This is a genomic window from Serratia sp. OLAL2 (genome assembly GCF_002752475.1).
Lineage (GTDB): Bacteria > Pseudomonadota > Gammaproteobacteria > Enterobacterales > Enterobacteriaceae > Serratia > Serratia bockelmannii.
Genome location: NZ_MSTL01000019.1, coordinates 451,435 through 509,105, shown reverse-complemented (window position 1 = coordinate 509,105; position 57,671 = coordinate 451,435). Strand labels below are relative to the sequence as shown.

General features: G+C 59.3%; 46 protein-coding genes (2 of these 46 only partly in view). 30 read left to right on the top strand and 16 right to left on the bottom strand.

All coding sequences use genetic code 11. From position 1 onward, the window contains the following. Positions 1–62, top strand: partial view of an ATP-dependent endonuclease gene (locus BVU99_RS19780; RefSeq protein ID WP_099817607.1) — the end only. 1,597 nt of this gene lie to the left of the window's left edge; 62 of the gene's 1,659 nt are visible here — the last part of the coding sequence; its start codon lies off the left edge, out of view; its stop codon occupies positions 60–62. Between the two features lie 14 nt (positions 63–76). Here the strand turns inward: BVU99_RS19780 and BVU99_RS19775 are convergent, their stop codons facing one another. After that, positions 77–1,030, bottom strand: coding sequence for a VirK/YbjX family protein (locus BVU99_RS19775; RefSeq protein ID WP_099817606.1), 954 nt, complete (start codon positions 1,028–1,030; stop codon positions 77–79). Positions 1,031–1,224: 194 nt separating this feature from the next. Between BVU99_RS19775 and macA the strand changes: the two genes are divergently transcribed. Together macA and macB are read left to right on the top strand one after the other, a co-directional pair. Next, positions 1,225–2,340, top strand: a complete 1,116-nt coding sequence (macA, locus tag BVU99_RS19770) for a macrolide transporter subunit MacA (protein WP_025302259.1) — start codon at positions 1,225–1,227, stop codon at positions 2,338–2,340. Then, on the top strand, positions 2,340–4,286 hold the full coding sequence (macB, locus tag BVU99_RS19765) for a macrolide ABC transporter ATP-binding protein/permease MacB (RefSeq protein WP_099817605.1): 1,947 nt from the start codon (positions 2,340–2,342) through the stop codon (positions 4,284–4,286). Before macA ends, macB begins: the two co-directional genes overlap by 1 nt. 87 nt (positions 4,287–4,373) lie before the next feature. Here the strand turns inward: macB and cspD are convergent, their stop codons facing one another. Further along, positions 4,374–4,595: a cold shock-like protein CspD gene (gene cspD, locus BVU99_RS19760; RefSeq protein WP_004928349.1), complete on the bottom strand. Its 222-nt coding sequence runs from the start codon at positions 4,593–4,595 to the stop codon at positions 4,374–4,376. 355 nt (positions 4,596–4,950) lie between these two features. Between cspD and clpS the strand changes: the two genes are divergently transcribed. After that, positions 4,951–5,271, top strand: coding sequence for an ATP-dependent Clp protease adapter ClpS (gene clpS, locus BVU99_RS19755; RefSeq protein WP_004928347.1), 321 nt, complete (start codon positions 4,951–4,953; stop codon positions 5,269–5,271). Positions 5,272–5,298: 27 nt separating this feature from the next. Then, positions 5,299–7,578, top strand: coding sequence for an ATP-dependent Clp protease ATP-binding subunit ClpA (gene clpA / locus BVU99_RS19750; RefSeq protein WP_025302261.1), 2,280 nt, complete (start codon positions 5,299–5,301; stop codon positions 7,576–7,578). Between the two features lie 206 nt (positions 7,579–7,784). Here the strand turns inward: clpA and infA are convergent, their stop codons facing one another. The 7 genes from infA to trxB all read right to left on the bottom strand — a co-directional run bounded on the left by infA (position 7,785) and on the right by trxB (position 15,195). Next, complete coding sequence (gene infA, locus BVU99_RS19745) at positions 7,785–8,003, bottom strand: translation initiation factor IF-1 (RefSeq protein ID WP_002211347.1); 219 nt, start codon at positions 8,001–8,003, stop codon at positions 7,785–7,787. Positions 8,004–8,108: 105 nt separating this feature from the next. Further along, positions 8,109–8,834, bottom strand: a complete 726-nt coding sequence (aat, locus tag BVU99_RS19740) for a leucyl/phenylalanyl-tRNA--protein transferase (protein ID WP_060432809.1) — start codon at positions 8,832–8,834, stop codon at positions 8,109–8,111. 29 nt (positions 8,835–8,863) lie between these two features. Then, positions 8,864–10,603, bottom strand: coding sequence for a cysteine/glutathione ABC transporter ATP-binding protein/permease CydC (gene cydC, locus BVU99_RS19735; protein ID WP_099817604.1), 1,740 nt, complete (start codon positions 10,601–10,603; stop codon positions 8,864–8,866). A 2-nt stretch (positions 10,604–10,605) separates the two neighbouring features. After that, positions 10,606–12,375: a cysteine/glutathione ABC transporter permease/ATP-binding protein CydD gene (gene cydD, locus BVU99_RS19730; RefSeq protein ID WP_099817603.1), complete on the bottom strand. Its 1,770-nt coding sequence runs from the start codon at positions 12,373–12,375 to the stop codon at positions 10,606–10,608. Positions 12,376–12,550: 175 nt separating this feature from the next. Continuing rightward, on the bottom strand, positions 12,551–13,168 hold the full coding sequence (gene gstA, locus BVU99_RS19725) for a glutathione transferase GstA (protein WP_099817602.1): 618 nt from the start codon (positions 13,166–13,168) through the stop codon (positions 12,551–12,553). A 93-nt stretch (positions 13,169–13,261) separates the two neighbouring features. Beyond that, positions 13,262–14,149: a LysR family transcriptional regulator gene (locus BVU99_RS19720; RefSeq protein WP_099817601.1), complete on the bottom strand. Its 888-nt coding sequence runs from the start codon at positions 14,147–14,149 to the stop codon at positions 13,262–13,264. A gap of 74 nt (positions 14,150–14,223) precedes the next feature. Then, positions 14,224–15,195, bottom strand: a complete 972-nt coding sequence (gene trxB, locus BVU99_RS19715) for a thioredoxin-disulfide reductase (protein ID WP_049204246.1) — start codon at positions 15,193–15,195, stop codon at positions 14,224–14,226. Positions 15,196–15,849: 654 nt separating this feature from the next. Here trxB and lrp point away from each other — a divergent pair. The 5 genes from lrp to serS all read left to right on the top strand — a co-directional run bounded on the left by lrp (position 15,850) and on the right by serS (position 23,689). Beyond that, positions 15,850–16,344 carry a leucine-responsive transcriptional regulator Lrp gene (lrp, locus tag BVU99_RS19710; protein ID WP_004928318.1) on the top strand — a complete coding sequence of 165 codons (495 nt, stop codon included), beginning with the start codon at positions 15,850–15,852 and terminating at the stop codon, positions 16,342–16,344. Positions 16,345–16,464: 120 nt separating this feature from the next. Continuing rightward, positions 16,465–20,124: a DNA translocase FtsK 4TM domain-containing protein gene (locus tag BVU99_RS19705; RefSeq protein WP_099817600.1), complete on the top strand. Its 3,660-nt coding sequence runs from the start codon at positions 16,465–16,467 to the stop codon at positions 20,122–20,124. Positions 20,125–20,321: 197 nt separating this feature from the next. After that, positions 20,322–20,933, top strand: coding sequence for an outer membrane lipoprotein chaperone LolA (gene lolA / locus BVU99_RS19700; RefSeq protein WP_015377319.1), 612 nt, complete (start codon positions 20,322–20,324; stop codon positions 20,931–20,933). Positions 20,934–21,000: 67 nt separating this feature from the next. Next, positions 21,001–22,287, top strand: a complete 1,287-nt coding sequence (locus BVU99_RS19695) for a replication-associated recombination protein A (protein WP_049204286.1) — start codon at positions 21,001–21,003, stop codon at positions 22,285–22,287. 109 nt (positions 22,288–22,396) lie between these two features. Beyond that, positions 22,397–23,689 carry a serine--tRNA ligase gene (gene serS / locus BVU99_RS19690; protein WP_025302270.1) on the top strand — a complete coding sequence of 431 codons (1,293 nt, stop codon included), beginning with the start codon at positions 22,397–22,399 and terminating at the stop codon, positions 23,687–23,689. Positions 23,690–23,740: 51 nt separating this feature from the next. Here serS and BVU99_RS19685 read toward each other — a convergent pair whose 3' ends face one another. Then, the gene (locus tag BVU99_RS19685; RefSeq protein WP_025302271.1) at positions 23,741–24,106 is read right to left on the bottom strand and encodes a DUF1801 domain-containing protein; all 366 of its coding nucleotides are present in this window, start codon (positions 24,104–24,106) and stop codon (positions 23,741–23,743) included. Positions 24,107–24,269: 163 nt separating this feature from the next. Here BVU99_RS19685 and BVU99_RS19680 point away from each other — a divergent pair, with 163 nt between their 5' ends. Next, positions 24,270–25,421 (top strand): MFS transporter, encoded by a 1,152-nt coding sequence (locus tag BVU99_RS19680; protein ID WP_033637849.1) that lies wholly within the window; start codon positions 24,270–24,272, stop codon positions 25,419–25,421. A 49-nt stretch (positions 25,422–25,470) separates the two neighbouring features. Here BVU99_RS19680 and pflA read toward each other — a convergent pair whose 3' ends face one another. The 4 genes from pflA to ycaO form a co-directional block, all read right to left on the bottom strand. Next, complete coding sequence (pflA, locus tag BVU99_RS19675; RefSeq protein WP_016928325.1) at positions 25,471–26,211, bottom strand: pyruvate formate lyase 1-activating protein; 741 nt, start codon at positions 26,209–26,211, stop codon at positions 25,471–25,473. A 280-nt stretch (positions 26,212–26,491) separates the two neighbouring features. Continuing rightward, on the bottom strand, positions 26,492–28,774 hold the full coding sequence (gene pflB, locus BVU99_RS19670) for a formate C-acetyltransferase (RefSeq protein ID WP_025302272.1): 2,283 nt from the start codon (positions 28,772–28,774) through the stop codon (positions 26,492–26,494). Between the two features lie 54 nt (positions 28,775–28,828). Continuing rightward, positions 28,829–29,689 (bottom strand): formate transporter FocA, encoded by an 861-nt coding sequence (gene focA, locus BVU99_RS19665; RefSeq protein ID WP_019454548.1) that lies wholly within the window; start codon positions 29,687–29,689, stop codon positions 28,829–28,831. Between the two features lie 461 nt (positions 29,690–30,150). Then, complete coding sequence (gene ycaO / locus BVU99_RS19660; protein ID WP_043137692.1) at positions 30,151–31,914, bottom strand: 30S ribosomal protein S12 methylthiotransferase accessory factor YcaO; 1,764 nt, start codon at positions 31,912–31,914, stop codon at positions 30,151–30,153. Between the two features lie 148 nt (positions 31,915–32,062). On the opposite strand from ycaO, the gene ansB reads away from it, so the two are divergent. The 9 genes from ansB to lpxK all read left to right on the top strand — a co-directional run bounded on the left by ansB (position 32,063) and on the right by lpxK (position 44,366). Further along, a complete protein-coding gene (ansB, locus tag BVU99_RS19655) occupies positions 32,063–33,109 on the top strand; it encodes an L-asparaginase 2 (RefSeq protein WP_089195719.1) in 1,047 nt (348 codons plus the stop codon). Positions 33,110–33,411: 302 nt separating this feature from the next. Next, positions 33,412–34,497, top strand: coding sequence for a 3-phosphoserine/phosphohydroxythreonine transaminase (serC, locus tag BVU99_RS19650; protein WP_025302275.1), 1,086 nt, complete (start codon positions 33,412–33,414; stop codon positions 34,495–34,497). A 114-nt stretch (positions 34,498–34,611) separates the two neighbouring features. After that, positions 34,612–35,898: a 3-phosphoshikimate 1-carboxyvinyltransferase gene (gene aroA / locus BVU99_RS19645; protein ID WP_043137680.1), complete on the top strand. Its 1,287-nt coding sequence runs from the start codon at positions 34,612–34,614 to the stop codon at positions 35,896–35,898. Between the two features lie 262 nt (positions 35,899–36,160). Beyond that, positions 36,161–36,850 (top strand): (d)CMP kinase, encoded by a 690-nt coding sequence (gene cmk, locus BVU99_RS19640; protein WP_028127992.1) that lies wholly within the window; start codon positions 36,161–36,163, stop codon positions 36,848–36,850. A gap of 184 nt (positions 36,851–37,034) precedes the next feature. Continuing rightward, positions 37,035–38,708 carry a 30S ribosomal protein S1 gene (gene rpsA / locus BVU99_RS19635; protein ID WP_004928267.1) on the top strand — a complete coding sequence of 558 codons (1,674 nt, stop codon included), beginning with the start codon at positions 37,035–37,037 and terminating at the stop codon, positions 38,706–38,708. Between the two features lie 62 nt (positions 38,709–38,770). Beyond that, positions 38,771–39,055 carry an integration host factor subunit beta gene (gene ihfB / locus BVU99_RS19630; RefSeq protein ID WP_004928264.1) on the top strand — a complete coding sequence of 95 codons (285 nt, stop codon included), beginning with the start codon at positions 38,771–38,773 and terminating at the stop codon, positions 39,053–39,055. Positions 39,056–39,337: 282 nt separating this feature from the next. Beyond that, positions 39,338–41,602 carry a ComEC family protein gene (locus BVU99_RS19625; RefSeq protein WP_049208018.1) on the top strand — a complete coding sequence of 755 codons (2,265 nt, stop codon included), beginning with the start codon at positions 39,338–39,340 and terminating at the stop codon, positions 41,600–41,602. A gap of 35 nt (positions 41,603–41,637) precedes the next feature. Beyond that, complete coding sequence (gene msbA / locus BVU99_RS19620; RefSeq protein ID WP_025302279.1) at positions 41,638–43,386, top strand: lipid A ABC transporter ATP-binding protein/permease MsbA; 1,749 nt, start codon at positions 41,638–41,640, stop codon at positions 43,384–43,386. Continuing rightward, a complete protein-coding gene (lpxK, locus tag BVU99_RS19615) occupies positions 43,386–44,366 on the top strand; it encodes a tetraacyldisaccharide 4'-kinase (protein ID WP_043137664.1) in 981 nt (326 codons plus the stop codon). Before msbA ends, lpxK begins: the two co-directional genes overlap by 1 nt. Before the next feature lie 2 nt (positions 44,367–44,368). Here lpxK and BVU99_RS19610 read toward each other — a convergent pair whose 3' ends face one another. Then, a complete protein-coding gene (locus tag BVU99_RS19610; RefSeq protein WP_025302281.1) occupies positions 44,369–45,775 on the bottom strand; it encodes a VOC family protein in 1,407 nt (468 codons plus the stop codon). A gap of 525 nt (positions 45,776–46,300) precedes the next feature. Here BVU99_RS19610 and BVU99_RS19605 point away from each other — a divergent pair. The 6 genes from BVU99_RS19605 to BVU99_RS19580 all read left to right on the top strand — a co-directional run bounded on the left by BVU99_RS19605 (position 46,301) and on the right by BVU99_RS19580 (position 50,565). After that, a complete protein-coding gene (locus BVU99_RS19605; RefSeq protein WP_004928244.1) occupies positions 46,301–46,510 on the top strand; it encodes a cold shock domain-containing protein in 210 nt (69 codons plus the stop codon). A 222-nt stretch (positions 46,511–46,732) separates the two neighbouring features. Further along, the gene (locus tag BVU99_RS19600; protein ID WP_004928241.1) at positions 46,733–46,954 is read left to right on the top strand and encodes a cold-shock protein; all 222 of its coding nucleotides are present in this window, start codon (positions 46,733–46,735) and stop codon (positions 46,952–46,954) included. Between the two features lie 113 nt (positions 46,955–47,067). Next, on the top strand, positions 47,068–48,294 hold the full coding sequence (locus BVU99_RS19595) for a winged helix-turn-helix domain-containing protein (RefSeq protein ID WP_043137654.1): 1,227 nt from the start codon (positions 47,068–47,070) through the stop codon (positions 48,292–48,294). A gap of 296 nt (positions 48,295–48,590) precedes the next feature. After that, positions 48,591–48,773 (top strand): Trm112 family protein, encoded by a 183-nt coding sequence (locus BVU99_RS19590; protein ID WP_004928237.1) that lies wholly within the window; start codon positions 48,591–48,593, stop codon positions 48,771–48,773. Continuing rightward, positions 48,770–49,519 carry a 3-deoxy-manno-octulosonate cytidylyltransferase gene (gene kdsB / locus BVU99_RS19585; RefSeq protein ID WP_043137652.1) on the top strand — a complete coding sequence of 250 codons (750 nt, stop codon included), beginning with the start codon at positions 48,770–48,772 and terminating at the stop codon, positions 49,517–49,519. The genes BVU99_RS19590 and kdsB overlap by 4 nt, the downstream gene beginning before the upstream one ends. A 149-nt stretch (positions 49,520–49,668) precedes the next feature. Continuing rightward, on the top strand, positions 49,669–50,565 hold the full coding sequence (locus BVU99_RS19580; RefSeq protein ID WP_025302284.1) for a YcbJ family phosphotransferase: 897 nt from the start codon (positions 49,669–49,671) through the stop codon (positions 50,563–50,565). Between the two features lie 7 nt (positions 50,566–50,572). Here the strand turns inward: BVU99_RS19580 and elyC are convergent, their stop codons facing one another. Next, entirely contained in the window at positions 50,573–51,346 is a 774-nt protein-coding gene (gene elyC / locus BVU99_RS19575; protein ID WP_025302285.1) for an envelope biogenesis factor ElyC, read from the bottom strand. A gap of 151 nt (positions 51,347–51,497) precedes the next feature. On the opposite strand from elyC, the gene cmoM reads away from it, so the two are divergent. The 4 genes in view from cmoM to mukB are tightly spaced (each overlapping or abutting the next) and all read left to right on the top strand, a layout consistent with a single transcriptional unit that may run on beyond the window. Then, on the top strand, positions 51,498–52,283 hold the full coding sequence (gene cmoM, locus BVU99_RS19570; RefSeq protein ID WP_025302286.1) for a tRNA uridine 5-oxyacetic acid(34) methyltransferase CmoM: 786 nt from the start codon (positions 51,498–51,500) through the stop codon (positions 52,281–52,283). Further along, positions 52,280–53,602, top strand: a complete 1,323-nt coding sequence (mukF, locus tag BVU99_RS19565) for a chromosome partition protein MukF (protein WP_004928228.1) — start codon at positions 52,280–52,282, stop codon at positions 53,600–53,602. Before cmoM ends, mukF begins: the two co-directional genes overlap by 4 nt. Then, positions 53,583–54,311 (top strand): chromosome partition protein MukE, encoded by a 729-nt coding sequence (gene mukE / locus BVU99_RS19560; RefSeq protein WP_004928226.1) that lies wholly within the window; start codon positions 53,583–53,585, stop codon positions 54,309–54,311. The genes mukF and mukE overlap by 20 nt, the downstream gene beginning before the upstream one ends. Continuing rightward, a protein-coding gene (mukB, locus tag BVU99_RS19555) for a chromosome partition protein MukB (RefSeq protein ID WP_025302287.1) crosses the window boundary here: on the top strand, positions 54,308–57,671 show its 5' portion. The gene runs 1,085 nt beyond the window's last position; 3,364 of the gene's 4,449 nt are visible here — the first part of the coding sequence; it begins with the start codon at positions 54,308–54,310; its stop codon lies beyond the right edge, outside the window. The genes mukE and mukB overlap by 4 nt, the downstream gene beginning before the upstream one ends.

Here is a 57,671-nt window from a genome sequence, read left to right as displayed (position 1 = left end):
CGCCGCTGCTGAAGAAAATGTTCTCACGGGTGATCTGGCTGGCGCGCGGCCGGGCGGACTGACGGCCCGCCGGGCGTTATCGGGCGCAGAAATGCGCCGCCAATCCCTGTTCCAGCTCGTCCAGCAACTGATAGCGACGGCGATACTCGGCGCGCTTCTTGCTGGCGATCTCTTCGATCGGCTTGCGGGCGATGCGTTCGGGCAGCAGGAAATAGCCGCTGTCGAGCGGTTTGGCGCCCATCGACAGCCAGAACTGATCGTAATCGGCGTGCAGTTGATCCTTCTTCTTACTCTGGTAACGCCAGTTTTGATAGATATGGGTGGCATTGCCGACGGCTACGATCTGGCGGATGCCGAGGTGCCGCGCCAGCGTGCAAATACCTTCCAGCACCAGCCGTTTGGGGAACAGACCGTGGCACTCTTTGGTGGTGTGCTGGATCTCGGCGTGCGGCACCTCATGGTTCGCGCCCTGCAGGCCGCCGATGAACAGCGTCGGCTGCTGCTGATAATGCATCAGCGCAAAGGTGATCTCCGCCAGCATCACGCCGTTGGCGTTGCGCAGCAGCAGCGTGGCTTCCCCTTCCTTATTCAGTTTGTCGATCGCCGCCAGTTCCAGCGTGATCGGCGCTTCGTTTTTGCCCATCGCGCGGGCCAGCACGAAAGGCTGTGGGCCGAGGTGGCCGAGACGCATCTTTAGCGGCATGCGCTGCACGATGAGATCGTAATGATCGCGCAGGGCGAACAGGCATTCGATCTTGCTCATGTTGGCTGCCAGGTAGGGGCGATGCAGCTTGCACGGCAGGTTCGGCTGCGCGCTCAGGATCTCCTCCAGCAGCGGGTTGCTGGCCAGGGTGCTGAGCAGGCCGCTGGTGGTGCGCCAGTTGAGCAGCGAGCGGCCGAGAAACTTCAGGCGAAACGAGGTTTTTTTCCAGGCGTTGCTTGGCGCCTTTTCGCCATTGATCAGCGCCGTCATCAGTTGCCAGCCGTTAAGCGGCCGGGCGGAGGTGAGTGGGTAGCTGAGCTGTGACATGATGAAATCCTTGGCTGTGTTGAATGGCGCTATTTCATCAAGGCTTCACTAAACGAGAGTTCAATGCTGAACTGTAACCAGGCGTGTCTCCACATTGTGTTGAGCTAAGGTTTAGTTATTCCCTACGGTGCGTGCTAATTTAGCTCCGCCGCCGCAATGGGCGGTCGATATTCACAAGCACAGGCAGGTCAATTTTGACAGGGTTTAAAGGACACAAACGCCGCTGGATACTCGCACTGGCGGTGATTGCGGCGATTGCCGCGGCGGCCGTTTGGCACTTCCGCCATCCGGCGCCAACCGCTTTCAAAACGGTAAAGGTCACCAAGCGCGATCTGCAGCAGAACGTGTTGGCGACCGGCCAGCTGGACGCGGTGCGCAAGGTTGACGTCGGCGCGCAGGTCAGCGGGCAGTTGGAAAAGTTGTATGTCGAGATCGGCGACAAGGTGAAAAAAGGCCAGTTGCTGGGGGTTATCGATCCGCAACAGGCGCAGAACAGCATTCGCGAAGGCGAGGCGACGCTGCGCGAGCTGCATGCGCAGCTGCTGCAGGCACAGGCCGAGCAGCAATTGGCGGCGGTCACGCTGCAGCGCAACCAGGCACTGGCCAAACTGCAGGCGGTATCGCGTCAGGATCTGGATCAGGCAGCGACGCAGCTGGCGGTGAAGAAAGCGCAGGTGGGCACCATCAATGCGCAGATCGCCCGCAACCAGGCCAGCCTGGATACCGCCAAGATCAACCTGGCCTACACCCGCATCGAAGCCCCGATGGATGGCGACGTGGTGCAGATCACCACGCTGCAGGGCCAGACGGTGATCGCGGCGCAACAGGCGCCGAACATTCTGACGTTGGCGGATCTCGGCACCATGCTGGTGAAGGCGCAGGTCTCGGAGGCTGACGTCATTAACCTCAAGCCGGGTCAGAAGGCCTGGTTCACGGTGCTGGGCGATCCGACTCGGCGCTTCGACGGCGTGCTGAAAGACATTCAGCCGACGCCGGAAAAGGTCAATAATGCCATCTTCTATTATGCGCGTTTCGAAGTGCCCAACCCGGAAAGGCTGCTGCGCTTGCAAATGACGGCGCAGGTGCATATTCAGCTGGCCGGCGTCGAGCAGGCGCTGGTGATCCCGCTGGCGGCGTTGGGTGACCAGATCGCCGACAATCGCTACCACGTCTCGGTGCTGAAACAGGGCAAGGAAGAGAAGCGTGAGGTGGCTATCGGTCTGCGCAACAATATCGATGTGCAAATCCTCAGCGGGCTTGAGGCGGGCGATGAGGTGATTGTCAGCCGCGGCGGCGTGGAGGCCGGCTGATGGCGGCGCTGTTACAGCTGAGCGGCATTCGCCGCAGCTACCGTTCCGGCGAGCAGACGGTGGAGGTGCTGAAGGGGATCAGTCTGAGCATCGACGCCGGGGAAATGGTGGCGATCATGGGGGCCTCCGGCTCCGGCAAATCGACGCTGATGAACATTCTGGGCTGTCTGGACAAGCCGAGCGCCGGGGTCTATCGGGTGGCCGGACAGGATGTGGCGACGCTGAGCGACGATGCGCTGGCGCAGCTGCGGCGCGAACATTTTGGCTTTATTTTCCAGCGTTATCATCTGCTGCCGCACCTGAGTGCGGCGCATAACGTCGAGGTGCCGGCGGTGTACGCGGGGCTGGGCAAAGCGGCGCGGCGCGAACGGGCGGAGGCGCTGTTGCGGCGCCTGGGGTTGGGGGAGCGCGTTAACTACCGGCCGAGCCAGCTTTCCGGCGGCCAGCAGCAGCGCGTCAGTATCGCCCGCGCGTTGATGAACGGCGGGCAGGTGATCCTGGCGGATGAACCGACCGGCGCGCTCGACAGCCACTCCGGCGAAGAGGTGATGGCGATCCTCAAACAGCTGTGCGCCCAGGGCCACACGGTGATCCTGGTGACCCACGATCCAGCGGTGGCGCGCCAGGCTGAACGGATCATCGAGATCCGCGACGGCGAAATCATTGCCGACTCGCGTCCGGCGCCGCCGGAGGATACCCAGGCCAAGCCGCTGGCGCTGGCCGCCGCGGCGCCTTCCTGGCGGCAGATGGGCGGCCGCTTTCGCGAAGCGCTGGTGATGGCCTGGCGTGCGATGGCGGCCAACAAGATGCGCACCGCGCTGACCATGCTCGGCATCATTATCGGCATCGCCTCGGTGGTATCGATCCTGGTGATCGGCGACGCCGCCAAGCAGATGGTGCTGGCGGACATCAAATCGATCGGCACCAACACCGTCGACATTTACCCCGGCAAGGACTTCGGCGACGACGATCCAACCTACAGGCAATCGCTGAAATACGGCGATCTCGATGCGCTGCGCGAACAGCCGTATATCAGCGCGCTGTCGCCGAGCATCAGCAGCAGCATGCGGCTGCGGCTGGGTAACGTCGACGCGGCGGCCAATGTCAACGGCGTCAGCGAACAGTTCTTCCGCGTGTACGGTATGAGCTTTACCCAGGGCGTCGGCATCGATCCGCTGCAGGTGCAGTCTCAGGCGCAGACGGTGGTGATCGACGCCAATACCCAACGGCGGCTGTTCCCGCACCAGAAGAACGTAGTGGGCGAGGTGATCCTGGTGGGCAACATGCCGGCGACGGTGGTCGGTGTGGCCAAGGAGAAGCAGTCGATGTTCGGCAGCAGCAAGACGCTGAACGTGTGGGTGCCTTACAGCACCATGGCCAACCGGCTGATGGGCAACAATTATTTCGACTCGATCACCGTGCGCATTCGCGACGGCTACGACAGCAAGGAAGCGGAACAGCAGCTGTCACGCCTGTTGACGCTGCGCCACGGCAAAAAGGACTTCTTCACCTATAACATGGACAGCCTGGTGCAAACCGCAGAGAAAACCACCCGCACGCTGCAGCTGTTCCTGACGCTGGTGGCGGTGATTTCGCTGGTGGTCGGCGGCATCGGCGTGATGAACATCATGCTGGTGTCGGTGACCGAGCGCACGCGCGAGATTGGCATCCGCATGGCGGTGGGCGCCCGTTCCGGCGACGTGTTGCAGCAGTTCTTGATCGAGGCGGTGTTGGTCTGCCTGGTGGGGGGCGCGCTGGGGATTACGCTGTCGTTCGCCATCGGCCTGGCGGTGCAGCTGGTATTGCCGGGCTGGCAGATCAGCTTCCCGCCGGCGGCGTTGCTGAGCGCGTTCCTCTGTTCCACCGGTATCGGCGTGGTGTTCGGCTATCTGCCGGCGCGCAATGCCGCGCGGCTGAATCCGATCGATGCGCTGGCGCGCGAGTAAGTAAAAGGCATAAAAAATGCCAGTCACACGGCGGCTGGCATTTTTATCGCAGTCAGGGTCAATGCAGCGCGACGCTGCCGGAAGCGTTTAGGACAGCGCCTCGCTTTCCACCGGCACAATAAGACTGGCATGGTTCCCTTTTGGCCCTTGATGCACGTCGAAGCTGACCTGCTGGCCTGCCTTCAACGTTCTGTAACCATCCATCTTGATGGTGGAGTAATGCGCGAAAATATCTTCGCCACCGCCGGCTGGGCAGATGAAGCCAAAGCCTTTGGCGTTGTTAAACCATTTAACAGTACCCGTCTCCATGCTTTTACATCCCTCGCAACGCTATTTTAAGTGAGATGAATAACTGAATTCGCACCCGCCGTAGGCGGGTAGCAGGGTGGACAAGGGGTGGTTAAAAGACCACCAGCCACGAATTTACACTCTAGAGCAAATGATCGGGGCGTCAAGGGATCGGCTTTTGTCGGCGGGGAGCAGTTCACCAAAGTTTGAAGCAGGTAACGCTATTGCCACGATTCAGTCACAATTGGCCCGTTTTTTTGCGCACGTTACAGTGCGGCGGGACGATGCCGAAGATGATAAAATAGTAACTATCCCCACTTTGAATAACCGAAACCTGCCCCCATATCAGAGGGCAGAGCAGAGAAGATGAGCAGCGATGGGCAATAACAACGACTGGCTAAATTTTGAACACTTGGCCGAAGAAAAACAAATCGATGCGGTAAAACCGCCGTCTATGTATAAAGTTATACTTAACAACGACGATTACACACCGATGGAATTTGTGATTGACGTTCTGCAAAAGTTCTTTTCTTATGATATTGAACGCGCAACGCAACTGATGCTCACGGTCCACTATCAAGGCAAGGCGATCTGTGGTGTTTTTACCGCCGAGGTGGCGGAAACCAAAGTCGTCCATGTGAACCGGTACGCAAGGGAGAACGAGCATCCGTTGCTTTGTACGCTGGAAAAAGCCTGAATAAGGCAATCTATTGGGGAGGTGCTTATGCTCAATCAAGAACTGGAACTCAGTCTCAACATGGCTTTCGCCAGGGCGCGTGAGCACAGACACGAGTTTATGACCGTGGAGCACCTGTTGCTGGCGTTGCTGAGCAACCCTGCCGCGCGAGAAGCGCTTGAGGCATGTACGGTGGATCTGGCCGCGTTGCGCCAGGAGCTGGAAGCCTTCATCGAACAAACCACACCGACGCTGCCCGCCGGCGAAGAAGAGCGCGACACTCAGCCGACGCTCAGCTTCCAGCGCGTGTTGCAGCGTGCGGTCTTCCATGTGCAATCTTCCGGCCGCAGTGAAGTGTCCGGCGCCAACGTGTTGGTGGCCATCTTCAGCGAGCAGGAGTCGCAGGCGGCCTATCTGCTGCGCAAGCACGACGTCAGCCGTCTCGACGTGGTGAACTTCATTTCACATGGCACGCGTAAAGACGAGCCGGGCCAAGCGCCGAATGCGGAAAACCCGGTGAACGAAGAGCAGTCCGGAGGGGAAGACCGTATGGAAAACTTCACCACCAACCTCAATCAGTTGGCCCGTGTGGGCGGCATCGATCCGTTGATCGGCCGCGATCGTGAGCTGGAGCGCGCGATTCAGGTGCTGTGCCGTCGTCGTAAAAACAACCCGCTGTTGGTCGGCGAATCCGGCGTGGGCAAGACCGCCATCGCCGAAGGCCTGGCCTGGCGTATCGTGCAGGGCGACGTGCCGGAAGTGATGGCGGACTGCACGCTGTATTCGCTGGATATCGGTTCACTGCTGGCCGGCACCAAATACCGCGGCGACTTCGAGAAACGCTTCAAGGCGCTGCTCAAGCAGCTGGAACAGGATCAGAACAGCATCCTGTTCATCGATGAAATTCACACCATCATCGGCGCCGGTGCGGCTTCCGGCGGGCAAGTGGATGCTGCCAACCTGATCAAACCGCTGCTGTCGAGCGGCAAGATCCGGGTGATCGGCTCGACCACCTACCAGGAGTTCAGCAACATCTTCGAAAAGGATCGCGCTTTGGCGCGCCGTTTCCAGAAGATCGATATCACCGAACCGACGGCGGAAGAGACCGTTCAGATCATCAACGGCCTGAAGACCAAGTATGAAGCGCACCACGACGTGCGTTATACCGCCAAGGCGATCCGCGCCGCGGTGGAGCTGTCGGTGAAATACATCAACGATCGTCATCTGCCGGACAAAGCGATCGACGTGATCGACGAGGCGGGCGCCCGCAGCCGACTGATGCCGGCCAGCAAACGCAAGAAAACCGTCAACGTGGCCGATATCGAATCCGTGGTGGCGCGCATCGCTCGTATCCCGGAGAAAACCGTGTCGGCCAGCGATCGCGACGTGCTGAGAAACCTGGGCGATCGCTTGAAGATGCTGGTATTCGGTCAGGATCAGGCGATCGAAGCGCTGACGGAAGCCATCAAGATGAGCCGCGCCGGTCTGGGCCACGAACGCAAGCCGGTCGGTTCCTTCCTGTTCGCCGGGCCGACCGGGGTCGGGAAAACCGAGGTCACCGTACAGTTGGCCAAGGCGATGGATATCGAGCTGCTGCGTTTCGACATGTCCGAGTACATGGAGCGGCATACCGTCAGCCGTCTGATCGGCGCGCCTCCGGGCTATGTCGGTTACGATCAGGGCGGGCTGCTGACCGATGCGGTGATCAAGCATCCGCATGCGGTAGTGCTGCTCGATGAGATCGAGAAGGCGCACCCGGACGTGTTCAACCTGCTGCTGCAGGTGATGGACAACGGCACGCTGACCGACAACAACGGCCGCAAGGCGGACTTCCGCAATGTGATCCTGGTGATGACCACCAACGCCGGGGTGCGGGAAACCGAACGCAAATCGATCGGTCTGGTGCAGCAGGACAACAGCACCGACGCGATGGAAGAGATCAAGAAGGTGTTTACGCCAGAGTTCCGCAACCGTCTGGACAACATCATCTGGTTCAACCATCTGTCTACCGAGGTGATCCAGCAGGTGGTCGACAAGTTTATCGTCGAACTGCAGGCGCAGCTGGATGCGAAGGGCGTCTCGCTGGAAGTGAGCGACGAAGCACGCGACTGGCTGTCGGTGAAGGGCTACGACCGTGCGATGGGCGCTCGTCCGATGGCGCGCGTCATGCAGGAAAACCTGAAGAAACCGTTGGCCAACGAGCTGCTGTTCGGTTCGCTGGTGGACGGCGGTTCCGTGAAGGTCGAGCTGGACAAGGACAAGAAACAGCTGACCTACCACTTCCTCAGTGCCGCCAAGCGCAAGGCGGACGAGGGTGCGGTGCATTAAGGCCGCTTCAGGCAAAGAAAAAGCGATGCTTCGGCATCGCTTTTTTTTTATGGGTGAGATTCACCTTACAACAGAAACGAGTGAGCCCTCTCAGTTTACCTGCGCACCTGCAACCCGTTGTGTAACGTCGCTGCGGGGGTAAACGGAAAGGGCTCCCGAGGGATTACATCCTCGATGCCGCCAGCATGTGGCGCGCGGTGAGCCGATTAACGGCTACGGAAGACAATGCGGCCTTTGCTCAGGTCGTACGGGGTCAGCTCTACAGTGACTTTGTCGCCCGTCAGGATGCGGATATAGTTTTTACGCATTTTACCGGAGATGTGTGCGGTTACCACGTGCCCGTTTTCCAATTCAACGCGGAACATGGTGTTCGGCAGCGTATCAAGAACGGTGCCCTGCATTTCAATATTGTCTTCTTTGGCCATCGAATCCTCTAGGTCTAACTACCTTAGTTTTTAACCGGCAAGATAATGCCGAAAAACCCCCATTATGTAAAGATGTGTCGGTGAACATTGCACCGTTTCCATCAATTAGTTTACTGGAGAGGGCGGTTCAACCGGCTGTGGGGATATGACTTGCGGCGCCCAGCACGCCGACGTCAAAGGCCGCCGTTGAAGGGTGCTGAGCTGCTGCAAAAATTGACGGCGCGGAATTTCACGCGCGCCAAGGCGGGCAGTGTGAGCGTTCAGCACCTGGCAGTCAATCAATTCCCCGCCATAAGCGGCAAAATGGCGGCAAAAGGCCATCAATGCGCATTTTGAGGCGTTGGTGACGCGGCTGAACATCGATTCGCCGCAGAACAACGCGCCCTGCGCCACGCCGTACATGCCGCCGACCAGTTGATCATCCTGCCATACTTCCACCGAGTGTGCGTAGCCGAGGCGATGCAGATGCTGATAGGCACGCTGTACCTCCGGGCCGATCCAGGTGCCTTCATCCGGCCGGTGGGCGCAGGCGGCAATCACCGTGGCGAAATCGTGATTGAGCGTGATGCGAAACGGATCGTGGCGCAAAAAGCGTTTCAGACTGCGGTTGAGATGAAATTCGGCAGGGAACAGCACCGCACGCGGATCGGGTGACCACCACAGAATCGCTTCCCCCGGCGAGTACCAGGGGAAGATGCCGCGCTCGTAGGCTGCCAACAGTCGCGGCGCCGTGAGGTCGCCGCCGATCGCCAGCAGGCCGTTGGGATCGCGCAGGGCGCCCTCAGGCGAGGGAAACGCCAGCGACTGGGGGGAAAGCTTAACGATGCGCATACAAGGTCTCTGCGTCCTCTACGGGCCGATTACGGCGCCAGGTTGCTGATACGGTTGCGAAAGCGTGCATAGCGGCCCTGCTGGCGCATCAGGGTGGCGTGATCGCCCTGTTCGACAATTTGGCCGTCATCCATTACGCAAATGCGGTCGAGATGTTCCAGGCCGTACAAACGGTGCGTCACCAGGATCAGCGTCTTGCCCTGACAATGCCGGCGCAGCAGCGCCAGGATCTGCTGTTCGGTTTCGGCGTCCAGCCCTTCGGTCGGTTCGTCAAGCAGCAGCAGCGGGGCCGGATGCAGCAGCGCGCGGGCGATACCCAGTCGGCGCTGTTCGCCGCCGGACAGCTGCCGGCCGCCTTCGCCCAACCAGGCGTTCAGCCCGCCGTCGCTGTCCAGCAATTTGCCCAGCCCAACCTGCTGCAGTACGTCACTCAGGCGAGCGTCGTCGGCATTCGGTGCGGCCAACCGCAGGTTTTCCCGCAGCGTATCGCTGAAGATATGCACTCGCTGGCTGACGACCGTGGTCATCCGACGCAGCGTGGTTTCATCATAATCCTCCAGCGGTTCGCCGTTGAGCAGAATTTTGCCGCCGTCGGTGCGCCAGGCGCGGGTCAGCAGCTGCAGCAGGGTGGACTTGCCGCAGCCGGTGCGGCCGAGCAAGGCGATGTGTTCGCCGGCCGCGACCTCGAGCGTGACGTCGCGCAGCACCGGCTGCGGCTGATCGGGATAGGTGAAACTCAGCTGCTGCAGGCTGAGCTGAGCGCGATCGGCCGCGGCCGGGCTGACGGCAGGGAAGGTGACCTCCGGCTGACGATCGATGATCTGTTTGACCCGCGTGGCGGAGGCGATCACCTGGCCGAGGTGCTGGAAGGCACCGGCGACCGGCATCAGCGCTTCGAACGACGCCAGTGCGGCGAAGACAAACAGCGCGATCAGGGCTCCGGGCTGGGTATCGCCGCCGATGCCGGCGGCGGTCAGCCACAGCAGCAGCGTCACCGTCAGACCGCTGGCGAGGATCATCAGCGCCTGCGCCTTGCCGCTCAGCGAGGCCTGCTGCCACTGGCGGCGTTGCCACAGCAGTTCGGTGGCGTTCAGCGTCTGGCGGAAGTCGTTGACGGCGCCGAACACCACCAGCTCCGCCTGCCCCTGCAGCCAGGCGGTCAGGTCGGTACGGTATTGGCCGCGCAGCGCGGTGAGTTGGCCGCCGATCGGTTTGCCGGCGCGGTAGAACACCGGCGGCACCAGCAGCAACAGCAGCAACAGAATGCCGCCCAACGTCAGGGCGAGCGCAGGATCCAGCCAGCTCAGGCCGTAGGTGACCACCAGGATCACCACCGCCGCGCTGATCAGCGGCGAGATCACCCGCAGATAAAGGTGATCCAGCGTGTCCACGTCCGCCACCAGGCGGTTGAGCAGGTCGGCCTGGCGAAAGCGAGCGATGCCGCCCGGCGCCAACGGCAGGATCTTGCTGAAGGTGAACACTCGCAAGTGCGACAGCACGCGGAAGGTGGCGTCGTGACTGACCACGCGCTCGGCGTAGCGCCCGGCGGTGCGGAAGATCGCCGCGCCGCGCACGCCGGCGGCCGGCAGCATGTAGTTGAAGGTCAGCAGGCCCGCCAATCCGGCCAGCGAAGAGGCGGCCAGGAACCAGCCGGAAAGCGCCAGCAGGCCGATGCTGGCCAGCAGGGTGACGATCGCCAAAAGGATGCCCAGGCTAATCAGCAGGCTATGGCGGCGATACAACGCCAAAAACGGCAGCAAAACGCGCATGATTAAAGCTCCCCGCGGCGATGGGCGATCAGAGTGGCGAACAGGCCCGGCTGGGCGCTGAGGGTGGCGTAATCGCCCTGTTGCACGATGCGCCCGTTATCCATCACCCAGATCTGATCGTAGTCTTCGGTGTCTTCCAACTGGTGCGTGACCAGTAGGGTGGTTTGCTGATGCGAAGCGGCATTCAACGCCTGCATCACCCGTTGTTCGCTGTGGGCATCGAGACTGGCGGCCGGTTCATCCAGCAGCAGCAGCAAGCGGCGCGGGCCGATCAGCGCCCGGGCGACCGCCACGCGCTGCGCCTGGCCGACCGACAGGCGGGCGGCGTTGTCGCCCACTTCGGTGTCGAGCCCCTGCGGCAGATACGGCAACAGTTCGCTGACGTAGGCGAGTTCCACCGCCTGCTGCAGCTGCGCTTCGTCGGCCTGCGGGCAGCCCAGCAGGATATTGGCGCGCAAGGTTTGCGCCGGCAGGTGTGGGTTCTGACCGACCCAGCTCAGCTGTTGCCTCCAGTTTTCTGCGGACAGTTCACGCAGCTCGATGCCGTTGACGGTCAACGAGCCGCGGTAGGGCAGGAAGCCGAGCAGCAGATTGAGCAGCGAGCTTTTGCCGGCGCCGCTCAGCCCGACCAGCGCTACGCGCTGCTGCGGTTGCAGGGTGAAACTCAGCGGCCCGGCCAGCAGTACGCCGTTCGGCGACAGGATTTCCAATGCGTTCGCCTGCAGCGTCAGCGGTTGATCGGCGGGCAGTTGCCGCGTGCCGTTGCCCATCTGCTCGCCTTCGGCGCTGAGGAAGGTTTCCAGCGCTTCCGCCGCGCCGACCGCCTGCGCCTTGGCATGGTAGAAGGTGCCGAGATCGCGCAGCGGTTGGAAAAACTCCGGCGCCAGAATCAGCACCAGAAAACCGGAAAACAGCGTTACGCCGAGGCCGTAGCTGCCGAAGTTGAGTTCGCCGAGGTAAGAAAAGCCGAAGTACACCGCCACCACGGCGATGGAAATCGAAGCGAAGAACTCCAGCACGCCGGAAGAGAGGAAGGCCATACGCAGCACTTCCATGGTGCGGCTGCGGAAGTCTTCGGAGGATTTGGCGATCTGCGCCGTTTCGGCCTGCGCGCGGTCGAACAACCGCAGGGTGTCCAGGCCGCGCAGGCGGTCGAGGAAGTTGCCGCTCAATCGCGCCAGCGCCACGAAGTTGCGGCGGTTGGCATCGGCGGCTCCCATGCCGACCAGCGCCATGAACAGCGGGATCAGCGGCGCGGTCGCCAGCAAAATGATGCCTGCGGCCCAATTGATCGGGAAGACGGCGATCAGGATCAGCAGCGGGATGAAGACTGCCAGATACATCTGCGGCAGATAGCGCGAGTAATAGTCCTGCATATCCTCGATCTGCTCGACGATGATGCTGGCCCAACTGCCCGCCGGTTTGCCCTGGATCCAGGCCGGGCCGAGCTGCTGCAGTTTATCCAGCACCTGCTGGCGCATGCGCTGACGGATCACCTGGCCACACAGGAAACCGATCCGTTCCCGCAGCCAGCTCAACAGCGCCCGCAATGCGAACGCGACGGCCAGCCAGATAAACGAAGGGATCAGCTGTTCGCGCGGGGTATGTTCGATGATCAGGGCGTGCAGCAGGCTGGCCAGCAGCCACGCCTGCGCCACGATCAGCAGGCCGCTGAACAGCCCCAACAGCATGGAAAGGCGCAGCCAACGCTGCGCCAACGAACTCTGGGTTTTAAGCCAACGGGTTAACTGTTGCTGTCTGTTTTTTTTCATCAGATATGCGTCTGCGTCGCCGGTGCCCGTTTGTTACAGGCTGGGTTAACGTACTGTTAAATAATAGTGTTTGGCGCAATCGGCGACAAACAAGCGAGGTCCCATGTTACCTCGTCACCCGGCAGACTGAAAATAATAAAGCGGCCAAATGTGGCTATAACAGACGCGTTACCGACTATTTGACTTGCTCACTCGTGGCCTCGGCTTCCAGAGCGGCGCGCACCGACGCTCGCTCTGCGATCCGCGTCACATAATGCTGGAGCGGTGGCCACTCGCTCAGCGAAATCTCGAAGCGCGCCATCCAGCGCAACACGGTAAACAGATAAGCGTCAGCGACGCTGAAATACGTTCCCAATAGGTAAGTTTGTTGTGCCAACGCTTGTGCGAGATAACCCAATCGCCGTCTCAACTTGTCGCGCAGCAACGCCTTGGCATCTTCGGGCAGGGCATCATTGAACAAGGGGGCGGCACCGGCATGGATCTCGCTGGTGATGAAATTAAGCCATTCCTGCAGCCTTACCCGCTCAAAGGCCGTCGGTGGCGGTGCCAGCCGGCTCTCTGGGCGCTGGTCGGCGAGGTATTGAACGATGGCGGGGCCTTCGGTGATCACGTTGCCGTCGTCCAGCTGCAGGGCGGCGACGTAACCTTTTGGGTTGATGCGATAGAAATTCTCACCGTCGGCGCAGCGCTTGCTGCGATTGTTTACCCTGACCAGGGTGAAAGGGATCGCTAATTCCCGCAGGACGATATGTGGGGCCAGCGAGCAGGCATCGGGAGCAAAATACAGCTTCATGCTATTTCCTTGTGGGTCAATGAGAGCGCTTGCCACAGCATGCCGACGCGGATGCCGGTGGGAAAATGGAAATTTCAGAAAGCCGCTATTAGCTCAGCGACTGGCCAGGGTTTGCTCCTGTTCGCGCAGATAATTCAGCAGGGTTTGGACGGGCGGTAGGGCCGCCGCCTCGGATGAGCAGGCCAGGCCGAAACGACGATAAACCGGCGCAACGAGCGGCAGAGCGCAAACTCCGAGCGCATCGGGCGGGATCACCGACGCGGGCATCAGCGCAACGCCCGTGCCTTCTCTGACCAGCGTCAACGCCGTTTGCCAGTCGCTGACGGTGGCGCGGATATCGGCCAGCGCCAGGCCCGACTGCTGCGCCAAACTTTGCGCATTCACATCACATCCGCCGGTCGCCAGGATGAAAGGCAGCCGGAACAGGGCATCGAGTGCCACCGGCCACCGTTCTCGCGCCAGCGGGTGCGCGCTGGGCACGACCGCCAACCAGGTGTCTTCCCCCAAAGGGAAACACAGCCGCTCCGGTGCCGGATTGAGCACCACGCCGATGTCTGCCGTTGCCGATGTTAACCAGCTCTCCCCTTCGTGGTCGGTGCCCTCGAGCGTAATCAGCTCAATGTCGGGATACAGACGGCGAAACTTGCGCAGCAGCGGCGGCAACAGCTTGCTAAATGCCGACGGGAAACTGGCCAGGCGTATTTTGCCCGCGTGCGCGTTACCGGCTTGCTGCGCGCATTGTTGAATGGCCCGCAGTCCTTCCAACATCGTGCGGGCATGGGCGACGATCTGTAGGCCGCTTTGGGTCAGGACGACATTGTGTGGCTGGCGCACCAAAAGCCGGGTGCTCAGCATCGTCTCCAGTTGAGCGATGGCCTGGCTGGCGGCAGACTGCGTCATGCCGCAGAGCGCCGCAGCCTGAGTGATGGTGCCGTTGTCGGCGACGGCAACCAGCAGGCGCCAGTGAAGAAGATTATGCATCGGCGTGCATCCTCCTGGGGCTGAAGACAAAAAAAGCGGCTCGAGAGCCGCTTTTTGCTGATGAAGAGAACGTCTTAGCAGACTTCTGCGCCGGCGATGCCGTCCAGGTAACGCTCTGCGTCCAGCGCCGCCATACAGCCGGTGCCGGCGGAGGTGATTGCCTGACGGTAGATGTGATCCATCACGTCGCCAGCGGCGAAGACGCCGGGGATGGTGGTTTGGGTCGCATTGCCGTGAATGCCGGACTGCACCTTGATGTAGCCGTTTTCCAGCTCCAGTTGGCCGCCGAAGATGCCGGTGTTCGGGCTGTGGCCGATGGCGATGAACACGCCGGCCAGTTCCAGTTCACGGGTTTCGTTTTCCGCTTTGGTGCTGCGGATACGCACGCCGGTCACGCCCATTTCATCGCCCAGCACTTCGTCCAGCGTATGGTCGGTGTGCAGCACGATGTTGCCGCTTTTCACTTTTTCCATCAGCCGGTCGATCAGGATCTTCTCTGAACGGAAGCTGTCGCGGCGGTGGATCAGGTGAACCTCGGCGGCGATGTTGGACAGGTACAGCGCTTCTTCAACGGCAGTGTTGCCGCCGCCGACCACGGCGACTTTCTGGTTACGGTAGAAGAAACCGTCGCAGGTCGCACAGGCGGAAACGCCTTTGCCCTTGAAGGCGTCTTCGGAAGGCAGGCCAAGGTAGCGGGCGGAGGCACCGGTCGCAATGATCAGCGCGTCGCAGCTGTATTCGCCGCTGTCGCCGAACAGGCGGAACGGGCGCTGCTGCAGATCGACGCTGTTGATATGATCGAAGACGATCTCAGTCTGGAACTTCTCCGCGTGTTCGCGCATGCGCTCCATCAGCGCCGGACCGGTCAGGCCTTCGGCGTCGCCCGGCCAGTTTTCCACTTCGGTAGTGGTGGTCAGCTGGCCGCCTTGCTCCAGACCGGTGATCAGCACCGGGCTCAGGTTGGCGCGCGCCGCGTAGACGGCGGCGGTGTAACCGGCCGGGCCGGAGCCCAGAATCAGTAATTTGCTATGTTTAGCCGTGCCCATGAATAACCTCTTTATTCCACAATGGCGGACAATGAAGCCGATTGTAGGGAAAATGGCGCAGTAAAAAAAGCGCCGGGCGACGTTGTTAACGATTTGTATGATAGTTGTCGCCTATTAATGCGCCCGCTGTCGGCAAATCGTACGCCGAACGCAGAAATTTACCTTATCAAAGCCGCATTCGGCTACCGAATCGCCAACCGCGCAAAAACGGCGCATTCTGCGACTTCAGCCGCTCCCTACCGGGGTTTATCTGCCAGCGATTCATAACCAAAAATGGGATGCAGACTTTTCATGACGGTACGTTGTTCTGATTTTGCTTCTTTTACTTTGACAATCCGCTGCGCATTTGCGAAAACATCATAGGAAGAAGAAATTATCCCCGTAACACCAGCAAATCGTACGTATTTGCGCCGCGAGGCGGCAATGCGCGGTGGATTTGCGGAGCAGGGCGCGCAAGCGTTTGCTGATTTTTTCTCGACCTAAACGTCGTTGCCGGCGTCGCGCGGGGTTGGACAGACAGGCTGCGCGGCGTGGAATGATGGTAGTGAAGAAGCATATGACAGGCATCGGGTCTTCGCTTGGAACGAACCCTTACACATTGACGTTGGCTAGGGTGTGGCAAGTGCACGGAAGAAAATAAGAGAGACAATAATAATGGCAGACAACAAGAAACGCCCGGGTAAAGATCTCGACCGTATCGACCGCAACATCCTGAATGAGCTGCAGAAGGATGGGCGTATTTCGAACGTCGAGCTTTCGAAGCGCGTGGGGTTATCCCCGACACCATGTTTAGAACGCGTGCGCCGTCTCGAGCGCCAGGGTTTCATTCATGGCTATACCGCATTGCTTAACCCGCATTATCTGGATGCGTCCCTGCTGGTTTTCGTGGAGATCACGCTGAACCGTGGCGCGCCGGATGTGTTTGAGCAATTCAACTCGGCAGTGCAGAAGCTTGAAGAGATTCAGGAGTGTCATCTGGTTTCCGGTGATTTCGACTACCTGTTGAAAACCCGCGTACCGGACATGTCGGCGTACCGCAAACTGCTGGGCGAAACCTTGCTGCGTTTGCCGGGGGTTAACGACACCCGTACCTACGTAGTGATGGAAGAAGTGAAACAGAGTAACCGTCTGGTTATCAAAACACGGTAAGGTGCAGGTGCAAAACCTGATTAAATTGGTTACACTCCTGTTTATTCATACAGTTTCGGCGCCGGGGAAGCTTCTCGGCGCTGTTGCTATGTCAGCTAACAGGAACCTGGAGAGCCTTTCTTGAGCCAGGAATATACAGAAGATAAAGAAGTTACCCTGAAAAGACTCAGCAGTGGCCGGCGTTTGCTGGAGGCTGCGCTTATCGTGGTAGCGATTTTTGCCGTTTACCTCATGGCTGCGTTGGTCAGTTTCAATCCGTCTGACCCAAGCTGGTCGCAGACCGCGTGGCATGAGCCGATTCACAATTTGGGCGGCGGTGTTGGGGCCTGGTTGGCCGACACGCTGTTCTTCACCTTCGGGGTGCTCGCCTACGCGATACCGCCGATCATGCTGATCCTGTGCTGGGCAGCCTATCGCCAACGCGGCAACAAAGACTACGTCGACTATTTCGCGCTCTCCCTGCGCCTGATCGGTACCTTGGCGTTAGTGCTTACCTCCTGCGGGTTGGCGGCGCTGAACGTTGACGATCTCTATTACTTCGCTTCCGGCGGCGTGATCGGCAGCCTGCTGAGCAACGCCATGTTGCCGTGGTTCAACGGCATCGGCGCTACGCTGGCGCTGCTGTGCGTGTGGGCGGCGGGGCTGACGCTGTTTACCGGCTGGTCCTGGCTGGTGATCGCCGAGAAGATCGGCGGTGCGGTGTTGGGCGTCGCGACGGTGATGACCAATCGCTCACGCCGCGAAGATCGCTATTTCGAGGATGACGAGCGTTACGTTGACGACGAGCCTGAGCAGGCAGGGAAGGGCGCCGCTGCAGCGGTTGCGGCGACCGCCGCCGGAGCCGCGGCTGCCGATGACGACGTGCTGTTCTCCGCACCCTCGGTCACCGAAAGCGCCAAAGAGGCGGGGGAAGACGCCGCCGATCCGTTGCTCAGCGGCCTGCGAGCCGACGATAGTGAGGTTGAAGCCGACGCCGCGCCAATCGCGCCGGCGGCTTCGCCTGCACCAGCGGTGAAGGCAGAGATCCACGAGCCCGTTGCCGCGCCGATCGCCACACAGGCGCCGTCGGTAACGGTGGCGCCGGCCGCGCCGGCCTCGGTCAATCAGCACCCGGTGAGCACCCCGGCGCAAGACGCCACGCCGCCGCTGTATTCCTTCGAAATCCCGGAAGAAACACCAGCGCCTAAGGCGACGCGCCCTGTCGATCCTTATCAGGATGACGATGAGCCGCGCCTGGGCAATTGGCAAGAGCCGGCCCCGCAGCCGACAGCGCGTTCTCCCTTTGATTTTACCGCCGCGCAGCGCGACAGTGCCGACGTCAGCGGAGCAGGTGGTTTCAGCGCCACCGGCGCCAAGCCACAACTGGATACGGCAGCCGCCGCCGCTGCGGGCGCCGCGGCGGCGACCTTTATGCCGGCCTTCACGGCGACCAGCGACGGCAATTCTCAGGTTAAACAGGGTATCGGCCCTGAGTTGCCGCGGCCGAATCCGGTGCGTATTCCGACCCGTCGTGAGCTGGCTTCCTACGGCATCAAGCTGCCTTCGCAGCGTGCTGCCGAACAGGAACAGCGCCAGGCGGAGCCTCAACAGCCGACGGCGGTGAGCCCGCAGGAAGAAGAGGCGCAGCAAGAAGCCGCGCTGCGCCAGGCGTTCGCCGAACAGCAAAGCCAGCGCTATGGCGAAAGCTACGCGCCGGAGCAGGATGATGAACAGGCTCAGCAGGAAGCCGAGCTGAGTAAAGCGTTCGCCGAACAACAGAACCAACGTTACGGTGAAGTCCAACAGGACGATGAAGAGGCGCGGCAAGAGGCTGCGCTGCGTCAGGCTTTCGCCGAGCAGCAGCAGGCGCGTTATGGCCAGCAAGAGACTGCCCCGCAGGCGCCGGCCGCCAGCCCGGTCGATACCCGTAATGCTTTCAGCTTCTCGCCGATGGCGGATCTGGTGGACGATGGCCCGAGTGAGCCGATGTTCACGCTGTCCCCGCAGCTTGAAGAGCGCATTGAACAGCAAAGCGAGCAAGAGGACGACGTGCCGTTTGGCCAGTTTGAGCCTGCGGCGCCGGCTGCCCAGCAACCGCATGCGCAGCCGCAACAATACCAACAGCCGCAGCAGCAATCTTATCAGCAGCCGCAGCAACAACAGCAGTATCAACAGCCGTCGCAGCAGCAATATCAGCAGCCACAGCAACCGGTGCAGCAGCAGCCTCAGCAAGCTCCGGCTGAGCCGCACCCGGCGATGGACAGCCTGATTCACCCGTTCCTGATGCGCAACGATCAGCCGCTGCAGAAGCCGACCACGCCACTGCCGACGCTGGATCTGCTGACCGAAGCGCCGAAAGAGGTGGAGCCGGTCGACTCCTTCGCGCTGGAACAGAAAGCGCGCTTGGTGGAGGCCAGTTTGGCCGATTACCGCGTAAAAGCCGACGTGGTGGATATCCTGCCGGGGCCGGTCATCACCCGCTTCGAGCTGGATCTGGCGCCGGGCGTTAAAGCGGCGCGCATTTCCAACCTGTCGCGCGATCTGGCGCGCTCGCTGTCGACTTCGGCGGTGCGCGTGGTGGAAGTGATCCCCGGTAAGCCTTACGTCGGTCTGGAGCTGCCGAACGCCAAGCGTCAAACGGTGTACCTGCGCGAAGTGCTGGACTGCCCGGCCTTCCGCGACAACCCGTCGCCGCTGTCCATCGTATTGGGTAAGGACATCTCCGGCGAACCGGTGGTGGCCGATCTGGGCAAAATGCCGCACTTGCTGGTCGCCGGTACCACCGGTTCCGGTAAGTCGGTCGGGGTCAACGCCATGATCCTGAGCATCCTGTATAAAGCCACGCCGAAAGAAGTGCGCTTTATCATGATCGACCCGAAAATGCTGGAGCTGTCGGTTTACGAAGGTATTCCGCACCTGTTGACCGATGTGGTCACCGACATGAAAGACGCCGCCAACGCGCTGCGCTGGTGCGTGGGTGAGATGGAACGCCGCTACAAACTGATGTCTGCCCTGGGCGTGCGTAACCTGGCCGGCTACAACGAGCGTGTCGATCAGGCCGAAGCGATGGGGCGTCCGATCCCGGATCCGTTCTGGAAACCGACCGACAGCATGGACATCACGCAGCCGGTGTTGGAGAAAGAGCCGTACATCGTGGTGATGGTCGACGAATTCGCCGACCTGATCATGACGGTTGGCAAGAAGGTTGAAGAGTTGATCGCTCGCCTGGCGCAAAAAGCGCGTGCGGCAGGTATCCACCTGGTGCTGGCGACCCAGCGTCCTTCGGTGGATGTGATCACCGGCCTGATCAAGGCCAACATTCCGACGCGTATCGCCTTTACCGTGTCGAGCAAGATCGACTCCCGCACCATCCTCGATCAGGGGGGGGCCGAGTCCTTGCTGGGTATGGGTGACATGCTCTATCTGGCGCCGAACTCCTCGATCCCGGTGCGTGTACATGGCGCATTCGTGCGCGATCAGGAAGTGCACGCGGTGGTCAAGGATTGGAAAGCGCGCGAGCGGCCCCAATATAAAGAGGGCATTCTCAGCGGCGGCGAAGATGGCGAGGGCGGTGCCGGTGGCGGGATGGACGGCGACGAAGAGCTGGATCCGTTGTTTGACCAGGCGGTGGATTTCGTGGTGGATAAACGCCGCGCCTCCATCTCCGGCGTACAGCGCCAGTTCCGCATCGGCTATAACCGCGCCGCGCGCATCATCGAACAGATGGAGGCGCAGGGCATCGTCAGCGAGCAGGGGCACAACGGCAACCGCGAGGTGCTGGCGCCGCCGCGGCACGATTGATGGTCGCTTAGCCATTGCAATTCAATAAGAAAGGGCCGCTTAAGCGGCCCTTGTGCAAAGAAGCGTAAACCCGTTTCTTCTCGGAACATTGGCCTACCGGCCGATCGCCGGCTTCAGGTAAAGTAACGGAGTAAAGGGTTGATTGACCCGCACGGCGTCGCCCTGCGGTTAACGCATTTCATAAGGTATCTGGAATAATGAAAAAACTGTTAGTTGCCTGCTGTCTGCTTTCGGGATTCGCTTCTACCTCCGTGCTGGCCGATGCCGCACAGGATCTGCAAAGTCGCCTGGCGAAGGTGAACAGTTTCCACGCCAGCTTCTCGCAAACCGTGACCAGCGCTGAAGGCGCCGCGGTGCAACAGGGTGAAGGCGAGCTGTGGGTGAAGCGGCCGAACCTGTTCAACTGGCACATGACGTCACCCGATGAGAGCGTGCTGGTTTCCGATGGCCAGACCCTGTGGTTCTACAACCCGTTCGTCGAGCAGGTGACGGCGACCTGGCTGAAGAACGCCACCGGCAATACGCCGTTTATGCTGATTACCCGCAATAACGCCAGCGACTGGAAGCAGTACAACGTGAAGCAAAAGGGCGATGATTTCGAGCTGACGCCAAAATCCGCCAGCGGCAACCTGAAGCAATTCGCCATCAGCGTGACCAACAGCGGCACTATCCGCAGCTTTGCCGCGGTGGAGCAGGATGGCCAGCGTAGTGCTTATACGCTGAAAAGCCAGCAGAACGTTGCCGCCGATCCGGCCAAATTCAAATTTACCCCGCCGAAGGGGGTGACGCTGGACGACCAGCGCCAGTGAGGTGCAAGTGAGTAATAATCTGTCGCTCGATTTTTCCCAGAACGAGTTCCAGCCGCTGGCCGCGCGTATGCGCCCGACCACGCTGGCGCAGTATATCGGCCAGCAGCACCTGCTGGCCGCCGGCAAGCCGCTGCCGCGCGCCATCGAGGCCGGGCAGCTGCACTCGATGATTTTATGGGGGCCGCCGGGCACCGGGAAGACGACGCTGGCAGAGCTGATCGGCCGTTACGGTCAGGCGGATGTCGAACGGATCTCCGCCGTGACCTCCGGCATCAAGGAGATTCGCGAGGCGATCGAGCGGGCACGACAAAATCGCGACGCCGGCCGCCGCACCATCCTGTTCGTCGACGAAGTGCACCGCTTCAATAAGAGCCAGCAGGACGCTTTCCTGCCGCACATCGAAGACGGCACCATCACCTTTATCGGCGCCACTACCGAAAATCCGTCGTTCGAGCTGAACTCGGCGCTGTTGTCCCGCGCCCGCGTTTACCTGCTGAAGGCGCTGACCGCCGAAGATATTGGCCAGGTGCTGGATCAGGCGATGAGCGACAAGGCGCGCGGCTTTGGCAATCAGAACGTCGAGCTGCCCGCGGAAACGCGCCGCCTGCTGTCGGAGTTGGTGGGCGGCGATGCGCGCCGGGCGCTGAACAGCCTGGAAATGATGGCAGACATGGCGGAGCTCGACGCCAAAGGCGTGCGGGTGCTGACGCCGGAGCTGCTCAAGGAGGTGTCGGGCGAGCGCAGTGCGCGCTTCGACAACAAGGGCGACCGTTATTACGACCTGATTTCCGCGTTGCATAAATCAGTGCGCGGTTCGGCGCCGGACGCCGCGCTGTACTGGTATGCGCGCATTATTACCGCCGGCGGCGATCCGCTCTATGTGGCGCGCCGTCTGTTGGCGATTGCCTCTGAAGACGTGGGCAACGCCGATCCGCGCGGCATGCAGGTGGCGATCGCCGCCTGGGATTGTTTCACCCGCGTGGGGCCGGCAGAGGGCGAGCGCGCCATCGCGCAGGCGATTGTTTACCTGGCCTGCGCGCCGAAGAGCAACGCGGTTTACACCGCGTTCAAGGCCGCCATGCGCGACGCCAAAGAGCAGGCCGATTATGACGTGCCGGAGCACCTGCGCAACGCGCCGACCAAGCTGATGAAGGAGATGGGGCTGGGGGCGGAGTACCGTTACGCCCACGACGAACCCAACGCCTACGCCGCCGGCGAGAACTATTTCCCGCCCGAAATGGCCAAGACACGCTACTATCAACCGACCTCGCGTGGGCTTGAAGGGAAAATCGGCGAAAAGTTGGCATGGCTGGCTGAGCAGGATCAAAATAGCCCGACAAAACGCTACCGCTAGCGAGGCCGTTGCGGTAAGGTTAGCGGGTATCACTCTTCTTTTATGCGGCTATAAATCAGCCGCATAGAACAACAACACTTCTTTCAATAACAACAAGCACAGGATTAGCATGCTCGATCCCAATCTGCTGCGTAATGAGCTAGACGCAGTCGCCGTCAAACTGGCTCGCCGAGGCTTTAAACTCGATCTGGATCTGCTGCGTTCGCAGGAAGAACGCCGCAAAGTTCTGCAGGTAGAAACTGAAACGCTGCAAGCGGAACGCAACTCCCGATCGAAATCCATCGGCGCGGCCAAAGCGCGTGGGGAAGACATCGAGCCGCTGCGTCGCGAAGTGAACGAGCTGGGTGACAAGCTGGATGCCGCCAAGGCAGAGCTGGACACGCTGCAGAGCGAGATCCGCGATTACGCCTTGACGCTGCCTAACCTGCCGGACGACGCCGTGCCGGATGGTAAAGACGACAGTGAAAACCTGGAAGTCACCCGCTGGGGCGAACCGCGCCAGTACGACTTCGCGGTGCGCGATCACGTCGATCTGGGCGAAATGGCCGGCGGGCTGGATTTTGCCGCCGCGGTTAAGCTGACCGGTTCGCGCTTCGTGGTCATGAAGGGGCAAATCGCCCGCATGCACCGCGCGCTGTCCCAGTTCATGCTGGATCTGCACACCGAGCAGCACGGCTACCTGGAGGCCTATGTGCCTTACCTGGTCAACCACGCCACGCTGTACGGTACCGGCCAACTGCCGAAGTTCGGCGAAGACCTGTTCCATACCCGTCCGCTGGAAGAAGAAGCCGACAGCAGCAACTACGCGCTGATCCCAACGGCGGAAGTGCCGCTGACCAACCTGGTGCGCGACGAGATCGTCGAAGAGGAAACTCTGCCGCTGAAGATGACCGCGCACACGCCATGCTTCCGTGCGGAAGCCGGTTCTTACGGCCGTGACACCCGCGGTTTGATCCGCATGCACCAGTTCGACAAGGTCGAAATGGTGCAGATCGTCCGTCCGGAAGATTCGATGGATGCCCTGGAAGAGCTGACCGGCCATGCGGAAAAAGTGCTGCAGCTGCTGAACCTGCCTTACCGCAAGGTGCTGCTGTGCACCGGCGACATGGGCTTCGGCGCCTGCAAGACCTACGATCTGGAAGTGTGGCTGCCGGCGCAGAACACCTACCGCGAGATCTCGTCCTGCTCCAACATGTGGGACTTCCAGGCGCGCCGCATGCAGGCTCGCTGCCGCAGCAAGGCCGACAAGAAGCCGCGTCTGGTCCACACGCTGAACGGTTCCGGCCTGGCGGTCGGCCGTACGCTGGTGGCGGTGCTGGAAAACTACCAGCAGGCCGACGGTCGCATTCAGGTGCCTGAAGTGTTGCGTCCTTATATGGGCGGCCTGGAATACATCGGCTAAACGGCAAACCACGAAAAAAGCGCCTGCGGGCGCTTTTTTTATGTCGAGAATTCAGCCCGTCGCCAGCGCATAAGCCTGTTGAATGTAGTCCGCCAGATGCTTGCTTTTCACCTCGTCGGGCGAGTGGAGCTTGATGTGCCGCCGATACTGGCCGCTGCCTTCGAGCTGGTGATAACGATCTTCCAATCGGTAGCCGTGGCCGAACTCCACCGTGACGTGGTGGCGATAGGCGAAAACGCCGCAGAAAAATTGGCTATGCGAGAACATGATGCCGCCGTATTTGACCGATTCGGTTACGCCGTTGCCGCTCGCCGCAGCAATCCGCCGCACCTGCTGCATAATGGCCAGCAGGTCACCTTGCGTGCTGCCGATGTCCGCCAGCAGGGCCTCTACCGCCGCATCATTTGCCTGACTCATCTTGCTTCTCCGTCGTCAAATTCGCTCTGCGCTGAGCATAGCGCTTTTTCAGCCGGTTAGCCGGAAACAAATCGTGCGGTGGAATGATAAGAGGCGATTGACTTTTTTATCGCCAGTGGCATGATGCGCGCACTCTCATTGCGCGTTCGGTCACAATTTCACTATGTCCGCATACTCCCGCCCAGTGCTCCTATTGCTCTGCGGCCTTTTGCTGCTCACGGTATCCATTGCCGTTTTGAATACGTTAGTGCCGCTTTGGTTAACCCATGCTCAGCTGTCAACCTGGCAGGTGGGAATGGTCAGCTCCTCTTATTTCAGCGGTAACCTGTTGGGCACGTTGGTGGCGGGCAAACTGATCCAGCGCGTCGGTTTTACCCGCAGCTATCATCTTTCTTGCCTGGTGTTCGCCGCCGCGACCGCCGGCATGGTGCTATCGATCGATTTTTGGAGCTGGCTGGGCTGGCGTTTCTTCGCCGGCGTCGGCTGCGCCTGGATCTGGGTGATCGTGGAGAGCGCGCTTTTGCGCAGCGGCAATTTGAGCAACCGCGGCCAACTGCTGGCGGCCTATATGATCGTTTATTATCTCGGTACGGTGACCGGCCAATTGCTGTTGAGCATGACCTCGACCGAATTGCTGCACGTGGTGCCGTGGGTGACCGCCATTGTGATCAGCGCGATGTTGCCGATGCTGTTCGCGCGGGTCAACCGCCATGAAGACGAGCCGCAGCAGGCGGCGGTGTGGACAATGCTGAGACGCCGCAGCGCGCGCCTCGGCATCAATGGCTGTATCATCTCCGGCATCGTGCTCGGTTCACTGTATGGCCTGATGCCGCTGTACCTCTCCCATCAGGGCATGAGCGACGCCAACGTCGGTTACTGGATGGCGCTGCTGGTCAGCTCCGGCATCGTCGGGCAATGGCCGGTCGGGCGTTTGGCGGATCGTTACGGGCGCCTGCTGGTGCTGCGCATTCAGGTGTTCGTGGTGATCCTCGCCAGCGTGGCGATGCTCGGCAACTACGCCATGGCGCCCTCGCTGTTCATCCTCGGCTGCGCCGGCTTTACCCTGTATCCGGTGGCGATGTCCTGGGCCTGCGAGAAGGCGCTGCCGCATGAGTTGGTGGCGATGAACCAGGCGCTGTTGATGAGTTACACCATCGGCAGCCTGCTGGGCCCGTCGATGACGGCGCTGCTGATGCAAAACTACTCCGACCGTGTGCTGTTCGTGATGATCGCCGCCGTAGCGCTGGTTTACCTGCTGATGCTGCTGAAAAAGCAGAAGCCGGATCACCACCACACGCCGTTCGCCGCCGCCTGAGCATAAAAAAACCGGCCATGAGCCGGTTTTTTCTTTTGGCGTGCGCCAATCAGTAAATCACTTTGTGACCGTAGCTTTCCAGGATGCCTTTGACGCGATCCATGGTCTCGGCCTTCGGCGGATGTACGCCGTCCAGTTTGTACTCTTCCCCCATCGCTATCCATTTATGCTTGCCCAGTTCGTGGTAGGGCAGCAGCTCGATTTTCTCGATGTTGGTCATGTCCTTGGTGAACTCGCCCAGCAGGTGTGCCGATTTGTCATCATCTGACCAGCCCGGCACCACCACGTAACGGATCCAGGTGCGTTGGTTACGTTTCGCCAGGTAGCGGGCGAATTCCAACGTGCGGTGGTTGGAGACGCCGACCAGATTCTGGTGGATATCGTCGTTCATCTGTTTCAGATCCAGCATCACCAGATCGGTGGTGTCCAGCAACTCGTCGATCACCGGATCGTAGCGGCGCACGAAGCCATTGGTGTCCAGGCAGGTATTGATGCCTTCGGCATGGCAGGCGCGGAACCAGTCGCGCACGAATTCAGCCTGCAGGATCGCCTCGCCGCCGGACGCGGTCACGCCGCCACCGGAAGCGTTCATGAAGTGGCGGTAGGCCACCGCGTCTTTCATCAGCTCTTCGACGGTCACTTCTTTGCCGCCGTGGGTGTCCCAGGTGTCGCGGTTATGGCAATAGAGGCAGCGCATCAGGCAGCCCTGGAAGAAGACGATAAAGCGGATCCCGGGCCCATCGACGGTGCCGCAGGATTCGAAGGAGTGGATGCGACCAGTTACTGACATTGCGGGGTTTTCTCCAATATTGACTGTCAAACGCAGTCTAAAAATAGGCGCGTGGCCGCCGGCCAGGTATCTGCGATGCAGCAGCGGGTGGAGCCGCCACCGGGGGTAATGATGCCTGTCGGCCGGTCAGTTGCCGGATAACTGTTTTGCCGGCTATCCATTCAGTATAGATGTCCGGCAAAACAGACTCGCACAGAGTCAGGGGAGAGCGGTGGAAGAAAAGGGCCGGCAGAACCGGCCCTGTCGTTGGCACCGGGCGGTTTCCCGCCCGGTTGGCGTATTACATCGTTTGAGTGAAGGTACGAGTAATGACGTCCTGCTGTTGCTCTTTGGTCAGCGAGTTGAAGCGCACGGCGTAACCGGAGACGCGGATGGTCAGCTGAGGGTATTTCTCAGGGTTTTCCATCGCGTCCAGCAGCATTTCACGGTTCATTACGTTGACGTTCAGGTGCTGACCGCCTTCGATGGAGGCTTCATGATGGAAGTAACCATCCATCAGGCCCGCCAGGTTGGCTTTCCGCACGTCGTCGTCTTTACCCAGCGCGTTAGGCACGATGGAGAAGGTGTAAGAGATCCCGTCTTTCGCGTAGGCAAACGGCAGTTTGGCTACCGAGGTCAGGGAGGCTACTGCGCCTTTCTGGTCACGGCCGTGCATCGGGTTGGCGCCTGGGCCGAACGGTGCACCGGCGCGGCGGCCATCTGGGGTGTTACCGGTTTTCTTACCGTATACCACGTTGGAGGTGATGGTCAGTACGGACTGAGTCGGTACCGCGTTGCGGTAGGTGCGCAGTTTCTGAATTTTCTTCATGAAACGTTCCACCAGGTCACAGGCGATGTCATCGACGCGGGCGTCGTTGTTACCGAACTGTGGATACTCGCCTTCCACTTTAAAGTCGATAGCCAGGCCGTCTTCGTCGCGAATGGTGGTGACTTTCGCGTACTTGATGGCGGACAGGGAGTCGGCCGCAACGGACAGACCGGCGATGCCGCAAGCCATGGTGCGATAAACGTCACGGTCATGCAGCGCCATCAGCGCAGCTTCGTAGCTGTACTTGTCGTGCATGTAGTGAATGATGTTCAGCGCGGTCACGTACTGCTTGGCCAGCCAATCCATAAAGTGGTCCATGCGGGCCATGACTTTGTCATAGTCCAGCACTTCGTCCATCATCGGCGCTTCTTTCGGGCCGACCTGCATTTTCAGTTTCTCGTCAACGCCGCCGTTGATGGCGTAAAGCATGGTTTTCGCCAGGTTGGCGCGGGCGCCGAAGAACTGCATTTGCTTACCGACGATCATCGGGCTGACGCAACAGGCGATGGCGTAGTCATCGTTGTTGAAGTCAGGACGCATCAGGTCGTCGTTTTCGTACTGTACGGAAGAGGTGTCGATGGACACTTTCGCCGCGAATTTCTTGAAGTTCAGCGGCAGCTTCTCAGACCACAGGATGGTCATGTTCGGCTCCGGAGACGGCCCCATGGTGTACAGGGTGTTCAGGAAGCGGAAGCTGTTTTTGGTGACCAGGGTACGGCCGTCGACGCCCATGCCGGCCAGGGATTCAGTCGCCCAGATTGGGTCGCCGGAGAACAGCTCATCGTACTCAGGAGTACGCAGGAAGCGCACCATACGCAGTTTCATCACCAGGTGGTCGATCAGTTCCTGCGCTTGCTCTTCGGTCAGTTTGCCCGCCTTGATGTCGCGCTCGATGAACACGTCGAGGAAGGTGGACACGCGGCCGAAGGACATGGCGGCGCCGTTCTGGGATTTCACCGCGGCCAGGTAGCCGAAGTAGGTCCACTGTACCGCTTGTTGCGCGTTAGTGGCCGGGCCGGAAATGTCGTAACCGTATTTGGCGGCCATCTCTTTGATCTGAGCCAGAGCGCGGTGCTGTTCAGCGATCTCTTCGCGCAGCTGGATGGTCATTTCCAGATCTTCGCCGTTTTCCAGTTTTTCCTGCAGCGATTTGAACTGGTTCAGTTTGTCGGCCATCAGGAAGTCGATACCGTACAGCGCCACGCGGCGGTAGTCGCCGATGATGCGGCCGCGGCCGTAGGCATCTGGCAGACCGGTCAGCACGCCGGATTTACGGCAATTCAGGATGTCTTTGGTGTAAACGTCGAATACGCCCTGGTTGTGGGTTTTACGGTATTCGGTGAACACTTTTTTCAGCTGCGGATCCAGTTCGCGGCCGTACACTTTGCACGAACCTTCGACCATTTTGATGCCGCCGAACGGGATCAGCGCGCGTTTCAGAGGCGCGTCGGTCTGCAGACCTACGATGGTTTCCAGCTCTTTGGCGATGTAACCCGCGTCGTGAGAAGTGATGGTTGCAGCAACGTTGGTGTCGAAATCAACCGGCGCGTGAGTGCGGTTTTCCAGTTTGATCCCTTCCATAACCTTGTCCCACAAGGTGGTGGTGGCTTGAGTTGCGCCAGCCAGGAAGGATTCGTCACCTTCATAAGGCGTGTAGTTTTTCTGGATGAAGTCACGAACGTTGACTTCATTCTGCCAGTCACCCTTGCTGAAACCTTCCCAAGCGTTGGCTAATTTCTCGTTAAGTTCGGTCATTGTACACCTACCTTTGATTGTGGATTTCTAACTCTGCACGCGGTAACTCACAGCTTAGTGCTGTTCGCGACCCCCGCGCAGATAAATTACCCAGTAAGTCAACCCAACCAACAGGCCGCCGCCGATGATGTTGCCGATGGTGACCGGAATCAGGTTGTCGATGATGAAGTTGCTTACTGTCAGATGAGCGAATTGCTCAGGTACCGCCCCTACGGCTTGCCAGAACTCCGGCGTGGCGAAGTGTTTGACCACGATGCCCATAGGGATCATAAACATGTTGGCGATGCTGTGTTCGAAGCCGCTGGCGACAAACATACCGACCGGCAGCACCATGGCGAGCATCTTGTCGGTCAGGGTGCGGCCGGAGTAGCTCATCCAGACCGCCAGGCAGACCATCAGGTTAGCCAGAATGCCGAGGCAGACGGCTTCGATAAAGGTGTGATGCAGCTTGTGGTCTGCGGTTTGCAGAACATTCAGGCCCCACTGGCCGTTGGCGACCATATACTCGCCGGAGAACCAGATCAGCGCCACGAAGAACAGCGCGCCGACCAGGTTGCCAAGATAAACGTTCAGCCAGTTGGCACCCAGTTGGCCCCAGCTGATGCGGCCGCTGGCCTTGGCGATGACGATAAGTACGGTAGAGGTGAACAGGTCGGCGCCCGATACCACCACCAGCATTAACCCGAGAGAGAAGCAGATGCCGCCGACCAGTTTCGCCAGCCCGAAAGGCACGCCGGCGGTGCCGGTGGTCGCCGTGATGTAGAAAACGAAGGCGATGGAAATGAAGACACCGGCGGTGATCGCCAAATAAAACGTTTTCAGCGGATGTTTGGTGGCTTTATACACGCCGGCATCTTCAGCGATTTTCGCCGTTGCCGCAGGTAAAATCAGATCGAATGGGCTGTCAGTTTTCAAACTAACTCTCGCTCTTAAGGGTTAAAACAACGCAATGAGATACTAGCAAAGCAGTATAGGGGAAAATTTGATTTGGATCATAAGGCGGGGAAGTAGAGCGCCCAAATGACGTGTTTTTTGTGTGGTTTTTATGGTTAATTTATTGATTTTTAAATGAAAACATTTTTTTAATGTTTGCAATTTTTTTTGAATTCACCGGGTGGGCGGCGTGGAGTAAAGTTAAATTTTTAGGCGTTTTGTCGCCGTGCAGCGCTGAAAGTTTAATTGTCGGTTAATTATTATTTCACCGTCCGGTAACAATTGGCGGTTTATTTATTTTTATGGTCGTTTAACCGCCTACTTCCCGGCGAAAAAATAAAACCGAATGCGTTGAAATAAACCGCAAAAATGAAAACGCCGCAACGGAGTGCGGCGTTTGGTAACTGGGGTACTCTCAAAGTGGCAGTATCCCCTGATGATGCTTAGGCCTTGGCCCAGTGGCGGCGTTTGGCCGCCTGCAGCTTCTCGTAGGCCGCCAGCAGCGCCTGATGGGCCGGCAGCGCCTTCAGATCGGCATCGACGGCGAACAGCCCGTTGAAGCGCTCTTCACCGCTGATGGCGGCCGAGGCCGCGTCCACCGCTTCCTGGCCGTACATTTTCACGAACGCGGTGTAGTATTGCGCCGCTTCGCGCTCAGGCTCCTGCGCCAGCAGCAGCAGCGTTTGCAGGCAACGGTAGTAGTTGCTGCGCGCCGGGCTCAGCACCGAGGCGTTGAAGTCCTGCGTCCATTCGGTCCAAATCAGCGCCTGATCCAGATCGCCGCCCGCCAGCGCCAGCATCGACTTCAGCTCGCCCACGCGCAGGGTATGCCAGGCGTTGTCTTTGCCGCTGGCAATACCCAGCAGTTCGCGTACGCGAGTGAAATCGTCCAGCCCTTCGTCGTCCAACTGCTCGATCAGCGCCAGGTATTCTTCCGGCTCCCACTCGCTGCCCGGCAGCGCCAGCAGCGTATCGCGCAGGTGCGCGCCCATGCTGTTGTTGGCCAGCAGCAGGTCTTCTGCCGGGTAGATATCGGACATGCCCGGCACGATGATGCGGCAAGCGTAGACGCCCAGGTGCTCGTAGTCGGCGATGTACACTTCCGCGTCTTCTTTGTCGAAGATGCTCATCAGGGTGGCGAACTCTTCCTGCGTGCTGCCGCTGAAGCTCCAGTCAACGAACGGATAGTCCGCATCCTGCTTGAACAGATCCCAGGAGATCAGGCCGCTGGAGTCGATGAAGTGCGTTTCCAGGTTGGTGTGTTCCGCCACTTCTTCGTCATCGAAGGTCGGTGCGGTGAACACGTCGAGATCTTTCAGGCTGCGGCCCTGCAGCAGCTCGGTTACCGTGCGCTCCAGCGCCACGCCGAAGTCCGGGTGCGCGCCGAACGAGGCGAAGCAGGTGCCGTTGGTCGGGTTGAACAGCACCACGCAGATTACCGGGTAGTTGCCGCCCAGCGAGGCATCATAGGAGAGGATCGGGAAACCTTCCTCTTCCAGTTTGGCGATGGCTTCCACCACGCCCGGATAGCGATTCAGCACTTCGTCCGGGATCGCCGGCAGGCTGATGGATTCGGCGATGATGCGGTTTTTCACATAGCGCTCGAACACTTCCGACAGGCCCTGCACCCGCGCTTCGTTGGCGGTGTTGCCGGCGGACATGCCGTTGGAAACATACAGGTTGCCGATGATATTCATCGGGATGTACACGGTTTGCTGGTCGGACTGACGGGTAAACGGCAGCGCACACACGCCGCGATCGGCGTTACCGGATTGCAGATCGACAAGATCGCTGGCGCTCAGCTCTTGTTGCGGATCGTAGAAGGCGTGCAGACGCTCGTCGAGGATGCCGGCCGGTAGCGTATCGTCCGCCGGGATCGGGAACCATTTCTCATTCGGGTAGTGCACGAAGTCGCCTTCGGCGATCTGCTTGCCCAGATAGAAATCGGCGAAGAAGTAGTTGGTGGACAGGCGCTCGAAATATTCACCCAGCGCGGAGGCCAGCGCGGCTTTTTTGCTGGCGCCTTTGCCGTTGGTGAAGCACAGCGGGCAATCGCGATCGCGAATGTGCACCGACCACACGTGCGGCACTGGATTCAGCCAGGAGGCTTCTTCGATGTTGAAACCGAGGTCGCTCAGTTTCTGCTGGAAACGGGCGATGGAGTCTTCCAGAGCGGCGTCTTTACCGGGGATAAAAGTTTGCGTCATTGTCTTCACTTTTTGCGCGTACTAAAAACGCGCAATGATACGGGGTTTTACGCTGGAGCTCCACGTATTCCTAAAGCGGTGGCAAAGTCACAGTTTTTTTAAGGATAAAGGCCATAATTCAGCGAGTTATCTGTCACGGAGAAATCTAATGAAATCAGTGAAACTCAGCGTGTTAATCCTCTTGTTGACCGGCGTCAGCGCCTCGGCGCTGGCGCTGCCCAACATCACCCTGCTGGCGACCGGCGGCACCATCGCCGGTGGCGGCGATTCGGCGACGAAATCTAACTATACCGCGGGCAAGCTGGGTGTCGAGGCGCTGGTCGATGCGGTGCCGGCGCTGAAAGATATCGCCAACGTGCAGGGGGAGCAAGTGGTGAACATCGGCTCGCAGGACATGAACGATCAGGTCTGGCTGACGCTGGTGAAGAAAATTGACGCCGACTGCGGCAAAACCGACGGCTTCGTCATCACCCACGGCACCGATACGCTGGAAGAGACGGCCTATTTCCTCGATCTGACGGTGAAGTGCGACAAGCCGGTGGTGCTTGTCGGGGCGATGCGGCCGGCGACGGCGATGAGCGCCGATGGCCCGTTCAACCTGTATAATGCGGTGGTGACGGCGGCAGATCCGCAATCGGCCAACCGCGGGGTGCTGGTGGCGATGAACGACACCGTGCTGGACGCGCGCGACGTCACCAAGACCAATACCACCGCCGTGCAGACCTTCCAGTCGCCGAACTTCGGCCCGCTCGGGTATATCCACAACGGCAAGGTCGATTACCAGCGCTCACCGCAGCGCAAGCATACCCGTGATACGCCGTTCGACGTCAGCAAGCTGAACGAACTGCCGAAGGTCGGCATCGTCTACAACTACGCCAACGCCTCCGATGCGCCGGTCAAGGCGCTGATCGCCGAAGGGTACCAGGGCATCGTCAGCGCCGGGGTCGGCAACGGCAACCTGTATAAAACGGTGTTCGACACACTGGCGACGGCGGCACACAACGGCGTGGCGGTGGTGCGTTCTTCGCGCGTACCGACCGGCGCCACTACCGAAGATGCGGAAGTGGACGACGCCAAGTACGGCTTCGTGGCCGCCGGCACGCTGAATCCGCAAAAAGCGCGCATTTTGCTGCAGCTCGCGCTGACGCAAGCCAAAGGCGCGAAGCAAATCCAGCAGATGTTCAATCAGTACTGATCGTTTTCTCTCCTGCGGGGGCCGACCGGGTTCCCGCAGCCATCTCGGCTGAATACAGCATAAAGCACCGCGTTAACCCGCTGAATTTCCCCATGTCGCAGGGTTTTATCGTCCAAACAATCGCGATGGCCGCAGAGCCTGTCATCACCCGGCGCGACCGTTTGCCGCCGGCGGGCGAATAAGCGTTGCAGCCATGGGGCGTGAGTGATAAAACCGATGGGTTGGTTAACGCGAGCGTTAACTTCGGGCATCTTTTCGACAGGTCGCTTTTCTGCGGCGAACAGTGAATGTGGTGAGGGGAAATGACTCAGGTTTATAATTTTAGCTCTGGCCCGGCGATGCTGCCGGTGGAAGTGTTGCGTCGTGCGGAACAGGAACTGTGCAACTGGCACGGCCTGGGCACGTCAGTGATGGAGATCAGTCACCGCAGCAAAGAATTCATCGCCGTTGCCGAGCAGGCGGAACAGGATCTGCGCGATCTGCTGAAAGTCCCCTCCAACTATAAGGTGCTGTTTTGCCACGGCGGCGCCCGCGCACAATTTGCCGCGCTGCCGCTGAACCTGCTGGGCGACAAGGTCACCGCTGACTATATCGACGGCGGCTATTGGGCGCACAGCGCCATCAAGGAAGCAGAAAAGTATTGCACCCCGAACGTCATCGACGTGAAAACCCGCATCGACGGCCTGAGCGGCATCAAGCCGATGAAAGAGTGGCAACTCAGCGCCGACGCGGCCTATGTGCACTATTGCCCGAATGAGACCATCGACGGCGTGGCCATCGATGAAACGCCGGACTTCGGCGACAAAGTGGTGATCGGCGATTACTCCTCGACCATCCTGTCCCGCCCGCTCGACGTCAGCCGCTTCGGCGTGATTTACGCCGGCGCGCAGAAAAATATCGGCCCGGCCGGCCTGACGCTGGTGATCGTGCGTGACGATCTGCTGGGCAAGGCGCGCAAAGAAGTGCCGTCGATCCTCGACTACACCGTGCTGGCCGAGAACGATTCGATGTTCAACACCCCGCCGACCTTCGCCTGGTACCTGTCCGGGCTGGTGTTCAAATGGCTGAAAGAGCAGGGCGGCCTGGTGGAGATGCAAAAACGCAATCAGGCCAAGGCCGAGCTGCTGTACGCGACCATCGATAAATCCGACTTCTACCGCAGCCAGGTGGCCATCGCCAACCGCTCGTGGATGAACGTGCCGTTCCAACTGGCCGATGCGGCGCTGGACAAAGTGTTCCTCAGCGAAGCCGAGGCCATCGGCCTGCAGGCGCTGAAAGGCCACCGGGTAGTTGGCGGCATGCGCGCTTCTATTTACAATGCGATGCCGCTGGCCGGCGTGCAGGCGCTGACCGACTTCATGGCCGACTTCGAACGTCGTCACGGTTGATTCCGTCAGCCCGCCAGGCGCGGGCTGCCTCAGGCTGTTGTCCTTTTGCATTAAAGCGGCTCCGGCATTATTCCGGAGCCGTTTCGTTTATCAGAATTGGAGAGTTTTGTTCACATGGTGGATTCCCTGACGTTACAACCGGTCGCCCTGGTCAATGGCACCGTCAACTTACCCGGCTCGAAGAGCGTTTCTAACCGCGCTTTGCTGCTGGCGGCGCTGGCGAAAGGCACGACCCGGCTGACTAACCTGCTGGACAGCGACGACGTGCGTCATATGCTGAACGCGTTGCAGGCGTTGGGTGTGAACTATCAACTTTCCGCCGATCGTACCGTGTGCGAAGTGACCGGCGTGGCCGGGCCGCTGGTGGCCGGCCAGCCGCTGGAACTGTTCCTCGGCAACGCCGGTACGGCGATGCGCCCATTGGCGGCGGCGCTGTGCCTCGGCGAAGGCGACGTGGTGTTGACCGGTGAACCGCGCATGAAAGAGCGCCCGATCGGCCATCTGGTGGACGCTTTGCGCCAGGGCGGGGCGCAGATTGATTATCTCGAGCAGACCGATTACCCGCCGATTCGCCTGCGCGGCGGCTTCCTGGGCGGCGACGTCACCGTTGACGGCAGCGTCTCCAGCCAGTTCCTGACCGCGTTGCTGATGACCGCGCCGCTGGCGCCGCAGGATACGCAGATCCACATCAAGGGCGAGTTGGTTTCCAAGCCGTACATCGACATCACGCTGCATCTGATGCGTACCTTCGGCGTATCGGTGAGCCACGACAACTACCGGGTGTTCCATATCCAAGGGCGCCAGACGTATATCGCGCCGGGCGATTATCTGGTTGAGGGCGACGCTTCTTCCGCCTCCTACTTCCTGGCGGCGGCGGCGATCAAAGGCGGCACCGTGCGCGTGACCGGCATCGGCCGCAAAAGCGTGCAGGGCGATACCAAGTTCGCCGATGTGCTGGAGAAAATGGGCGCGCGCATCACCTGGGGCGACGATTTCATCGAGTGCAGCCGCGGTGAACTGCACGGCATCGACATGGACATGAACCACATTCCGGACGCGGCGATGACTATCGCCACCGCGGCGTTGTTCGCCGAGGGGCCGACCACCATCCGCAATATCTACAACTGGCGGGTGAAGGAGACCGACCGTCTGGCGGCGATGGCCACCGAGCTGCGTAAAGTGGGGGCGGAAGTGGACGAGGGCGAAGACTACATTCACGTCGTGCCGCCGGCCAAACTGCAGTTTGCCGAGATCGGTACCTACAACGATCACCGCATGGCGATGTGCTTCTCGCTGGTGGCGCTGTCGGATACCCCGGTCACCATTCTCGATCCGAAATGCACCGCGAAAACCTTCCCGGATTATTTCGAGCAGTTGGCGCGCATCAGCCAGCCGGCGTAGTAACCCGTCAAATCGTTTATTTTAAGGCCCCTTTGTGGGCCTTTATCGTTTTTAACCTTCGGCGACCGGCGTTTCTTCTATACTTTTTCGCGGTTGTGCGCTTATTTTCAACAACCGGACAGTTCCAGGGTAACAGATTGCCGTAGGGCAGCGTATAATACGCCACCGTATTTGCCCCTGATTGGGCAGGTGGCAGAGCGCACGGGCTTCGAGTCGAAGCGCGCCGTGTCTCTGTGAGGTTTTCTACCTGAAGGAGAGAGAAATGACGGCTACAGCCCCGGTGATAACCGTTGATGGACCAAGTGGCGCAGGCAAAGGCACGCTGTGTAAAGCGTTGGCCGAGTCCCTTGGTTGGCGTTTGCTGGATTCCGGCGCGATCTATCGCGTGCTGGCGCTGGCGGCGTTGCATCATCAGGTGGATATCACTTCTGAGGAAGCGCTGGTTCCGCTGGCCGCACATCTCGACGTTCGCTTCGTTGCCCAGGACGGCAAGCTGCAGGTGATTTTGGAAGGTGAGGACGTCAGCAATGAGATCCGCACCGAAACCGTCGGCAACACCGCGTCGCAAGCGGCGGCGTTTCCTCGCGTGCGCGAGGCGTTGCTGCGCCGCCAGCGCGCATTCCGCGAAGCGCCCGGCCTGATTGCCGACGGTCGCGATATGGGCACGGTGGTGTTCCCGGACGCGCCGGTCAAGATTTTCCTCGACGCCAGCTCGGAGGAGCGCGCACACCGCCGCATGCTGCAGTTGCAGGAAAAGGGCTTTAATGTTAACTTTGAACGTCTTTTAGCCGAGATAAAGGAACGGGACGACCGTGACCGTAATCGGCCTATCGCGCCTCTGGTGCCTGCTTCTGACGCCCTCGTGCTGGATTCTACCAGCATGTCGATCGAAGAAGTGATCCAGCAGGCGTTGACGTATGCACAGAAAGTGTTGGCGTTGCCGCAGCAATAAGCGCGGCGGCGCTATTGGCTTTTTGTCATATTTGTCATAGCGGTATCGCAATATATCGGGTAAAATTTTACCCCTGTAACCTTAAACCCTGTCGGCATGGAGCCAATGGCGGGGTATGTGAAACAACCCCATTCGGCGGGACGCTAAATGGACGTTAAACTAAAGAACCCTGAAGATTAACAACATGACTGAATCTTTCGCTCAACTCTTTGAAGAATCCTTAAAAGAAATCGAAACCCGCCCGGGTTCCATCGTTCGTGGCGTCGTTGTTGCTATCGACAAAGATATCGTACTGGTTGACGCCGGTCTGAAATCTGAGTCTGCCATCCCGGCTGAGCAATTCAAAAACGCCCAGGGCGAGCTGGAAATCCAGGTTGGTGACGAAGTTGACGTTGCTCTGGATGCTGTTGAAGACGGCTTCGGTGAAACCCTGCTGTCCCGTGAGAAAGCTAAGCGTCACGAAGCTTGGATCACGCTGGAAAAAGCCTACGAAGAAGCTGAGACTGTAACCGGTGTTATCAACGGCAAAGTGAAGGGTGGCTTCACCGTCGAGCTGAACGGCATCCGCGCGTTCCTGCCAGGTTCCCTGGTTGACGTGCGTCCGGTACGTGACACTCTGCACCTGGAAGGCAAAGAGCTTGAGTTCAAAGTCATCAAGCTGGATCAGAAGCGCAACAACGTTGTCGTTTCTCGCCGTGCGGTTATCGAATCCGAGAACAGCGCTGAGCGCGATCAACTGCTGGAAAACCTGCAGGAAGGCATGGAAGTCAAAGGTATCGTTAAGAACCTCACTGACTACGGTGCATTCGTTGATCTGGGCGGCGTAGACGGCCTGCTGCACATCACTGACATGGCTTGGAAACGCGTTAAGCACCCAAGCGAAATCGTCAACGTTGGCGATGAAATCACTGTTAAAGTGCTGAAGTTCGACCGCGAGCGTACTCGTGTCTCCCTGGGCCTGAAACAGCTGGGCGAAGATCCATGGGTTGCTATCGCGAAACGTTACCCAGAAGGCACCAAGCTGACTGGTCGTGTAACCAACCTGACTGATTACGGCTGCTTCGTAGAAATCGAAGAAGGCGTTGAAGGTCTGGTACACGTTTCTGAAATGGATTGGACCAACAAAAACATCCATCCGTCCAAAGTTGTTAACGTGGGCGACGTAGTGGAAGTGATGGTTCTGGACATCGATGAAGAACGTCGTCGTATCTCCCTGGGCCTGAAGCAGTGCAAATCCAACCCATGGCAGCAGTTCGCAGAGACCCACAACAAGGGCGACCGCGTTGAAGGTAAAATCAAGTCTATCACTGACTTCGGTATCTTCATCGGCCTGGACGGCGGCATCGACGGCCTGGTTCACCTGTCTGACATCTCCTGGAACGTTGCAGGCGAAGAAGCAGTACGTGAATACAAGAAAGGCGACGAAATCGCTGCGGTTGTTCTGCAAGTTGACGCAGAGCGCGAGCGTATCTCCCTGGGCGTGAAGCAGCTGGCTGAAGACCCGTTCAATAACTACCTGTCTATGAACAAGAAAGGTGCTATTGTTACTGGTAAAGTCACTGCAGTTGACGCCAAAGGTGCTACAGTTGAATTGGCAGGCGGCGTAGAAGGTTACCTGCGTGCATCTGAAGCCTCTCGCGACCGCATTGAAGATGCAACTCTGGTTCTGAACGTAGGTGACGAAGTTGAAGCTAAATTCACCGGCGTTGACCGTAAGAACCGCGTTGTAAGCCTGTCCGTACGTGCTAAGGACGAAGCTGACGAGAAAGACGCCATCGCAACTGTTAACAACAAACAGGAAGAAGGCAACTTCTCTAACGCAATGGCTGAAGCTTTCAAAGCGGCTAAAGGCGAGTAATGACGGGGGGCGGTTTCTGACCGCCCCGATACGGTAGTTTAGCTGCAAAGCTTGGAGGTACTATGACCAAGTCTGAACTTATTGAAAGACTTGCTGGCCAGCAATCTCATATTCCGGCGAAGGCCGTTGAGGATGCAGTGAAAGAGATGCTTGAGCACATGGCCGCTACGCTGGCCGAGGGCGAACGCATTGAGATCCGCGGATTCGGCAGTTTTTCTCTTCACTACCGTGCCCCGCGTGTAGGTCGCAACCCGAAAACCGGTGACAAAGTTGAGCTGGACGGCAAGTACGTTCCTCACTTCAAACCAGGTAAAGAGTTGCGTGACCGCGCCAATATCTATGGCTAGTCGCTGACTGCTCATAGCGTTGTTGCTTGAAAAGAATATAAAACGGTGCCTTTAAGGCGCCGTTTTTTTTCGCCTGCGGTTCTCCCTGCTCCGCTTAGGAATTGCGCACCGCGCCGCATTTACGATGTGGCTCCTGCATAGATCTCTCTTATCCTGCCATGTTCACCGCATCTTCATTAAAGCCCGCTGGCGGTGACATGTCGGCTGAATGATCCTGCTTGCTTGCCATGACGCGCTTTTGCTCATGGCGGAGCCGATGGGAGAAGAGCGATCAAAATTTCGCTGGATCTGGCGATATTCGCCGTTATCTGCGGCATCCTGCCGCTGCTGGTTTTACCGCAGTTGCCTGAGCAATGGCAGCTGTGGCCGATGCTGCTTGTTGCCGGTTTACTGCTGCGCATCCGTTGGCCGTTTTGCCGTTATTTGGCCTGCCTGGGATTGGGGTTCGCGTGGGCGGTTTTCAACGCCGGAAGCCTGATCGGGCAAATGGAGCGTTTGAGCCGCGGGCCGGAAGTGACGGCGGTGGTGCAGGTAAGTAGCATCGCGTTGAATCCGGCCGCCAGCACGCAGACGCTAATGCGCATCGAGCGGATCGATGGCCATTGGCTGGCGCCTGCATTGGCGTTTACCTCGCTATGGGCCCCGGAACAGCAGCGGCTGTGCGCCGGGCAGCGTTGGCAATTGAAACTGCGCTTGCGGCCGGTGCATGGCAAACTCAATGAAGGCGGCTTCGACAGCCAACGTTGGGCGATCGCGCAGCGCCAGCCGTTAACTGGCCAAGTCAGGCAGGCTCGTTTGCTGGATGGCGATTGCGGCCTACGCCAGCGTATAATCAGCCATGCGGAAACCAATATCGGCGAGCTGCGTTACAAGGCAGTATTGCTGGCGTTGGCATTTGGGGAGCGAACCGCACTGGAGCAGGCTTTACGCATGCTGATGTTGAAAACCGGCATCGCGCACTTGATGGCAATCTCAGGGTTGCATGTGGCGATGGTCGCCATCTTGTTCTGGGTTACATTGCGTGCGCTGCAGCTTTTTCTTCCTTCTCATCTAATTGGCTATCGCTTTCCGCTGGTCGCGGGCTGGCTGGCGACGCTGATCTATGTCTGGTTGGTAGGCGCCCAGCCGCCGGCGGTGCGCACCGCGTTGGCGATGACGCTGTGGATGCTGCTGCGCTTGCGCGGCGTCCATTGTTCTTCTTGGCAAGTGTGGCTGTGGTGTGTCGGGCTTATTTTACTGTGCGATCCGCTGGCGGTCTTGTCAGACAGTTTCTGGCTGTCGGTACTGGCGGTGGGGTGCCTGATTTTTTGGTTCGAATGGGCACCGCTCGGCGAGCGATTCCGATCGGCCTGGTATTGGGCACCGGTGCGTTGGCTGCATATTCAGCTCGGTATGACGTTGCTGCTGGTGCCGATGCAGGCCGCGCTGTTTCTGGGCCTGACGCTGACCTCGCTGCCGGCCAATTTGTGGGCGGTACCGATTGTCTCATTGGTGACGGTGCCGCTGATTTTGCTGGCGGTGATGTTCGGTTTCTTCCCCTCGTTAAGCTACGGACTATGGTGGCTGGCGGACTTCACGCTGCAGTGGGTATTTGTACCTCTGAATTACCTGCAACGTGGTTGGGTGGATTTGGGGGCGGCTTCGCTGTTGGCCAGCGCGGCGGGATGGCTCATCGTCGTCTGTTGGCGCTTTCATTGGTGGTGGCGTTATGCGTCGGGACTGGCGACGATAGCGATATGCTGCGTGCTGTGGCGGGAAAAAGAACCGACTTACCGCTGGCGAGTCGATATGCTTGATGTCGGGCACGGTTTGGCGGTGGTCATTGAACAAAACGGTAAGGGAGTACTGTATGATACCGGCGATCGTTGGCCGGGTGGCAGTGCCGCCGAGCGGCATATTTTGCCAATGCTGAACTGGCGGGGTATTGAACTGGAACAGATCATTATCAGCCATGACCACCTCGATCATACCGGTGGGGCACCTGCTGTGCGGCGGGTGTTTCCACAGGCTACGGTGCGCAGCCCGATGCGCGGGGAGGGGCACTTGCCCTGCGTCGCCGGTGAGCGCTGGCGCTGGCAGGCGTTGCAATTCGAGGTGCTGTGGCCGCCGAAAACGCGTAAAAAGCCGGGCAATGACGACTCTTGCGTGATCCGTATCGACGACGGGAAATACAGCCTGTTGCTCACCGGCGATGCGGAAAAAAAAGCGGAGGCGCAGCTGCTCCGGTTACGGCGCGATCGCTTGGCGGCTACGGTGTTGCAGGTGGGGCACCATGGCAGCAGAACCTCCTCCACGCCGCCGTTTCTGCGCGCGATCAATCCTCAGGCGGCATTGGCGTCAGCATCTCGTTACAACAAATGGCGTTTGCCGGCGCGCAAAGTGGTCGCCAGATACCGGGCAAATGGCATTATATGGCGCGATACGACGCGCTCCGGCCAGTTATCGGTACTTTTTTTCGACAATGATTGGCAAATTAAAGGCTTTCGCGAACAATTAATGCCCCGTTGGTACCATCAGCGGTTTGGCGTAGAGGGTGATAATGAGTAAAATAGGCCGCTATTTCTTCCGATGCTGGTATTTGCATGATGAATGATAAAGATCTCTCGACCTGGCAGACATTCCGTCGACTCTGGCCGATGATCACTCCTTTTAAGACCGGGCTGATTGTGGCCGCCATTGCGTTGATTATGAACGCAGCGGGGGACACGCTGATGCTGTCTCTGCTTAAACCGCTATTGGACGATGGGTTTGGAAAAACCGACAGCAGCGTGCTGGTGTGGATGCCGTTGGCCGTCATCGCGCTGATGTTGATGCGCGGCGTAACCAGCTTTGTTTCAAGCTACTGCATTTCCTGGGTTTCCGGCATGGTGGTGATGCAGATGCGTCGCCGCCTGTTTGGCCACATGATGAGAATGCCGGTGGCCTTCTTCGATCAGCAGTCCACCGGGACTTTGCTGTCGCGCATTACCTATGATTCCGAGCAGGTAGCTTCCTCCTCGTCCAGCGCGCTGGTGACCGTGGTGCGTGAAGGGGCTTCGATCATTGGCCTGTTCATCATGATGTTCTACTACAGCTGGCAGCTGTCGGTGATCCTGATCGTGCTGGCGCCGATCGTCTCCATCGCTATTCGCCTGGTCTCCAAGCGTTTCCGCAACATCAGCAAGAACATGCAGAACACGATGGGGCAGGTGACCACCAGCGCCGAACAGATGCTGAAAGGCCATAAAGAAGTGCTGATCTTCGGTGGCCAGCAGGTGGAAACCGAGCGCTTTAACTCGGTCAGCAACCGCATGCGTCAACAGGGCATGAAACTGGTTTCCGCGTCTTCGATTTCCGATCCGATCATTCAGCTGATCGCTTCGCTGGCGCTGGCGTTCGTGCTGTTTGCCGCCAGCTTCCCAAGCGTGATGGCAACCCTGACCGCCGGTACCATTACCGTGGTGTTCTCATCGATGATCGCGCTGATGCGCCCGCTGAAGTCGCTGACCAACGTCAATGCCCAGTTCCAACGCGGGATGGCGGCATGCCAGACGCTGTTCTCCATTTTGGATATGGAACAGGAAAAAGACACCGGCACCCGCGAAGTGAAGCGTGCGAAAGGCGATATCGAATTCCGCAACGTCACTTTCTACTACCCATCCAAGGAAACGCCGGCGCTGCGTGATATCAACCTGAAAATCGCCGAAGGCAAGACCGTCGCCTTGGTGGGCCGTTCCGGTTCGGGTAAATCCACCATCGCCAACCTGTTGACGCGTTTCTACGATATCCAAGAAGGCGAAATCCTGATGGATGGCCACGATTTGCGCGAATATACCCTGGCCTCGCTGCGCAATCAGGTAGCGCTGGTCTCGCAAAACGTGCACCTGTTCAACGACACCATCGCCAACAACATTGCCTATGCACGCGAGAGTGAATACAGCCGCGAGCAGATTGAGAAAGCGGCCGAAATGGCGTACGCAATGGACTTCATCAACAAGATGGAGAACGGCCTGGATACGGTGATCGGTGAGAACGGCGTAATGCTGTCCGGCGGCCAACGTCAGCGTATCGCCATCGCGCGTGCGTTGCTGCGCGACTGCCCGATCCTGATCCTGGATGAGGCGACCTCTGCGCTGGATACCGAGTCCGAGCGGGCCATTCAGGCTGCGCTGGACGAGTTGCAGAAAGACCGTACTTCATTAGTGATCGCGCACCGCCTGTCGACGATTGAGAAGGCGGACGAGATCCTGGTGGTGGAAGATGGTCGCATTGTTGAACGCGGCGAACACACCGAGTTGCTTGAACGGCAGGGCGCCTATGCGCAGCTGCACCGCATGCAGTTTGGTCAATAATGATTGAGCGCATCTGGTCCGGCGGTTCGTTGCTTTATCTGGCGCTATTGCCGCTCTCGTGGCTGTATGGCCTGTTCAGCTGGCTGATCCGCCTCAGTTACCACTGCGGCCTGCGTAAAAGTTGGCGTTCGCCGGTGCCGGTGGTGGTGGTGGGTAATCTCACCGCCGGCGGCAACGGCAAAACGCCGATGGTGATCTGGCTGGTGGAACACCTGCAGCAGCGGGGCTACCGCGTTGGGGTGGTGTCGCGCGGCTACGGCGGCAAGTCGGCGGTCTATCCTCTGGTGCTGGGTCAGAATACATCGACCCGCGAGGCGGGGGATGAGCCGGTGCTGATTTATCAGCGTACCGGGGCGCCCGTGGCGATCGCGCCCAAGCGCGCCGAGGCGGTGCAGGCTCTGCTGCAACAACAGCCGCTGGATGTGATCATCACCGACGACGGCTTGCAGCACTATGCTTTACAGCGTGACTTCGAGCTGGTGGTCATCGACGGTGTGCGTCGGTTCGGTAACGGCTGGTGGTTACCAGCCGGACCGATGCGTGAGCGTGCTGCGCGGCTTGGCAGCGTCGATGCGCGTGTCGCCAATGGCGGCGTGGCGCAGGCCGGAGAAATTGCTATGCGTCTGCAGGCGCGTGACGCAGTAAACCTGCTAAGCGGTGAACGTCGCCCGGCGGCCGAGCTGCCGCGCGTGGTGGCGATGGCGGGTATCGGCCATCCGCCGCGTTTCTTCGCGACGTTGGAAAAGTTGAGCGTCGAAGTCGTGCAGGAAGTGGCGTTTGCCGATCATCAGGAATATCAGCAGGCGCAGCTGGCGGCGTTGGTTAATGCAGAGCAAACGCTGCTGATGACGGAGAAGGACGCGGTGAAATGCCGCGCCTTTGCCCAGCCTAATTGGTGGTATTTACCGGTTGATGCGGTGCTACCTTCCGCTCAGGCTGAGCAACTGCTGCAGGATATCGAGTCTCTACTGGCTAAGTAACCTCAGGACGCCAGCGTGACAAGCCCCAGGGCTTGCGCGCAGGCTTCCAGCGAACGCTGCTGGGTTTGTTGATACAGCGCCAGCTCGTCGATCACCTCACTACCCAACGCGTGTTCAAACGCTGCCCGGCTTGACGCCGCATTGTACTGTGTATGGCGGCTGTCCCCCAGATTCGATTGGAAAATCCCCGCCGCGCTGACCGGCAGAAAATCTTCATACACCAGTGGCTGGAAGCGAACGTGTTCTTTCTCGATCAGTTGCTCCAGGGTGCTGTGCTTATCCAGTGATTCTTTGGCCGCCAGGCCGCACTCGGTCGGGAAATAGCGGAACCAGGCCAGCTGTTGCTCGCGCAGCGTGGCGTAATCATCCGGAAACGCCCGGAAGTTTTCTTCCAGCAACTGATAATAGCGTTCGGCATTTTTCTCGCTCGGCGGCGCCTGCAGCGCATCGTTGGTGGCCTTCAGCAGACGGTCGTAGAGTTCGCGTCCTTTCGTCGTCAGCGCCACACCGCGCTGTTCGATCTCGCCGAACCGCGCGGTATGATGACCGGCGACGACGCGGCCGTCGCGCTCAACGAAATCGACGCGTTCTTCCAACGCCTTGAAGCTGGTCTGGCGCAGCAGGATCGCGCGACGGCGGCGCGGCGGGCCCTCGATGACCGCTTTGGGCGTAATACCGCGGGCGGGCATCGCCTGTTGAACGCGATCGATATCCAGCGTGCGCGGTGTCAGATGATTGATATGCGGCCCTTTAAACGCCACCACGTCGGCGATCAGTCGATGCTGATCGTGTAGCTGCCGGTATTCTTCGGCGCTGACCGTCGCCTGGTTGTGCCAGCGGAAGGTTTCCAGCGCTTGTTCGACAAATTCTTGCGCCTGCACCTCATTCAGCCCGCCTTGCGCTTCCTGCAGCGCGATCAGTTCCAACGCGCGATCGGTAAAGATACGGCGGCGCGCCAGCAAGCGCTCAGCCAGCTCACGCAGCGCGGGGTCTTCTATCAGCTCCAGGCGAAGCAAGGAGGTAAATACGCGGAACGGACTGACCTGCAGCGCGTCTTCGTGTACGGCGCGAAAGGCGGTCGAGTGCACGGGAACGCCCGCCACAGACAGATCATAGTAACCGACCGGCGCCATGCCCATCACCCGGAACAGACGGCGCAGGGTGGCCAGTTCGCCAGCAGTGCCGACCCGGATCGCGCCGTGGCGCTCCATCGCGAGGCGTTCGATCTCGCCGGTGATTTGCAGTTGATGAGCCAGTGCGGCATCTTCGCGCAGAACCTGTCGGTTGGTTTCCGCCACCAGCTCCAGCAGATCGCCGTACAGCGGTACCTCCTTTTGGTACATGTCCGACATCGCGTGAGAGAATCTGGCGCGGATTTCATTAGGTGAAACGAACTGCTGGGCGGTCATGCGCATAGCTCCTTGATTCAGCATAATCTGAAAAATCGTGTTTTTAGCGGCAAAAGTGCTGGCGAAAAAGCCGTCTGCCTTGTTTTCCCCTCAAGTTTAGCCATCTGATTTGGGATTTGTTATAGACGTGGCAAGCATATTAGAGTTTTATGCGTTAGCTCTCATTTGTAGCGCACGGACGGGCAAACGATGCCCCGGTGAGGAGAAGAACGCGGTGGATCGGCCGCGGCGAGCGTTAAATTAAGTCATGTATATTCATGGGGATAAAAATAAATTCGGCGTATTTATGAATTAAAGGCAATAAACCTCTTGTGCATTCATCATTTTTATGAGTAAATGCAAGTCGGCCTGTAATCCAGACCTATTTATGTTCGAGTTTAGAGTTAAGCAGTTCCTCCAAAAACGTTATCATCCGATTCCGCTTCAAAGACGAACCTTCTAAGTACCTCCCATAAGTAATGTTTCTGACATGGCCACAATTGCCTCTTATGGCAGGTTTTGTAAATATATTTAAAGGTAAAAGTAATGTCTAAGAAGACGGGTCAAGTTAAGTGGTTCAACGAAAGCAAAGGTTTTGGTTTCATTGAGCAGCACGACGGCGGCAAAGATGTATTCGTACACTTCTCCGCTATTATGACCGACGGTTTCAAGACCCTGGCTGAAGGCCAGCGCGTCGAGTACACCATCCAGGACAGCCCGCGCGGGCCGGCTGCCGCTAACGTAGTTGCTCTGTAAGAAGACGGGGAACGCGTATAAGAGATCTTAATACAACCATGGTGATGCCTCAGCGCTGAATCATGCGGAAGATATTAAGTTCAACAAGCCCGCCTTCGTGCGGGTTTTTTAATTTTTTGCTCACGAGAGGTTTGTTACGAAAAACTTTAGGATGGGCTGGTAGCGTCCAGACAATATAAAAAATGACGTTGTCAAGGATGCTCAAGTAAAAGGATATAAGTTATGTTTAAAAATACTGTGTTAAAAATGGGCCGTGTGAAATGGTTTAATCAGGCCGAAGGCTATGGTTTTATTTCACCGGTAGATGGCAGCGACGAAATCTATGTCAATCGCAACGCTATCGCCAACACCAAAAATAAGTCGTTGAACGAAGGTCAGAACGTTGAATTCTCGATCTATCGCAGCTCGCATGGGCTGTCCGCGGCAGACGTTATCGCGTTCTGATCGCACCCACCTTCCTCGCCAGTGCCGGTGTCGCCACCCGCAAGCACTGGCGAAGATAAATCCCGCGATATCCACTATTATCAGGCCATTGCCTACTCGCCACGGATATCAGGATGACCATCCCAACCATTTCCCTTACCGCCGCTCGCGCGCTGCACCTTGCCGCCCAGGGGCTGCTTTCTCCGCTTAAACGCCAGGCTCGGCCCGATGACGTCTTGAGTGCGATCCAGCGCATGGGGTTGTTACAAATCGATACCATTAGCGTCGTTGCTCGCAGCCCGTATCTGGTGCTGTTCAGCCGTTTGGGAGCCTATCAGCCGGAGTGGCTTGAGCAGGCGCTCGCCGGCCGCAAGCTGTTCGAGTATTGGGCGCATGAGGCCTGTTTCCTGCCGATCGAAGATTTTGGCCTGCTGCGCCACCGCATGCTGGCGCCGCATGATATGGGCTGGAAATACTCCGCCGCCTGGGTGCAGCAGCACCAGGCCGCGATGGACAACCTGCTGCGGCACATCGAACAACAGGGGCCGGTGCGCTCCGCCGATTTCAGCGCCGAGAAGAAGGGCAACAGCGGGTGGTGGGACTGGAAACCGGAGAAACGTCATCTGGAAATCCTGTTTACCGCCGGCAAGCTGATGGTGGCCGAACGTCGCAACTTCCACCGGGTTTACGATCTGACCGAAAGGCTGCTGCCGGCCTGGGACGATGCGCGCCATACGCTGCCTGTGGAGCAGGCGCGCCGGCAGATGCTGTGCCGCACCTGCCGCTATCTGGGCATTTTCCGCGCCGAGTGGTTGGCGGACTACTATCGGCTGAAGCGCGTGGCGCCAAAAGCCTTGCTGGCAGCGCTGCAGGAACAGGGCGAGATTACGCCGGTGCAGGTAGAGGGACTGGAAGGACAATTCTATGTGCATGAATCACTGGCGGAATTGCTGCCGCTGGCGGAGCAGGGCAAACTCAAATCGACGGTCACCAGCCTGCTTTCGCCTTTTGATCCGGTGGTGTGGGATCGCCGTCGGGCGCTCGAGCTGTTCAACTTTGACTATCGGCTAGAGTGTTACACGCCGAAAGAAAAACGTCGCTATGGCTACTTCACCTTGCCGGTGCTGCATCGTGGCGAGCTGGTGGGGCGGATTGACGCCAAGGCGCACCGTCGCCAGGGCATCTTCGAGATCATCAGCTTCCATGCGGAACCGCAGGTGCGCTTCGGCAAACAGAGAACGCAAGATATCCGACAGGCCATCGCGCGCACGGCCAAATGGCACGGTGCACAACGCGTCGCGCTGGGCGACATTCCGGCGGTGTTGGCCGCTGAATGGGGTGCCGGCTGGGAAGTGGGATAACGAGCGACGCCGTCGGTGGGGTAAAACGAAGTTAAGCGTCGCTCGTTACAAAGGGGCTCAGTGGCTGAAGTTAGCGAACAGAGCGATGATTTTATGCAGACGTTTGATCACGTATTACTACCTTTTTGTGATTTGTATCACAAAATTCTACGCCGGGATGCGCCGCAGTTCAAGCTGTTGCGCCGGCGCGGTGAGGAAATATCGGCGGGTTGGTACCGCCGATGATTAACCTGAGGCCGGGCGTTATGCTATCCTCACTGCCTTTCCCAGATGACCAATCCCCTTGCGGAGGATGCATGGACCACCGTTTACTCGAAATCGTTGCCTGCCCGGTATGCAACGGCAAACTCTATTTCAATAAAGAAAACCAGGAGCTGGTGTGCAAAGCGGACGGGTTGGCTTACCCGCTGCGCGACGGCATCCCGGTGCTGTTGGAAAATGAAGCGCGTGCGCTGTCGCTGGACGAGAAGCACGCATGAGTTTTATCGCTATTATTCCCGCCCGCTACGCCTCAACCCGTTTGCCGGGCAAACCGCTGGCCGATATTCACGGTAAGCCGATGGTGGTGCACGTGATGGAGCGTGCCCGTGAGTCCGGCGCCAGCCGCGTCATCGTGGCGACCGATCACCTTGAGGTCGCCAAAGCGGTGGAAGCCGCCGGCGGCGAAGTGTGCATGACCAGCCCGGATCACCATTCCGGCACCGAGCGTCTGGCGGAAGTGATCGCGCACTACGGCTTTGCCGACGACCAGATCATCGTTAACGTGCAGGGCGACGAACCGCTGATCCCACCGGTGATCGTGCGTCAGGTCGCAGAGAATCTGGCGGGCAGCCAGGCCGGCATGGCGACGTTGGCAGTGCCGATCGAGAGCGCGGAAGAGGCTTTCAACCCCAACGCGGTGAAGGTCGTAATGGACGCACAGGGCTACGCACTCTATTTCTCACGCGCCACCATTCCGTGGGATCGTGAACGTTTCGCTGCGTCGAAAGAGATCATCGGCGACAGCCTGCTGCGTCACATCGGCATCTATGCGTACCGTGCCGGTTTCGTGCGCCGCTACGTCAGCTGGGCGCCGAGCCAACTGGAACAGATCGAGCTGTTGGAACAGCTGCGCGTGCTGTGGTACGGTGAAAAAATCCACGTGGCGGTCGCGAAAGCGATCCCGAGCGTGGGGGTCGATACGCCGGAAGATCTCCAGCGCGTGCGCGACAGCATTCAACCCTGAGCCTGATTTCGTCGGCGCGGCGCGCAACGCGCCGACGATGTAATACCTCCCATATTGATCCCCGTTTTGTTGATCTGCGTTGAAGAATTTTTCCGCTCACCGTTCGATGATGTTACGCATCCCCCATATTAGCCTGAGGTGAATGCCTTATGGAGCAGTTACGCGCAGAACTGAGCATTGTGCTGGGTGAGTCCATCAGCCGGCTGGAGCGGGTGAGCGAGCAGCCTTATGCGCATATGTATTCGCTGTACGATCGGCAGGGCAACGCCATCCCGCTGATGGCGAAAAGTTTTATCTGTCAGGGTATTGCCCAACAGGAGGCGTATAAGTTGTCGATGTTGGCGCGCGACGGGGATATTCGCCTGCCGACGGTGTACGGCGTAGTGTGCACCCACCAGGCGCCGTATACGGAAATCCTGCTGATCGAACGCCTGCGCGGCGTGTCGGCCGAAGCGCCAACGCGTTCGCCGGATCGCTGGAACATGTTGATGGAGCAGATCGTCGACGGGGTATTGGCCTGGCACCGCATCGACAGTCACGGCAGCGTCGGCAGCGTTGACAGCACGCAGGAGAACGACTGGTTTTGTTGGTATCAACAGCGGGTTGAAGTGCTGTGGGCGACGGTGGTCAATCTCACTACCCCGCAGCTGACCATGGCGGATCGGCGTTTGCTGTATCGCACGCGCGAAGCGCTGACTCATTTCTTCGTCGGCTTCGACGATCCCTGCGTCCTGGTGCACGGCAACCTGTCGCTGCGCAGTATGCTGAAAGATCCCAAAAGCGATCAACTGCTGGCGATGCTCAATCCCGGTGTGGTGCTGTGGGCGCCGCGCGAATACGATCTTTTCCGCCTTTGCGAGCCGGGCATGCCCAGCCAACTGCTGTTCAGCTATCTGCAGCGGGCGCCGGTCGCCGACGCTTTCCTTGCGCGGCGCTGGCTATACGTGGTGTGGGAAGCGGTAGGGCGTTTGATCCATACCGGCAAGCTGGAGCGGCGGCCGTTCGACTATGCGTCGCAACAGCTGCTGCCCTGGCTGGCCGGTTGAACGGGTTTTACTCGGCGCCGGCGCTATCCGCGCCTTTCAGCCACTGCCACAGGCTGCCCAACGTTTCATACCAGGCACGTTCGGTATGGCCGAGGAACATCGACGACGGTGTGGCGCGATCCCAGATATTCAGCGGCGAGTCGATCGCCAACTGGTTGGCCGGTGCTGGGATCGGGTGCAGGCCTTTAGCCTTGAAGAAACGCATGGCACGCGGCAGATGGTTGGCGGAGGTCACCAGAATGAACGGTTGCTCGCCGACCAACTTGGCGACCTGAGCGGCTTCTTCCTCGGTATCGCGCGGTTCCCTCAAAATCACCATATCGCTGCGCGGCACGCCCAGGCTTTCGGCTACCAGCGCCGCCGTGGCGGCGTTGCTTTGCATGCGTCCGGCGGACGCGCCGGTAAACACCATCCTGGCGCCGGGATGCGCAAGGTAGAGCCGCACGCCTTCCGTCACGCGCGGCAGACTGTTGCCGAGCAGGTTCGAGCTAGGTGCCCAGTCGGGATTGTAGGTATAGCCCCCGCCCAACACCACGATGTAGCTGACCGGATCGTTGCCGCGATAAGTCTGGTATTCGGCTTCGATCGGCCGCAGCAGTCGGTCGGCCACCGGTTGCAGGCTGAAAAGCAGTAAAAACAGCCAGCTCAGCGTGAAAATCGTCTTACCGCTTTTTTGCCAACGGGTGAACCACAGCAGTAACAACGCCAGCCCCATCAGCAGCATCAACAGCGGTAGCGGCATCAGCAGGGCGCCAAAGAACTTTTTCAGGTTGAACAGCATCGAAAATCAGATCCTTTTGGGTGAAAAAGCGGCATCCAGGCATAAACAGGCCGCAAGAAGATACATTCTAAGCCAGTCTGTGCCAAAATAGCAGGTTTGAATGGGCGTGCGCTTTGCCGCCGCAAGAATGAGATCAGCGGAGCCGTTGTCCATGCAGGATCGCAATTTTGACGATATTGCTGAAAAATTTGCGCGTAATATTTACGGCACCACGAAAGGAAAAATCCGCCAGGCGGTGGTTTGGCAGGATCTGACCGGGCTGCTGGCGCAGTTGCCGCAGCGGCCGCTGCGCATCCTTGACGCCGGGGGCGGGGAAGGCCATATGGCCTGCCAACTGGCAGAATTAGGACATCAGGTGTTGTTGTGCGATCTTTCTGGTGAGATGATCCAGCGCGCCGCGCAGCTGGCGGAGCAGAAAGGTGTGAGCCAGAACATGCAATTCGTACAAAGTTCTGCGCAGGATATCGCTCAACATTTGGAACAGCCGGTTGATCTGATATTGTTTCATGCAGTGCTTGAATGGATCGCAGAACCCGAAGCGGCACTGCAGGCATTGTGCGACTGTCTGACGCCGGGTGGCGCGCTGTCGCTGATGTTCTTCAACGCTAACGGTCTCTTGATGCGTAACGTGGTGTTGGGTAACTTCCAACTGGTGGATCCCGAAGTCAGACGGCGCCGCAAGCGTTCGCTGTCGCCACAATATCCGCACGATCCGCTATTGGTCTACGGCTGGCTGGAACAGCTGGGCATGCGCATCAGCGGCAAAACCGGCGTGCGGGTGTTTCACGACTACCTGCAGAGCAGACAGCTGCAAACACAAAAATTTGAAGAGTTACTGGCGCTTGAACAGCACTATTGCCGGCAGGAGCCGTACGTGAGTTTGGGGCGCTATATTCACGTCATGGCGCATAAACCAAACCTGAAGGACGAACTATGAGTGAATTTTCCCAGACAGTACCCGAACTGGTCGCCTGGGCACGGAAAAATGATTTCTCTATTTCGCTCCCTACGGAGCGTCTCGCATTTCTGCTCGCTATCGCCACCCTGAATGGCGAACGGCTGGACGGCGAGATGAGCGAAGGTGAGCTGGTTGATGCATTTCGCCATGTCAGCAAGGGTTTTGAACAGACGCATGAAACGGTGGCGATGCGCGCCAACAATGCGATCAACGACATGGTGCGCCAGCGCCTGTTGAACCGCTTTACCAGCGAATTGGCGGACGGCAACGCGATTTACCGCCTGACGCCGCTGGGTATCGGCATTACCGATTACTATATTCGCCAACGCGAATTCTCCACGCTGCGTCTGTCGATGCAGCTGTCGATCGTGGCGCAGGAACTCAAACGCGCCGCCGATGCCGCCGACGAGGGCGGCGACGATTTCCATTGGCATCGCAACGTGTTCGCGCCGTTGAAATATTCGGTGGCGGAAATCTTCGACAGCATCGACATGACGCAACGTGTGATGGACGAGCAGCAGCAGAGCGTGAAAAACGACATCGCGGCGCTGCTGAGCAAAGACTGGCGGGCGGCGATCTCCAGCTGCGAAATGCTGCTGTCGGAAACCTCGGGCACCCTGCGCGAACTGCAGGATACGCTGGATGCGGCGGGCGACAAGCTGCAGGCCAATCTGCTGCGCATCCAGGACGCAACCCTCGGCAACGTGGAGCTCGGCTTCGTCGACAAGCTGGTGTTCGATCTGCAGAGCAAGCTGGATCGCATCATCAGTTGGGGTCAGCAGGCGATCGACCTGTGGATCGGCTACGATCGCCACGTACATAAATTTATCCGTACCGCTATCGATATGGATAAAAACCGCGTGTTCGCCCAACGCTTGCGCCAGTCGGTGCAAACCTATTTCGACCACCCTTGGGCGCTGACCCATGCCAATGCCGATCGTCTGCTGGACATGCGCGACGAAGAACTGGCGCTGCGCAGCGAGGAAGTGACCGGGGAACTGCCGCCGGATCTGGAGTTCGAAGAGTTCAGCGAAATTCGCGAACAGCTGGCGGCGATGATCGAAGAGGCGCTGAAGGTGTACCAGGAACAGCAGATGCCGCTCAATCTTGCAGCGGTGATGCGCGATTACCTGGCGCAATATCCGCGTGCGCGTCATTTCGACGTGGCACGTTTAGTGGTCGACCAGGCAGTGCGCCTCGGTGTGGCTGAAGCAGATTTCTCAGGGTTGCCGGCGGAATGGCAGGCAATCAATGATTACGGAGCCAAGGTCCAGGCCCATGTCATCGACAAATATTGAACAAGTAATGCCAGTCAAGCTGGCCAAGGCGCTGTCCAACTCGCTGTTCCCGGCGCTGGATAGCCAACTGCGCGCGGGTCGTCACATCGGTATCGATGAACTGGACAACCACGCCTTTTTAATGGATTTCCAGGATGAGCTGGAAGAATTTTACAACCGTTATAGCGTCGAGCTGATTCGGGCGCCGGAAGGTTTCTTCTATTTGCGCCCGCGCTCCACCACGCTGATCCCGCGTTCGGTGCTGTCCGAGCTGGATATGATGGTCGGCAAGATCTTGTGCTATCTGTATCTCAGCCCCGAGCGCCTGGCGCACGAAGGCATTTTCAGCCATCAGGAGCTGTACGACGAGCTGCTGAGCCTGGCGGATGAGAACAAGCTGCTGAAGTTCGTCAACCAGCGCTCCACCGGTTCGGATCTCGATCGGCAGAAGCTGCACGAGAAGGTGCGCACCTCGCTGAACCGCCTGCGCCGCCTCGGCATGGTCTATTTCATGGGCAATGACAGCAGCAAGTTCCGCATTACCGAGGCGGTGTTCCGCTTCGGCGCCGACGTGCGCAGCGGCGACGATCCGCGTGAAGCGCAGCTGCGCATGATTCGCGACGGCGAGGCGATGCCGGTTGAAACCAGCCTGTCGCTGAACGATGAGAATGACGCTGAGGATCAGCAGGTTGATAACGCTCCTGACGGTGCAGAGGATGAACAGGAATGATTGAACGCGGTAAATTTCGCTCGCTGACGCTGGTTAACTGGAACGGTTTCTTCGCCCGTACCTTTGATCTGGATGAGCTGGTGACCACGCTGTCCGGCGGTAACGGGGCGGGGAAGTCCACCACCATGGCGGCCTTCGTCACCGCACTGATCCCCGACCTGACGCTGCTGCACTTCCGTAACACCACCGAAGCGGGCGCCACCAGCGGTTCGCGCGACAAAGGCTTGCACGGCAAGCTGCGTGCCGGCGTGTGTTACTCCACCCTCGACGTCGTCAACTCGCGCCACCAGCGCGTGGTGGTCGGTGTGCGCCTGCAGCAGGTGGCAGGGCGCGATCGTAAGGTCGACATCAAACCTTTCACCATCCAGGGCCTGCCGACCGCGGTACAGCCGACCGAACTGCTGACCCAGACCGTGGGCGATCGCCAGGCGCGCGTGCTGTCGCTGCAAGAGCTGAAAGAGCGCGTGGAAGAGATGGAGGGCGTGCAGTTCAAGCAGTTCAACTCCATCACCGATTACCACTCGCTGATGTTCGATCTGGGCGTGATCCCGAAACGCCTGCGTTCGTCCGCCGATCGCAGCAAATTCTACCGTCTGATTGAAGCGTCGCTGTACGGTGGTATCTCCAGCGCCATCACCCGCTCGCTGCGCGATTACCTGCTGCCGGAAAACAGCGGCGTGCGCAAGGCGTTCCAGGACATGGAAGCGGCGCTGCGCGAAAACCGCATGACGCTGGAAGCGATCCGCGTCACCCAGTCGGATCGTGACCTGTTCAAGCATTTGATCTCCGAGGCCACCTCCTATGTGGCGGCGGACTATATGCGCCACGCCAACGAACGCCGCATCCATCTGGACGGCGCGCTGGCGCTGCGCAGCGATCTGTTGGGCAGCCGCAAGCAACTGGCCGCCGAACAGTATCGCCATGTGGAAATGGCGCGCGAGCTGAGCGAACAGAGCGGCGCCGAATCCGATCTGGAAACCGATTACCAGGCCGCCAGCGACCACCTGAATCTGGTGCAGACGGCGATGCGTCAGCAGGAGAAGATCGAACGCTATGAAGCCGATCTGGAAGAGCTGACCTACCGTCTGGAAGAGCAGAACGAAGTGGTGGCCGAGGCGAGCGAGCAGCAGGCCGAAAACGAGGCGCGCGCCGAAGCGGCCGAGCTGGAAGTGGACGAACTGAAGAGCCAGTTGGCCGACTACCAGCAGGCGCTCGACGTGCAGCAGACCCGTGCCATTCAGTACCAACAGGCGCTGCAGGCATTGGAGCGCGCGCGCGCGCTGTGCCAACTGCCGAACCTGACCGCCGACAACGCCGAACAGTGGCTGGACACCTTCCAGGCCCGCGAGCAGGAAGCGACCGAAGCGTTGCTGATGCTGGAACAGAAGCTGAGCGTGGCCGACGCCGCACACGGCCAGTTCGAACAGGCCTATCAGCTGGTGGGTAAAATTGCCGGTCAGGTCAGCCGCAGCGAAGCCTGGCAGTGCGCGCGCGAATTGCTGCGCGACTGGCCTTCGCAGCAACACCTCGCCGAGCGCGTTCAGCCGCTGCGTTTGCGCCTGAGCGAACTGGAACAGCGCCTGCGCTCGCAGCAGGACGCCGAACGCCTGCTGAACGAATTTTGCAAACGCCATGGCCAAGAGTACCAGCCGGACGATCTCGACATGCTGCAGCAGGAGCTGGAAGAGCGCCTGGAAGCGCTGTCGCAGAATGTCAGCGAAGCCGGTGAACGCCGTATGGAGATGCGCCAGGAACTGGAGCAGATCCAGCAGCGCATCCGTGAGCTGACGGCGCGTGCCCCGGTGTGGCTGGCGGCGCAGGACGCCCTGGGCCAGCTCAGCGATCAGAGCGGAGAGCCGCTGGAAAACAGCCAGCAGGTGACCGAATACATGCAGCAGCTGCTGGAGCGCGAGCGTGAAACCACCGTCGAGCGCGACGAAGTGGCGGCCCGCAAACGTGAAGTGGAAGCGCAGATCGAACGTCTCAGCCAGCCGGGCGGCGCGGAAGATCAACGCCTGGTCACGCTGGCCGAACGTTTCGGCGGCGTGCTGCTGTCGGAAATTTACGATGATGTCACCATCGACGACGCGCCTTACTTCTCGGCGCTGTACGGCCCTTCGCGCCACGCCATCGTGGTGCCGGATCTGTCGCTGGTGCGCGAGATGCTGGAAGGGCTGGAAGATTGCCCGGAAGATCTTTACCTGATCGAAGGGGATCCGCAGTCGTTCGATGACAGCGTGTTCGCCGTCGAAGAGCAGGACAAAGCGGTGGTGGTGAAGATCGCCGATCGCCAGTGGCGTTATTCTCGTTATCCGGAAGTGCCGTTGTTCGGCCGCGCGGCGCGCGAAAACCGTCTGGAAGTGCTGCATGCCGAGCGTGAAACGCTGGCGGAGCGTTACGCCACGCTGTCGTTCGACGTGCAGAAAACCCAGCGTTCACACCAGGCCTTCAGCCGCTTTATCGGCACCCATCTGGCGGTGGCGTTCGACGCTGATCCGGAAGCGGAGATCCGCGGTTTGAGCGCCCGCCGTGGCGAAATCGAACGCGCGCTGAACAATCACGAAGCGCAGAACCAGCAGCAGCGTCAGCAGTACGATCAGGCCAAAGAGGGCATTTCCGCGCTCAACCGCTTGATGCCGCTGGTATCGTTGCTGAACGATGAAACGCTGCAGGATCGTGTCGACGAGATCCGCGAAGAGCTGGAAGAGGCGCAGGACGCCGCGCGTCATATTCAGCAGCACGGCGTGTCGCTGACCAAGCTGGAGCCGCTGCTGTCGGTGCTGCAGAGCGATCCGCAGCAGCATGAACAGCTGCAGCAGGACTACGCGCAGGCGCAAAGCGTGCAGCGCCAGGCCAAACAGCAGGCGTTCGCGCTGACGGAAGTGGTGCAGCGCCGCGCGCATTTCAGCTATACCGACTCCGCCGGCATGCAGAATGCCAACAACGATCTCAACGACAAGCTGCGTCAGCGCCTGGAGCAGGCGGAAGCCGAACGCGCCCGTGCCCGTGAACAGCTGCGTCAGTATCAAACCCAGTTCACCCAGTACAGCCAGGTGCTGGCCTCGCTGAAAAGTTCGTATGACGCCAAGCGCGACATGCTGAAAGAGCTGAGCCAGGAGCTGGTAGATATCGGCGTGCAGGCCGACGCCAACGCCGAAGCGCGTGCGCGCCAGCGCCGCGACGAGCTGCATACGGCGTTGAGCAACAACCGTGCTCGTCGCAATCAGTTGGAGAAACAGCTGACCTTCTGCGAAGCCGAAATGGATGGCCTGCAGAAGAAACTGCGCAAGCTGGAACGCGACTATCATCAGCTGCGCGAGCAGGTGGTGACCGCCAAGGCGGGCTGGTGCGCGGTGATGC

Excerpts from the sequence above, each read along its gene's own strand:
- BVU99_RS19775 (WP_099817606.1), bottom strand. The coding sequence starts at position 1,030 with ATGTCACAGCTCAGCTACCCACTCACCTCCGCCCGGCCGCTTAACGGC.
- macB (WP_099817605.1), top strand. The coding sequence starts at position 2,340 with ATGGCGGCGCTGTTACAGCTGAGCGGCATTCGCCGCAGCTACCGTTCC.
- cspD (WP_004928349.1), bottom strand. The coding sequence starts at position 4,595 with ATGGAGACGGGTACTGTTAAATGGTTTAACAACGCCAAAGGCTTTGGC.
- clpS (WP_004928347.1), top strand. The coding sequence starts at position 4,951 with ATGGGCAATAACAACGACTGGCTAAATTTTGAACACTTGGCCGAAGAA.
- clpA (WP_025302261.1), top strand. The coding sequence starts at position 5,299 with ATGCTCAATCAAGAACTGGAACTCAGTCTCAACATGGCTTTCGCCAGG.
- infA (WP_002211347.1), bottom strand. The coding sequence starts at position 8,003 with ATGGCCAAAGAAGACAATATTGAAATGCAGGGCACCGTTCTTGATACG.
- aat (WP_060432809.1), bottom strand. The coding sequence starts at position 8,834 with ATGCGCATCGTTAAGCTTTCCCCCCAGTCGCTGGCGTTTCCCTCGCCT.
- cydC (WP_099817604.1), bottom strand. The coding sequence starts at position 10,603 with ATGCGCGTTTTGCTGCCGTTTTTGGCGTTGTATCGCCGCCATAGCCTG.
- cydD (WP_099817603.1), bottom strand. The coding sequence starts at position 12,375 with ATGAAAAAAAACAGACAGCAACAGTTAACCCGTTGGCTTAAAACCCAG.
- gstA (WP_099817602.1), bottom strand. The coding sequence starts at position 13,168 with ATGAAGCTGTATTTTGCTCCCGATGCCTGCTCGCTGGCCCCACATATC.
- BVU99_RS19720 (WP_099817601.1), bottom strand. The coding sequence starts at position 14,149 with ATGCATAATCTTCTTCACTGGCGCCTGCTGGTTGCCGTCGCCGACAAC.
- trxB (WP_049204246.1), bottom strand. The coding sequence starts at position 15,195 with ATGGGCACGGCTAAACATAGCAAATTACTGATTCTGGGCTCCGGCCCG.
- lrp (WP_004928318.1), top strand. The coding sequence starts at position 15,850 with ATGGCAGACAACAAGAAACGCCCGGGTAAAGATCTCGACCGTATCGAC.
- lolA (WP_015377319.1), top strand. The coding sequence starts at position 20,322 with ATGAAAAAACTGTTAGTTGCCTGCTGTCTGCTTTCGGGATTCGCTTCT.
- BVU99_RS19695 (WP_049204286.1), top strand. The coding sequence starts at position 21,001 with ATGCGCCCGACCACGCTGGCGCAGTATATCGGCCAGCAGCACCTGCTG.
- serS (WP_025302270.1), top strand. The coding sequence starts at position 22,397 with ATGCTCGATCCCAATCTGCTGCGTAATGAGCTAGACGCAGTCGCCGTC.
- BVU99_RS19685 (WP_025302271.1), bottom strand. The coding sequence starts at position 24,106 with ATGAGTCAGGCAAATGATGCGGCGGTAGAGGCCCTGCTGGCGGACATC.
- BVU99_RS19680 (WP_033637849.1), top strand. The coding sequence starts at position 24,270 with ATGTCCGCATACTCCCGCCCAGTGCTCCTATTGCTCTGCGGCCTTTTG.
- pflA (WP_016928325.1), bottom strand. The coding sequence starts at position 26,211 with ATGTCAGTAACTGGTCGCATCCACTCCTTCGAATCCTGCGGCACCGTC.
- pflB (WP_025302272.1), bottom strand. The coding sequence starts at position 28,774 with ATGACCGAACTTAACGAGAAATTAGCCAACGCTTGGGAAGGTTTCAGC.
- ycaO (WP_043137692.1), bottom strand. The coding sequence starts at position 31,914 with ATGACGCAAACTTTTATCCCCGGTAAAGACGCCGCTCTGGAAGACTCC.
- ansB (WP_089195719.1), top strand. The coding sequence starts at position 32,063 with ATGAAATCAGTGAAACTCAGCGTGTTAATCCTCTTGTTGACCGGCGTC.
- serC (WP_025302275.1), top strand. The coding sequence starts at position 33,412 with ATGACTCAGGTTTATAATTTTAGCTCTGGCCCGGCGATGCTGCCGGTG.
- aroA (WP_043137680.1), top strand. The coding sequence starts at position 34,612 with ATGGTGGATTCCCTGACGTTACAACCGGTCGCCCTGGTCAATGGCACC.
- cmk (WP_028127992.1), top strand. The coding sequence starts at position 36,161 with ATGACGGCTACAGCCCCGGTGATAACCGTTGATGGACCAAGTGGCGCA.
- rpsA (WP_004928267.1), top strand. The coding sequence starts at position 37,035 with ATGACTGAATCTTTCGCTCAACTCTTTGAAGAATCCTTAAAAGAAATC.
- ihfB (WP_004928264.1), top strand. The coding sequence starts at position 38,771 with ATGACCAAGTCTGAACTTATTGAAAGACTTGCTGGCCAGCAATCTCAT.
- msbA (WP_025302279.1), top strand. The coding sequence starts at position 41,638 with ATGATGAATGATAAAGATCTCTCGACCTGGCAGACATTCCGTCGACTC.
- lpxK (WP_043137664.1), top strand. The coding sequence starts at position 43,386 with ATGATTGAGCGCATCTGGTCCGGCGGTTCGTTGCTTTATCTGGCGCTA.
- BVU99_RS19610 (WP_025302281.1), bottom strand. The coding sequence starts at position 45,775 with ATGACCGCCCAGCAGTTCGTTTCACCTAATGAAATCCGCGCCAGATTC.
- BVU99_RS19605 (WP_004928244.1), top strand. The coding sequence starts at position 46,301 with ATGTCTAAGAAGACGGGTCAAGTTAAGTGGTTCAACGAAAGCAAAGGT.
- BVU99_RS19600 (WP_004928241.1), top strand. The coding sequence starts at position 46,733 with ATGTTTAAAAATACTGTGTTAAAAATGGGCCGTGTGAAATGGTTTAAT.
- BVU99_RS19595 (WP_043137654.1), top strand. The coding sequence starts at position 47,068 with ATGACCATCCCAACCATTTCCCTTACCGCCGCTCGCGCGCTGCACCTT.
- BVU99_RS19590 (WP_004928237.1), top strand. The coding sequence starts at position 48,591 with ATGGACCACCGTTTACTCGAAATCGTTGCCTGCCCGGTATGCAACGGC.
- kdsB (WP_043137652.1), top strand. The coding sequence starts at position 48,770 with ATGAGTTTTATCGCTATTATTCCCGCCCGCTACGCCTCAACCCGTTTG.
- BVU99_RS19580 (WP_025302284.1), top strand. The coding sequence starts at position 49,669 with ATGGAGCAGTTACGCGCAGAACTGAGCATTGTGCTGGGTGAGTCCATC.
- elyC (WP_025302285.1), bottom strand. The coding sequence starts at position 51,346 with ATGCTGTTCAACCTGAAAAAGTTCTTTGGCGCCCTGCTGATGCCGCTA.
- cmoM (WP_025302286.1), top strand. The coding sequence starts at position 51,498 with ATGCAGGATCGCAATTTTGACGATATTGCTGAAAAATTTGCGCGTAAT.
- mukF (WP_004928228.1), top strand. The coding sequence starts at position 52,280 with ATGAGTGAATTTTCCCAGACAGTACCCGAACTGGTCGCCTGGGCACGG.
- mukE (WP_004928226.1), top strand. The coding sequence starts at position 53,583 with ATGTCATCGACAAATATTGAACAAGTAATGCCAGTCAAGCTGGCCAAG.